The sequence below is a fragment of the Gordonia aquimaris genome, assembly GCF_026262595.1.
Classification (GTDB): Bacteria; Actinomycetota; Actinomycetes; order Mycobacteriales; family Mycobacteriaceae; genus Gordonia; species Gordonia tangerina.
The window spans coordinates 1-57,671 of sequence record NZ_JAPKFM010000013.1 but is presented as its reverse complement, the minus strand read 5'-3'; the positions used below and the strand labels follow the sequence as shown (position 1 = coordinate 57,671).

The following is a 57,671-nucleotide window of genomic DNA, read 5'->3' as shown; positions in this document are numbered from 1 at the left end:
CTTCAAGCGCTCCTTGAGCTCGGCGCGGGCCCGCCGAGCGGCAGCTGCCTTCTCCAACGCGGCAGCGCGCTGCTCGTCTGTCAACTGCGGAAGGGCCACGGGTTCCTCCGTCTTTCTAGTCTTCGATTGGACTGTCATCAGTCGCGTGTTGCTCCTGATGGCGGTTGGTCGCCCACGCGACCATGGCGGTCGCCATGAGCGGGCCTGCCATCGCCGCGCAATGGTGCGGCGAAAGCGACCGTACCCACGTGAGCAGGCATTTGCGAGTGCCACCCCCTGCGCAACCGTCGGAACGGCATGCTGTAGCGCCACTGCCCCACGAACCTAACGTATGACGCCGACACGTCACCCGGGCAAGCCCCTGACTACGCACTTTGCCTCGAAACCGCAGGTCAGGGCGTCACGGGCACGAGGAACGCTAACGTCGCCGCAATCGAACCGCAAATTGGCCCCCTGCCTGCGGTGATACCTGTGTGACGAGAGTGACGATCGCGGATTTCCTGCTTTCGGTGTCGCGGTCGCGCGTGTCGCGGCGACATCGATCGAGTCGCGACCATGTCGGCTCGCCGCAGGGCTGTCAGCCCAGGGCGGTCTCCACCGCGTCCCGGGTGTGACAGAACGCGTCGCGCAAGGCGTCGACATCGGGTCCCGAACGCAAAACACCGCGGCTGCTCGCGGGAACCAGCCAGCGGGTGTCGGCGCCGGCGAAGACCTCCGGCAGGTCCCCGGGGGTGGCGCCCTGGGCGCCCAGCCCAGGCGCGAGGATCGGTCCGTGCAGCCCGGACAGATCTAGTCCGTGCGCCCTGGTGGCGCCGACGACGAGCCCTACCGATCCGCTGCCGTCCGTGTTCTCGGCGGCGGCCGCATCGACGACGGTCTGCCCCACCGCGCGGCCACCTGCGTCGGCGAGCTGGATTTCGGCGCCATCCGGATTGGAGGTGCGCGCCAGCACGAAGGCACACCGCTGCGCGGCACTCGCCGCGTCCAGGGCGGGTCTCAGCGCCCCGAAACCCAGATACGGCGAGACTGTCACGGCGTCGGCACACAGCGGCGAGCGGTCCTCGAGCCAGGCGTCGGCGTAGGCGGCCATGGTGGTCCCGATGTCGCCACGCTTGGCGTCGGCCAACACCAGCGCACCGGCTTCTCGACAGTCCCGGATCACTCGTTCGAGCACCGTGAAACCGGCCGCCCCGAACACCTCGAAGAACGCGACCTGAGGTTTGACGACCGCAGCCACCGGCGCGAGCGCGGCCACACAGATATCGGCGAATCGCTCGAGCCCGGTGGCAGAGACCGGCAGTCCCCACTGCTCGAGCAGCTCGGTGTGCGGATCGATCCCGGCGCACAGCCGTCCGCGCTGCTCGACCGCCGCGCGATGGCGCGACGCATAGCCGTGGGGTGCCGACGTGGTCATCGGTTCACCAGCACCGCGTGCCGTCGTTGCAGCGACTGCACGCCCATCTGACCGTTGATCGCGGCCTCGATGCCCTGCACCGCGGCGCTCGCGCCCTGCACCGTGGTGATGCAGGGGATGTTCACCGAGACCGCGGCACTGCGGATCTCATAGCCGTCCACCCGCGGACCGGAGTTGCCGTAAGGGGTGTTGATCACCATCGCGACCTCACCGGCCCGGATGATGTCGACGATGGTCTGCACATCGTCGGCGGCCTCGTAGTGTTTGCGGACGGTTCGGCACTCGATTCCGTTGCGCCGCAGGACGTCTGCGGTGCCCTCGGTGGCCAGGATGTCGAAGCCGAGATCGGCCAGGTGTTTCACCGGGAAGATGAGCGCCCGCTTGTCCTTGTTGGCCACCGAGACAAAGATCGCACCACCGGTGGGCAGCGATCCGTAGGCGGCGGTCTGCGATTTGGCGAACGCCTGACCGAAGTCGGCGTCGATGCCCATCACCTCGCCGGTCGATTTCATCTCGGGGCTCAGCAGCGAGTCGACCCCGCTGCCGTCGTGGCGGCGGAACCGGTTGAACGGCAGCACGGCCTCTTTGACCGAGATCGGCGCGTGCACGGGCGCCTCGCCCCCGTCGCCGGTGGCGGGTAGCACCCGCTGGGTGCGGAGTTCGGCGATCGTCTCCCCCATCATCACCCGCGCGCATGCCTTGGCCAACGGCACGGCAGTGGCCTTGGACACGAACGGCACGGTGCGACTCGCCCGGGGATTGGCCTCAAGCACATAGAGGATGTCGTCTTTGAGTGCGTACTGCACGTTGAGCAGCCCGCGCACCCCGATGCCCTTGGCCAGCGCCTCGGTGGAGGCCCGGACCATGGCCAGATCGGACCGACCGAGGGTCACCGGCGGCAGCGCACACGCCGAGTCACCGGAGTGGATGCCCGCCTCCTCGATGTGTTCCATCACGCCGCCGATGTAGACCTCGTTGCCGTCGCACAACGCGTCGACGTCGATCTCGACCGCGTCCTCGAGGAAGCGGTCGACGAGCACCGGATGGTCCTCGGTCAACTCGGTGGCACGGGAGATGTAGTCCTCCAGGGACTTCTCGTCGTAGACGATCTCCATGCCGCGCCCGCCGAGTACGTAGGAGGGCCGGACCAACACCGGGTAGCCGATCCGCGCCGCCGTAGCGCGGGCCTCGTCGAAGCTGGTGGCGGTGCCGAAGGCCGGCGCGGGCAGGCCGGCGGCGGTGAGTACCTTGCCGAACTCGCCACGGTCCTCGGCGAGGTCGATCGCCTCCGGGCTGGTGCCGACGATCGGGACGCCCGCGGCCGCGAGCCGGTGGGCAAGTCCCAGCGGCGTCTGTCCGCCGAGTTGGACGATCACGCCGGCCACGGTGCCCGATTCGGACTCGGCCCGATACACCTCGAGGACGTCCTCGAAGGTCAGCGGCTCGAAGTAGAGTCGGTCGGCGGTGTCGTAGTCGGTGGACACCGTCTCCGGATTGCAGTTGACCATGACCGTCTCGTAGCCCGCCTCCGACAGGGTCAGCGCGGCATGCACACACGAATAGTCGAACTCGATGCCCTGACCGATGCGGTTGGGACCCGAACCGAGGATCAACACTTTGGGCCGGTCCGGCTGGGGTGCAACCTCACTCGTGGCAGACGGGTCGAGCTCGTAGGTCGAGTAGTGATAGGGCGTTTTCGCCTCGAACTCCGCCGCACACGTGTCGACCGTCTTGTAGACCGGATGCACACCCAGCCCCAGGCGATGGCTCCGCACCGCCGACTCGTCGGCGAAATCCCTTCGCAGCGCGGCGATCTGCCGATCCGAGAAGCCGTTGCTCTTGGCCTGGCGCAGCAAGGATTCGTCGAGGGTGTCGGCATCACGGATGTCGGCACCGAGTGCGGCGATGCCGCCGATCTCGGCGAGGAACCACGGGTCGATGGCGGTCGCCTCATACAGCTGTTCGACACTCGCACCGGCCTCGAAGGCCAGCATCAGCCCGTAGAGTCGCCCGTCTCTGGGTGTTTTGAGCGACTCCAGCAGGGCGTCGAGGTCCAGGGTGGCCGGGTCGGGGCGATTGGGCTCGGTCCAGAAGCCGGCGGCCTTGGTCTCCAACGAGCGCATCACCTTGCCGAGTGACTCGGCAAAGCTGCGGCCCAGGCTCATCGCCTCGCCCACCGACTTCATCGTGGTGGTGAGCGTGTCGTCGGCGCCGGGGAACTTCTCGAAGGCGAACCGCGGCGCCTTGACCACGACATAGTCGAGAGTCGGCTCGAAGCAGGCCGGGGTCTCCTTGGTGATGTCGTTGACGATCTCGTCGAGGCTGTAGCCGATGGCGAGTTTTGCCGCGATCTTGGCGATCGGGAAACCGGTCGCCTTGGATGCCAGCGCCGACGACCGCGACACGCGTGGGTTCATCTCGATGACGACCAGCCGTCCGTCGCGGGGGTCCTGCGCGAACTGGATGTTGCAGCCACCGGTGTCCACGCCGACCTCACGCAGGATCGCGATCGAGAGGTCCCGCATGATCTGGTATTCGCGGTCGGTCAGGGTCATCGCCGGTGCGACGGTCACCGAGTCACCGGTGTGCACACCGACCGGGTCCACGTTCTCGATCGAGCAGACCACCACGACATTGTCGCGGTTGTCGCGCATCAACTCGAGTTCGTATTCCTTCCACCCGAGGATCGACTCCTCGATGAGGACATTCGCGGTGGGTGAGGCCGCGAGGCCGCCGCCGGCGATCCGCTCGAGATCGTTGCGGTCATAGGCCATACCGGAGCCGAGTCCGCCCATGGTGAACGACGGCCGCACCACCACCGGGTAACCGAGATCCTCGACCGTGGCGTACACCTCGTCCATGGTGTGACAGACGCGTGACCGTGCGCTCTCGCCGCCGACCTGGGCGACGATGTCCTTGAACATCTGGCGGTCCTCGCCGCGCTGGATGGCGTCGAAGTCGGCGCCGATCAGTTCGATGCCGTACTTCTCCAACGACCCGCGGTCGTGCAGTGCGACAGCGGTGTTCAGCGCGGTCTGACCACCGAGGGTGGCCAGCACCGCGTCGATCGGATGCCCGGCGTCGCGTTCGGCCTCGATCACCTTCTCGACATATTCGGCGGTGATCGGTTCGATGTAGGTGGCGTCGGCGAACTCCGGGTCGGTCATGATGGTCGCCGGGTTGGAGTTCACCAGACTGACCCGCAGCCCCTCGGCCTTGAGCACGCGGCAGGCCTGGGTACCGGAGTAGTCGAACTCGCACGCCTGACCGATGACGATCGGTCCGGAGCCGATGACGAGTACGTGGGAGATGTCTTCGCGGCGTGGCATCAGGCGCTCGTTCCTCGTGCACGGTCACCCTCGAGGAGGGTGACGAATTTGTCGAACAGGTAGGCGGCGTCGTGCGGCCCGGCCGCCGCCTCCGGGTGGTACTGAACCGAGAATGCTTGTCCGGACAGGAGTTCCACACCTTCGACGGTGCCGTCGTTGGCGCAGACGTGGCTCACCCGGGCGCGCCCGAAGTCGGTGTCGAATTCCTCGCCGGCCTCACCTTCGAGGGCGAACCCGTGATTCTGCGCGGTGATCGACACCGTGCCCGTGGCATGGTCGATGACCGGAATGTTGATACCCCGGTGGCCGAACTTCATCTTGTAGGTGCTACGCCCCAGGGCGCGTCCGAGGATCTGGTTGCCGAAGCAGATGCCGAACAGCGGCAGGCCCTCCCCCAGGACGCCTCGGGTGAGCTCGACGGCGGTGTCCGCGGTGGCCGGGTCCCCCGGCCCGTTGGACAGGAACACCCCGTCCGGGTTGAGCGCGGTGACCGCATCGATCCCCGAGTTCGCCGGCAGGACGTGCACCCGCACGCCCCGCTGCGCGAACATCCGGGGGGTGTTCGTCTTGATCCCCAGATCGATGGCGGCGACGGTGAACCGAGCCTGGCCGTCGGCCGACGCGGGGCTCACCTCGTATGCCGCCGCGGTGGTCACCTCGCCGGCGAGGTCGGCACCGGTCATCGGCGGTTGATTGCGCACCCGTGCGACGAGCTCGTCGTCGGAGGCCAGTGCGGGCCCAGAGAACACCCCGGCCCGCATCGACCCGTGGTCGCGCAGGATGCGCACGACGGTGCGGGTGTCGATGCCGGCGATTCCCACCACCTGCTGGCGACGCAGCTCGTCCTCCAGGGAGGTGGTCGCGCGCCAGTTCGACACCCGTCGGGTGGGGTTGCGGATCACGTAGCCGGCCACCCAGATCTTGCCGGAATCGCCGGTGGCCGAATCGCTGCCGGCGCTGCCGGTGCTCTCCCCGTCCTCGTCGTTCCACCCGGTGTTGCCGATCTGCGGCGCCGTGGCGACCACGATCTGCCGGTGATAGCTCGGATCGGTGAGGGTCTCCTGGTAGCCCGTCATCGCGGTGCAAAACACCGCCTCACCCAGGGTCTCGCCGACGGCGCCGTAAGGCAGCCCGCGGAACACCTGTCCGTTCTCCAGCACGAGAACTGCTGTGCTCATTGATCATTCCCCTGTTCGGCTTGGTCTGACCCGGTCTGATCGGGGGCGCCCGCAGCATCGGCGAACTCACTCACCCACCCCGGGTAGATGGTCTTGTCGTCGGCCCGGACACCGGAGTCGACCTCGGTCCCGCTGGGCAACAGCCACCGGATCACCAGCACACCGTCGGCGGTCATCACCTTGCCGGCCAGCCCTCGTTCGGTGCGGACGGCGGTGATCGACTCGCGCGGAATCCAGATCTCGGAGGCCCGTTGCCGATCGACCAGGATTCCCTGCGGGTACGCCGAGATCGATGCGGCCGCACGGTCGCCGAAGTCTCCGACGGCGACGCGGTCCTGCCAACTCGGCGCGAGGGTGCTGCCCACATACAGGCCGGTGTCCGGACCGCGGAGCGGGGCGGGCAGATCGGCCGGCACCGGCGGCGGTGTGCCGATCGCCTCGGCCTGCCGCCGACCGCGATTGCGCCAGCCGCGCAGGGCCAGGGCCACCAGGCCCAGCCACACCACGATCACGACGACGACCACCACGACCTCGAGACCGCTCACCGGGTGACCTCGCCGTCACGCGCGGTCACCACACCGCGCAACACTGTCGCGGTGACCGTCGCGGGCATGGTCATCGCCGCATACGGCGTGTTGCGCGACAGACTCGCGAGTTCGTCCGGGCGTACCACCCAGGAACGGTCCGGATCGACAAGGGTGAGCGATCCGGGCTCTCCGACCTCGATCGGGCGGCCCTGATCGGCGATCCCGACGATCTGCGCCGGACGTTCGCTCATCACCCGAGCAACCCCGCGCCAGTCGAGCAGACCGGGGTTCACCATGGTGTCGACGACGATCGGCAGCGCGGTCTCCAGACCCAGCATGCCGGGACGGGCCTGGGCGAACTCGCAGGCCTTCTCCTGTGCGGCATGCGGCGCGTGATCGGTGGCCACACAGTCGATCACGCCGTCGGCCAGGGCGCGGCGGAGTGCGTCGTTGTCGCGGGTCTCGCGCAGCGGCGGGTTCACCTTGTTCACCGGGTCGTACGTGGCCAGTCGGGAATCGTCGAGCAACAGGTGATGTGGGGTGACCTCCGCGCTGATCGCGATGCCCTGCTCCCGTGCCCACCGGAGCAGTTCGACAGTGCCTTCGGTCGAGGCATGGCAGATGTGCACCCGGGTCCCGGCATCGCGGGCGAGCAGTGCGTCGCGGATGACGATGGACTCCTCGGCGGCGCGCGGCCATCCCGTCAGACCCAGCCGGGCGGCCGTGGGACCTTCGTGCGCGACCGCGCCCACGGTGAGCCTCGGCTCCTCGGCGTGCTGCGCGATCAGGACATCGAGGCTCTTCGCGTACTCCAACGCGCGGCGCATCAGCAGCGGGTCGTCGACGCACTTACCGTCGTCGCTGAACATGCGCACCCCGGCCGCTCCGGCGGCCATCATGCCCATCTCGGCGAGCTGCTTGCCGGCGAGGCCGACCGTGACCGCCCCCACCGGATGCACATCCACGAGGCCGATGTCGCGACCGGTGCGCCAGACGTTGTCGGTGATCGTCGAGTTGTCGGCGACTGGGTCGGTGTTGGCCATGGCGAACACCGCGGTGTAGCCGCCGAGCGCGGCGGCGGCCGAGCCCGTGCGAATGGTCTCGGTGTCTTCGCGGCCCGGCTCACGCAGATGGGTGTGCAGGTCGACAAAACCCGGGAGCAGGATCGCGCCGCCACCGTCGATCCGGTCGGCGGCGTCGGGTGTGGACAGGTCGGCGCCGATCTGCGCGATCGAACCGTCCACGACCAGGACGTCGACCGGGTCGCCCTCGCCGTAGGGACGGACATCGGCGATCAGTACCGATCCGGTTGCCGGGATGCTCATTGCGCCGTCTCCACTGACTGCGATCTCCTCATCACTCAAGTTCCTGGGTTCTCCGTGCCGACGAGCAGTCGGAACAGCACCGCCATCCGCACATGCACGCCGTTGCGCACCTGCTCCAGCACGGTCGCCCGCGGCGAGTCGGCCACCGAGTAGCCGATCTCCATACCGCGCAACATCGGCCCGGGGTGCAGCACCACCGCGTGGTCGTCGAGCAGAGCCAGACGTCGGTCGTTGAGTCCGTAGCGGACGGAGTACTCGCGTGAACTCGGGAAGAACCCGCCGTTCATCCGCTCCGCCTGGACGCGCAGCATCATCACTGCGTCGAGCGTGGGTAGTTCACCGTCGAGGTGGTGGGACACCGTCACCGGCCACTGATCGACACCGACGGGCAGCAGCGTCTGCGGTGCGATCAGCACCACCTCGGCACCCAGGGTGGCCAGCAGGTGCGCGTTGGAACGAGCCACCCGCGAATGTAAGACGTCGCCGACGATGCCGATCCGACGGCCGTCGAGCGAACCGAGTCGCTGCCGCAACGTCAGGGCATCGAGCAGGGCCTGCGTCGGGTGTTCATGGGTGCCGTCGCCGGCGTTGATCACTGCCGGTCCCGCACCGTCCTCATCGGCGGTCCACGCCGCGATCTGATGGGCCGCGCCCGACGCGGGATGTCGCACGATCAGCGCATCGGCGCCCGCGGCATGCAGGGTCTTGACCGTGTCGCGCAGCGACTCACCCTTGCCGGCCGAACTGCTCGAGGCGCTCACGTTGATGACGTCGGCGCTCATCCACTTTCCGGCCACCTCGAACGACACCCGGGTACGCGTGGAGTTCTCGTAGAACACCGTCATCACGGTGCGACCCCGCAGGGTCGGGAGCTTACGCACCTCACGTCCGGTGAGGGCCTGTTCGAATCGCTCGGCCTCGTCGAGCAATTCGGTCGCTTCGTCGCGCGACAGATCCTGCGTGGTCAGCAGGTGACGCATCAGATCCCACCCCCGGTGTGCGGGGTCGGCTGCGACCCTGCTGCGCTCAGCACGACCTCGTCGACACCGTCGTGCTCCTCGAGATGCACGGACACGTTCTCGTCGCGGGAGGTGGGGATGTTCTTGCCGACGTAGTCGGCGCGCAGCGGCAACTCACGATGCCCTCGGTCGACGAGCACCGCGAGCTGTACCGCGGCCGGACGTCCGAGATCACGCAACGCGTCCAAAGCGGCGCGGACGGTACGACCGGAATAGAGCACGTCGTCGACCAGGATCACGATGGCGTTGTCCACCCCGCCGGCCGGGACGACGGTCCGTTCGAGCGGTCGATGCGGTTTGGCGCGCAGATCGTCGCGGTAGAGCGTGATGTCGAGGTAACCGACCGGGACGTCGGTGCCGGCGAACTCATTGATCCGGGCGGCCAGCCGAGAGGCGAGATAGGTGCCGCGGGTGGGTATCCCGATGATGACGACATGTGGGCTGCCGGATGAGTCGAGCGCCGTCTTCTCGATGATCTCGTGCGCGACCCGGGCGATTGTGCGCGAGACATCGGAATCGTCGAGCAGAACCCGGCCGGGGGGCCGGGAACCATCGGTTGGTGGTGCACCGTCTGTCGACATGACCAAGCCGACCTCCTTCTCCGCCTCGCGGGACGGATCGTTAAAGGATGTCTGTCCCGAAGGACTCTACACCGGCCCACCTCGCACGAACGAGGCAACGCGATGTGGGCTTCGTCAATATGTCGCCGAGCCTGCAGGCAACCGAGGCTCAGTCCCGGCGGGGCGGCTCCTCGGCCGCGGCGGCCGCGCGCACCTGAGGCGCAAGGTCGGCGATCTGGGCCAGCACCCCGTTGACGAACGCGGGCGAGTCATCGGTGGACAGCTCCTTGGCCAATTCCACCGCCTCGTCGACGATCACAATCGGGTCGACGTCGGTCGCGTGGAACAACTCCCATGTCGCCAGGCGCAATATGGCCCTATCGACCGCCGGTAGCCGCTGCAGGGTCCAGCCCTTCAGGTGTGAGGAGACCACCGCGTCCACCTGCGGCAGATCGGCGGCCAACCCGTCGATGACGGTAGCGGTGTAGTCGTGGATCGTCCCCACGCTCTCGTCCTCGCGCACATACTCGCGGCGTTCTGCCACGAGTTGTGTCGCGCTGACCTTCTTGGCCTCCGCCTCGAACAGCAGGTCGACTGCGCGGCGGCGGGCCTTGTGTCGAGTACCGGGTTGTTTCACGGGTCGGACGGCTCAGGCGTTGACGCGACCGAGGTAGCTGCCGTCGCGCGAGTCGACCTTCAGCTTGTCGCCGGTGTTGATGAACAGGGGCACCTGGATCTCGGCACCGGTCTCCATGGTCGCGGGCTTGGTGCCGCCGGTGGAACGATCGCCCTGCAGGCCCGGATCGGTCTGCTGCACGAGCAACTCGACGGTGACCGGCAGTTCCACGAACAGCGGGTTGCCCTCGTGCACGGACACCTGAACGGTCATGTTCTCGAGCAGGAAACGCGCGGAATCGCCCATCGTGGCCGGCGAGATCGAGATCTGCTCGAAATCCTGGGCGTCCATGAACACGAAGTCGGTGCCGTCGTTGTACAGGTAGGTCATGTCCCGGCGATCGACGGTCGCGGTCTCCACCTTCACGCCGGCGTTGAATGTCTTGTCGACGATCTTGCCCGACATCACGTTCTTGATCTTGGTGCGCACGAAAGCCGGCCCCTTGCCGGGCTTGACGTGCTGGAACTCCTGGATCTGCCAAAGCTGATCGTCCATGCGGAGTACGAGGCCGTTCTTGAAGTCGGCGGTGGTCGCCATGCGGTGTTCTTCCCTTGCAGTCGTCGATGAATGACCGTCAGATGACGGTGAACGTCTTGTCGGTGGCGGTCAGCAGTTCCGGTGCATCGTCGGTGACGACCAACGTGTCCTCGATCCTGACGCCACCTCGGCCGGGGAGGTAGACGCCGGGCTCCACGGTCACCGCCGCGCCGCATGGCAGTGTACCCGTCGCCAGCGCGCCGATTCCCGGCGCTTCGTGGATCTGCAGTCCGACGCCATGACCGAGCCCGTGCACGTAGTGCTCGGCGTGCCCCGCATCGGCGATCACCGACCGCGCCGCGGCATCGACATCGCGCAGGTCTGCGTCCGGCCGTAACGCCGCACGACCGGCTGCCTGTGCGCGTGCGACCAGGTCGTAGATCTCGCGTTGCCAGTCGGAGGCGCGTCCGAGCACGTAGGTGCGCGTCATGTCCGAGTGGTAGCCACCGACCACCGCGCCGAAGTCGATCTTGACGAAGTCGCCGTCGGCGAGCACGTCCTGGGTCGGCCGATGGTGCGGGATCGCCGAGTTCGGCCCGGCCGCGACGATGGTCTCGAACGCGATGTCATCGGCGCCGAGTGCGTACATCTCCCACTCGAGAGACCGGGCCACCTCGCGTTCGGTGGCACCCACGTGGATCACACCCCGTTCGATGATGGTCGCCAACGCCTTGTCGCCGATGGTGCAGGCCGCCCGCAGCAGCTCGATCTCGCCGGCGTCCTTGACGATGCGCAGTCGCTGCACCGCTCCGGTGTGCGCGACCAACTCCGGCACCACCCCGTTGTCGTCGTCGAGCGCGTCGACCAGGGCGTCGTGGGCTGCGACCGTGACCGCGTCGGCTTCGAACCCGACGGTGACAGCGCCTGCGGCGCGTGCCCGGCGGGCGAGTTCGGTGAGACAGTCGCGGGCGATGATCGCCTCGAGATCACCGGACTGCTCGGCCACCTGGGTGCGGTAGCGGCCGTCGGTAGAGATCCGGTCGGCCTCGGGCGAGGCACCGATGAGCAGTGCGGCGTTGGAGCCGGTGAACCCGGTCAGGTAGCGGACATTGATCAGATCGCTGACCACGAACGCATCCACCGGACGGTCCGATCCGGCGAGTTGGTCACGAAAGCGGTCGCGGCGGGCCCGATAGTCGCTGGTCATGGCTGTGGCGGACATCCCTTCACGCTACCGCGCGCCACTCGCGGTCCCGGTGGGACCGCCGCGCCCACGCCGGTTGGACGGGATGTGTTTTCGAACACGTTCCACGTTGCGTACCCTGTCCGTTATGTCTTCGTGGTTGCCGCGCGGTCTGGTGATGACCGCCGTACACGTCATAGCCCGTGTGCTTCTCGGTGTGGCGGTGGTCAATGCACCGCTGCACACCACCGTGTGGAAGACCATCGCCATCGCAGCCGTGGTGCTCGTCGCGCTGGTGTGGGGCGGGTTCGACGGTGTCGCCGACGCTCGCGCCAACCCGGACCCCGACGACTACGCGGACCTGACCGTGCGGTGGCTGCAGGCGGGCCTGCTCGCCGGTGTCGCGTCCGGCGTGATCGGCTGGTTCCTCGGTCGGTTCGTGTTCGCCGGTATCGGCGAGGCCAGCCTGTTCATCGAGGTGATCGCCGGCGGGTCGTTCACCGCACTACTGGTGTTCGTACCGGCCTTCATGGGTGCGGCGGTCGGCCGCTGGCTCGTCCGTCGCGACCAGCGCAAGTCCGCGGCCGACGACGACTGGTCGGTTCACCCGGATCGCGATCCGGAGCACGCGGCGAGCTGAGCCATCCGCACGCTCGGGGCCACCCCGCCCTGAGGAAGCAAGGCGTCAGAGCAGGACGCCGCCGGATGCCGGGGCCTCGCCGGCGATCGCAGAGTACGCCGCGGCGATGAGGCCCGGGTCGGGTCCTTCGAGCCGACCCGGTTTGGCGAGACCGTCGAGGACGACGAAGCGCAACACCCCCGAACGGTTCTTCTTGTCTCCCGACATGGTCTCCAGCAGGTCCGGCAGCGCGTCCGGATCGTAGGTCGTCGGCAGACCCACCAGATCCAGCACCGACCGGTGGCGGTCGGCGGTCTCGTCGTCGAGACGGCCGGCGAGCCGGGCGAGCTCGGCGGCGAACACCAGACCCACCGACACCGCGGCGCCGTGGCGCCAGCGATAACGCTCGCGACGCTCGATGGCATGCCCCAGGGTGTGTCCGTAGTTGAGGATCTCGCGCAGCGACGACTCCTTCAGATCGGCCGAGACGACGTCGGCCTTCACCTGCACCGAGCGTCGGATCAGCTCGGGCAGTACCGGACCACTGGTGTCGACGGCGGCACCGGGGTCGGCCTCGATGAGGTCGAGGATCACCGGGTCGGCGATGAAGCCGGTCTTGATGACCTCGGCGAGGCCGGCGACCACCTCATTGTGCGGGACGGTCTCCAGGGTTGCGGTGTCGATCAACACCGCGTCGGGCTCGTGGAACGAACCCACCAGGTTCTTGCCGGCATCGGTGTTGATGCCGGTCTTACCGCCCACCGCCGCATCGACCATCGCCAGCAGAGTTGTCGGGATGTGGATCACGCCGATGCCGCGCATCCAGGTGGCCGCGACGAAACCGGCCAAATCGGTGGCCGCTCCCCCACCCAGGCTGATCACCTTGTCGTTGCGTTTGAGGCCGATCCGTCCGAAGACATCCCAGCAGAACGCCGCCACCGACAGGTCTTTGCCCGCTTCCGCGTCCGGGATCTCCACCCGGTGGGCGTCGAATCCTTTGTCCGCCAGGAAAGCCCGGACCTGTTCGGCGGTCTGGGCCAACGTGGGCTGATACAGGATCGCGATCCGGTCGGCCCCGGTGGCGGCGAGGCCGACGTCGTCGAGCAGGCCGCGGCCGATGATCACGTCATAGGGTGATCCGGCGTTCACGGTGATCGCCGTCGGTTCGGTCGTGTGGTCCCCACTCATGAAGTCACGGCCTTTCTCCCACTCTCTCGCCCGTCAGGGCGTGGGCCAGTCGGGTCAGGATGACATCGGCCACCGTATCGGGCTCACCGGCGCCCGCATCGACGACGAACACCGACGCACGTACATAGGTGTCGTCGCGCGCGGCGAGCAGCTCGGCGTAGCGCGCGTGCGGATCGTCTCCGGCGATCAGCGGCCGATCGCTGTCGGCGACCCGGGCGAAGCCCGCATCGGCATCGATGCGCAGATAGATCACCCGGTGACCTGCGAGCGCGGACTCGACCGCAGGGGTCATCACGGCCCCACCGCCGAGGGCCACCACGCCGCGATGGGTGCGCAACACGTCGAGCACCACGTCGCGTTCGATCTCGCGGAAATGTTGGGGCCCGTCGGAGGTGAAGATGTCCGGGATGCTGCGGCCGGTGGTGCGAACGATCTCGGAGTCGGTGTCGACGAAATCGACTCCCAGCCGGTCGGCGAGGATACGACCCACCGTCGACTTACCGGCCCCCATGAATCCGATCAGGACGGCCGACGGCCCGCGGTCGGTGAACTCTCCGGTCATGAACGTGGGAACCGGGCGTCGACGCGTTTGCGGTAGGCGGCAACGTTGTCGGCGGTCTCGGCGACCGAGTCGCCACCGAACTTCTCCAGCGCCGCCTGGGCCAGGACGAGGGCGACCATCGCCTCGGCGACCACGCCGGCGGCGGGGACCGCGCACACATCGGAGCGCTGATGGATGGCGACCGCCTCGTCTCCGGTCGCCATGTCGACGGTGGCCAGTGCGCGCGGCACCGTTGAGATGGGCTTCATCGCGACCCGCACACGCAGGTCCTCGCCGTTGGTCATCCCGCCTTCGAGGCCACCGGCCCGGTTCGTCGAGCGAAGCACCCCGTCCGGTCCCGGCACCATCTCGTCGTGGGCCTGACTGCCGCGCCGCCGGGCGGTGGTGAACCCGTCGCCGACCTCGACCCCCTTGATCGCCTGGATGCCCATCAACGCACCGGCCAGTCGTGCATCCAGTCGCGTCTCGCCGCTTACATGCGAGCCCAAGCCGACCGGCACATCCGTGGCGACCACCTCGACCACACCACCGAGGGTGTCGCCGTCCTTCTTGGCCGCCTCGATCTCGGCGATCATCCGATCCGCGGATGCGGAATCGAAGGCGCGTACCGGACTCTCGTCGATGGCGGTGAGGTCGCCGTGACGCGGCGCCGGACCGTCGTAGGGTTCACTGGCGCCGATCGAGATGACGTGCGAGAGCACCTCGATACCCAGGACCTGCCGCAGAAAGTTGCGAGCCACGGTCCCGGCGGCGACGCGGGCGGCGGTCTCGCGCGCGCTCGCCCGCTCCAACACGGGCCGAGCGTCGTCGAACCCGTACTTGAGCATCCCGGAGTAATCGGCATGGCCGGGGCGCGGCCGAGTCAGCGGCGCATTGCGCGCGCTGCCCTCCAGCTCGGCCGGATCCACCGGGTCGGCGGCCATCACCGTCTCCCATTTGGGCCACTCGGTGTTACCGATCTCGACGGCCACCGGGCCGCCCATGGTGCGGCCGTGGCGGAGTCCACCGACGATGGTGATCTTGTCCGCCTCGAATTTCATCCGGGCGCCACGGCCGTAACCGAGCCGGCGGCGGGCGAGTTGTTCGGCGATGTCGGTCGAGGTGACCTCGACACCGGCCACCATGCCTTCGATCAGGGCTACCAGGGCCGGGCCATGCGATTCTCCGGCAGTCATCCAGCGCAACACAGTGCTCAATTGTTCCATGCGACCATCGACCTGCGGTGCGCGCATCCCACCCGCACGAGTGCGGTGCCCTCAGCCGAGGCCCAGCCCGATGACGGCGGCGGCCACGAGCGCCGGAGCGTGCGGCCGCGGACCACCCGAGCGCACCCACAAATGATCGAGACCCCCGAGTGTCGCGGCGAGGAGCACCACCAGCAAGGCGAGGGTCGGATCGGCGACCAGCCCGCCGATGGCGAAGGCCAACTTGATGTCACCACCGCCGCCGTGTCCCACGAGCGCCGCGATCAGATACGGGACCGCGGCGAGTGTCGCTGCGGCCGCCACCGTCGGGTCCGTGGGGATGAGCGTGACCGGTATCACGAGACCCGGCCACATCAACGCCACCGGGATGCGCCCCGTGCGGCGGTCGCGCTCGGCGATGGTCGCCAACCAGCAGAGGACGAGAACGGTGGCCATCGACCCACCGTGCCCGCCACGCCGCGGCGGCGGCGTTGCCCGCGTCCGCCGCTTGTGGACCGGTCCCGGCCTGTGGATGGATTGGTCGACGAGTCACCGTCGACGCGTTACGGCGGCGGCTCAGATCGCGCCGAGCGCGGCGGCCATCGTCTCGCGCGGCGCCGGCATCTCGGTGAACTGCTCGACCTGGCTGTATGCCTGATTCAGCAACATCACCAACCCGCCGACGACGTGGCCACCGGCGGCGGATACCGCCTCGGCCAGCGGCGTCGGCCATGGGTCGTAGATGACGTCGACCAGCCGTGGAGCCCCGGCGAGCGCACCCGCCAGGGCGTCGGCGCCACTCGCGGGCACTGTCGAGATCACCACCCCGCTGATGCGCGCGCGCTCGGCGAGCACATGGTCGGCGTGGAAAGGCAACACCGACACCGTCAGGCCGAGTCGCTGCGCGAGATCGATGACCGGCTCTGCGCGTCCCGCGTCTCGGGCCACGACGGCCAGGTCGGTGAACCCGAGGTCGGCGAGCGCGGCGACCGTCGGCAACGCCGTGCCCCCGTTTCCGATCATCGTTGCGGTGGCGTTGACCTGCGCGTCGGCCCCCACTTCGGAGAGGGCGCCGGCCATTCCATCGATGTCGGTGCAGTCGGCCCGCCAGCCCCGCTCGGTGCGCACCAACGTGTTCGCCGAGCCGACCAGCTCTGCACGAGCCGTGCATTCGTCGGCGAACGCCAACGCCGCCAGCTTGGCCGGCATGGTCACCGACAACCCGACGAACTCCGGCCCCAGCCCCGACACCAACTCCGGCAACGCTTCGGCGGTGCACTCGATGCGGTCATAGGTCCAATTGGTGAGCCCGAGCGCCCGGTAGGCGGCCAGGTGCAGGTCCGGGGAACGCGAGTGCCCGACCGGGGATCCGAGCACGGCGGCCCGGCGTGTGGTGGATGTCATCGTCGTCAACTGCACCCGGTGGTCAGCAACTGGTTCTCACAGGCCTGCTCACGATTGCGTTTGTGCTGTTCGAAGGTGTCGGCGAACAGCGTGGTGCCGTCCCGATCGATGGTCACGAAGTAGAGCCAGTTTCCGGGGGTCGGGTACTCCACGGCGGTCAGCGCACGCTCCCCGACCGCACCGATCGGCGTAGCCGGCAGGCCTTCGATGCGGTAGGTGTTCCACACGTTGTCGGCGCGGTAGGCCTCACCGTAGACGTCGATGTTGGTGACCTCGGCGGTGTAGTTGGCGGTGGAGTCCATCTCCAGCCGCTGACCTTTGTCCAGGCGGTTGAGGATCACCCGGGCGACCTTGGCATAGTCGTCGGGGTCGGTGACCTCCCGTTCGACGACCGACGCGGCGACCAGCGTCTGGTACGGGGTCAACCCCGAGTCGTGTGGTTCGAGCAGACCCCACTGCTCGAATCGAGATGTGCTGGCCGTGATCAGATCGTGCAGGATCGACGTCGCCGAATCGTTGGGGTCGATGGTCTCCCAGGTGCCCGGCGCGATGAGGCCCTCGATCCGCCGATGATCTCCGTCCAGATTCTGCACCTCCGCACGCGCCCAGTCGGGCACGCCGAGCTGTTCGGGGGTGTCCTGCGCCGCTGCCTGTTCCAGCTCGGCGACGTCGGTACCGATGCGCTCCCCGTTCACGGTGACCGCTGTGGCGTTCTCGATCATCTGGAAGATGCCCGGAGTGATCTTGCCGTCGACCCCCTCCTTGTTGTCGAGCTGCAGCCCCTCGGGCACCACCATGCGCCCGACCCGGTGCGCGGTGTCGTCGGTCATCATCTCTACCGCCGTCGCTGCCGGGATCTGGGTGCGCAGCTTGTAGTACCCGCCGGACATCGGCTGTCCGTCGGCGGCGTTGATGAACGCCTGCACGCTACCGACCACATCGTTGTCCTCGAGGATCTGGCCGAAGTCCATCAGCGTCGAGTTCTCCGGGATGTCCACGATCACGTCGGCAGTGCCCGCGGCGTCGGTGTAGTCCTTGGTGTTCTCGAAGACCCCGAAGGCTCGCAGACCGACGAAACCGACGCCGACGACCAGGATCAGCATGCAGGTGAGCACGATCGCCAACACGACACGCTTGCGGAGCCGACCCGCGGTGGCCGGCCGAGTACGTCCCGACTTCCCCGCGCCCGAACGGCGGGTCCGGCCGCCGTCACGGCGCCCGGGGTTCACCGATTCCGGATCGTCGCGGTCGTCCCAGAGGTCCAGGACACCCTCGGCGCTGTCACCGGCGTCCGCACGGTCCTCGTCGAGCACGTTGGGGGGCGCCGCAACGGGTCGCGGCGGAACCCGGTGGGGCACGGCGCGCCGCATGGGGTCGTCGAACTCGCCACCGCGAACCGGAATGGCGTTGTCGGGTTCGTGGAAATGATCGACGGGTTGACGTGGCGGTAGGCGGCGTGGCGCCACCCGTTCGGGTTGCGGTCGGCCCGGTCGCCCTGCGGGCGGCGGAGCCGGCCACCCGCCGGTAGCCGCCGACGGTGACGGCGGTGAGGACGGCGTCGGCCCGGTGGTTGGTGCGGGTGCGTCGTGGGCCTGCGGATCGATGCCGCGGGCTCCACCGGAACCCGTCGTCGCGGGCGGCTGCACCGTTGGTTGCGGCCCGGTCATCGTCGGGTCACCCGGCACGGCCCGGCGCCGCCGGTGGCGTGTGGAGGGCTTTCCGTCGGCGGGTTGGGTGAAGTACCGCAACCGCTCGAGATCGAGCTGTTCGGTGGGTTGGTCGGACAGATCGTGCCGCCTCGGTCGGTGGCGTTCGTCGGTCACCGAGCGATTCCTCCCCGGGTCGGGCATGATTCGGTCGCGGGACACGCAGTCTTCGTGATCGCGAATTGCGTTGTGCCGTCTGGACGGACGCATGCAGAAGTCATCGTCGCGAGTCCAGCCACCCTTGCAGGATAGCGACCGCGGCCGCCTGATCAATCACGGCACGCGAGGACTTGGCGTTGCGTCCACTCGCTCGCAGGGCCTGGCTCGCGGTGACGGTGGTCAGTCGTTCATCGTGGTACTCGACCGTCACGGGCGCGATGCGCTCGGCGAGGAGGTCACCGAACTCCCGCGCCAGTCCGGCTGCGGTACCACTCTCGTTGCGCAGAGTCTTGGGTAACCCCACCACGACACCGACGGCCTCGTATTCCTCGACCAGCGCGGCGATCCGCGTGAGATCCGAGTGACCACCGGCCGTACGCCGTACCGTCTCGACCGGGGTGGCGAGAATGCCGTCGGGGTCGCACACGGCGATCCCGATACGCACCGAACCGACGTCGACCCCCAGACGCCGTCCGCGAGTCCAGGTCATCGATCCCGCACGACGTCGCGGATCCGGCCCATGGCCGGTTCGACCCCGGCCGGGTCCGAGCCGGCTCCCTGCGCCAGGTCGGGTTTACCGCCGCCACGGCCCCCGACGAGGGGGGCGACCTCTTTCACGAGGTCACCTGCCTTGATGCCGTGGCTCCGGGCGGATTCCGTCGTCGCGACCACGAACGGCACCTTGGTGCCGTCGGCACTCGGTGCGAACAGCGCGATCACCGCGAGTCGATCGGCGACCTTGCCGCGCAGATCGGTCGCCAGACCCCGCAGACCGTTGGCGTCAAGCCCGCCGGGCACCAGTCCACCCACGAGCAGGGTGTCGCCCGACACGGTTGCCGCATCGATCAGACCGCCGGCGGCAGCGCGAGCCGAGTCCGCACGCAGCCGCTCGACCTCACGTTCGGCGTCCTTGAGGCGTGACACCAATTGCTCGACACGGTCGGGCACCTCGTCCGACGGCACCTTCAGCGAGGACGCCAGGCCGGCCATCAGGGCCCGTTCCTTGGACAGGTACCGGAACGAATCCATGCCCACGTAGGCCTCGACACGCCGGATCCCCGAACCAACCGACGACTCGCCGATCACGGTCACCGGACCGATCTGCGCCGACGACGCGACGTGTGTGCCGCCGCACAACTCCATCGAGAACGGCCCGCCGATCTCGACGACGCGTACGACGTCCCCGTAGTTCTCACCGAACAACGCGACTGCGCCCATCTGCTTGGCCTCGGTCAGCCCGGTCTCAAAGGTGTGCACCGGATAGTTGGCCTCCACGGCGGCGTTGCTGATCTCCTCGATCTCGCGACGCTGACTGTCCGACAACGGTTTGCCGGAGTGGAAGTCGAAGCGCAGATATCCCGGACGGTTGAGCGAGCCGGCCTGGGTGGCGGTGGGTCCGAGCACCTCACGCAGCGCGGCGTGCACCATGTGCGTGCCGGAGTGGCCCTGCGTCGCTCCGCGGCGCCAGGACTGGTCCACCGCGGCGATGACCTCATCCCCCTCGGCGATCTCACCTTCGTCGACGGTGACCTTGTGCAGCCAGACGGACTTGCCCGCCTTCTGCACGTCGGTGACGCGCAACCGGACACCGTCACCGGTGGTGATGGTGCCGACGTCGGCCATCTGGCCACCGGATTCGGCATAGAGCGGGCTGCGGTCGAGTACCACCACCAACTCCTGGCCCGGCGTTGCGCTCTGCACGCGGGCGCCATCGGCGACCAGGCCGAGGACGGTCGCCTCGGAGATGAGTTCGTCGAACCCGGTGAACAGGGTGGGCCCACGGTCGAGGAACTCACGGTACACCGACAGGTCGGCATGGCCGGATTTGCGGGCCGTCGCATCGGCCTTGGCACGCTGCTTCTGCTCGGCCATGAGCTCGGTGAACCCCTCACGATCGACCGAGAGGCCGGCCTCGGCGGCCATCTCCAGGGTGAGGTCGATCGGGAATCCGTAGGTGTCGTGCAGGGTGAACGCGTCGTCACCGCTGATCGTCGAACGGTCGGCGGCCTTGGTGGCCGTTGCGGCGTCGGCGAACAACTTCGAGCCGGCGGCGAGGGTCTTGCTGAACGAGGCTTCCTCGGCGACGGCGACATCGACGATGTGCTCACGCTGCTCGGCGAGGTTCGGATAGGACGGCGACATGGTGTCGACGACCAGCGAGATGATGTCGCCCATCGTCGGCTGATCCGCCGCTGCCGGAGCCGTCCCGCTCGCTTCGCTCCCGGCGGTCAACAGCCGCACCGACCGGACCACGCGCCGCAGCAATCGGCGCAGCACATAGCCACGTCCGTCGTTGCCGGGCAGGACCCCGTCGCCGATCAGCAGTGCGGCGGTGCGGGCGTGGTCGGCGATCACCCGGAATTTCACGTCGTCGTCGTGGTTGCCGGCCCCGTAGGCGCGACCGGTCAGCCGGGACGCCAGGTCGATGATCGGCTTGAGCAGGTCGGTCTCGTAGACATTGTCGACACCCTGCAGGATGCAGGCGACCCGCTCGATGCCCAGACCGGTGTCGATGTTCTTCTTGGGCAGCGGACCCAGGATCTCGTAGTTGTCCTTGCCGCCGCCCGGGCCGCGGACGTTTTGCATGAAGACGAGATTCCAGATCTCGATGTAGCGGTCCTCGTCGGCCTCGGGCCCGCCCTCGACACCGTAGGCGGGTCCGCGGTCGTAGAAGATCTCCGAGCACGGGCCGCACGGGCCGGGCACGCCCATCGACCAGTAGTTGTCCTTGAGCCCCCGACGCTGGATGCGCTCGGCGGGTACCCCGATCTCGTCGTGCCAGATGGATTCGGCCTCGTCGTCGTCGAGGTAGACGGTGGGCCACAGCTTCTCCGGGTCGATCCCGTAGCCGCCCTCGTCGACACTGTTGGTCAGCAGCGACCAGGCGAACCCGATCGCCTCGCGCTTGAAGTAGTCACCGAACGAGAAGTTGCCCGCCATCTGGAAGAAGGTGTTGTGCCGGGTGGTGATGCCGACCTCCTCGATGTCGAGGGTGCGCACACACTTCTGGACGCTGGTCGCACGGTCGAACGGCGGGGTCTGCTCGCCCAGGAAGTACGGCTTGAACGGGACCATGCCGGCATTGACGAACAGCAGGTTCGGATCGTCGAGGACCAGCGAGGCGCTGGGCACCTCGGTGTGGCCCGCCTTGATGAAGTGATCCAGGAAGCGCTGCCTGATGTCATGCGTCTGCACTGAGTTCGTCCTTGAAGTGGTGGTCGGTCACGCCGTCGACGTCCCGCTGCCCCGGTGATCTCGTGTCCGGGCTGGTCGACACACCAGCCTACCGTCGGCGCGCCCGGCTGGTGACACCCCGCACGATGGAACGCAACTTGCCCAGTCGCGGGCCGATCTCTCGCTCATTGCCGTGATCGGTCGGCTGGTAGTAGTCGACGCCGACGAGATCGTCGGGGGGATACTGCTGCGCGAGCACTCCATCGGGGTCGTCGTGAGGGTAGCGATAGCCGATCCCGCTGCCCAGACCCTGTGCCCCCGCATAGTGGCTGTCCCGCAGATGCGCCGGCACCGCACCCGACTTGCCTGCTTCGACGTCGGCGATCGCGGCACCGATCGCCGATACCACTCCGGCGGACTTGGGCGCGGTCGCCAGGTGGATGGTCGCCTGGGTCAGTGCCAGGCGGGCCTCCGGCATGCCCACCAGGGCGACCACCTGCGCTGCGGCGACGGCGGTCTGCAGTGCCATCGGATCGGCCATACCGATGTCTTCGCTGGCATGGATCATCAGCCGCCGCGCGATGAATCGCGGGTCCTCCCCCGCGACGATCATCCGGGCGAGATAGTGCAGCGCGGCGTCGACATCGGAACCGCGGATCGATTTGATGAACGCGCTGGTGACGTCGTAGTGCTGGTCGCCGTCGCGGTCGTAGCGGACCGCAGCGCGGTCGATCGCGGCCTCCACGTCGGCGATGTCGATCACGGGCGCAGCGGACGCCCCGGATTCGAACGTCGATTCGTCGTCGGTCGGGTCGGCATCGTCGGTCGGGTCGGCATCAGTCGGGTCGTCGTCGGGGTCGCGTGCACGGTCGTCGCCCCGCAGTGCCGCATCCGCACTGGCCTCCAGTGCGGTCAGCGCTCTGCGCGCGTCACCGCCGGCCACCGCGACCAGATGATCGAGCGCGGCGTCGGTGACCTCGACACCGGCGTCGAGTCCCCGGGGGTCGGTGATGGCCCGGGTGAGCACCTCGCGGATGTCGGCGTCGGTCAAGGACCGCAGCTGCAACACCAGAGACCTCGACAGCAACGGCGCGACCACCGAGAAGGACGGATTCTCGGTGGTGGCGGCGACGAGCAGCACGATGCGGTTCTCCACTGCATCGAGCAGCGCATCCTGCTGTGTCTTGGAGAACCGATGGACCTCGTCGATGAACAACACCGTCTGCTGACCGTCGACCAACCGCCGTCGTGCCACGTCGATGACGGCTCGGACCTCTTTGACCCCGGCCGACAACGCCGACAGGGCCTCGAACCGGCCACCGGTGGCGCGCGAGATCAACGCGGCCATGGTGGTCTTGCCGGTACCCGGCGGTCCGTAGAGCATCACCGACGCCGCACCGGAACCGTTGATCAGGCGACGCAGCGGGGAGCCGGCGCCCAGCAGATGCTGCTGACCGACGATCTCGTCGAGCGACTGTGGCCGCATCCGCACCGCCAGCGGCGCAGACGGCGACGGCGTGCTCGTCAGCGCACCGCCGGTCACCGCACCACCACCGGGCGCGGCGATCGGGCCGGGCGGAGGGTCGAAGAGCCCATCCATACCGGGTCAGGTGAGCCAGGTGCGCTGCAAGGCCGCCCCTAGTTGCGCGGCGAACTCGGCGATCGTCGGATCACCACCGCGCACCGCAGCGGCGGACAGGTCGGTCCACCGGGCCACGACGACTCGCGGATCGTTGGTGTGCAACGCCCAGTCGTGGGTGTAGCCGGCCGGACTGATCGCGAAGCCGGCCTGATTCAACTGATCGATCTCCGCAGCCGTGGAGGCGTCCTTGGCCGGCAGCATCCACGTCGTCGACAGCCAGGTCCACAGCAGTCGTGCGGTGAGGATCTTGCGGGCGCAGTCGGCGTCGCGGCCCAGCGACGGCCAGATGGCGTGGACCTCGGATCGCCACGCGTCCACGAGCGCGATCTCCAGATCCGCCCGGTGCCCGGCGTTGACCGGTGACAGTTGCGCGCCGCAGGTGACCAGGGCGTAGGCGATGTCGAGGGTCGCGTCCCGGAATCCACCCCATTCGTAGTCCATGAACTGGACGCCGTCATCGTTGAGCAGGATGTTCTCCGGGCCGACGTCCGACGGGCTGAAAGCGCGGTGATCGCCGTCGACGAACAGGGTGCACGCCGCGGCGAGGCGGTCCCGGATGTCGTCGGGAAGGTCCACTCCCAGCCGTGACAACTGTGCGGGCGCGTCGGCGATCGCGCGACCGGCCGATTCGGCCAGGATGTCGACATCCTCGGAACCCGCCGCGTCGCGACGCAGGATGGCGAGGAAGTCGATCTCTCCGCCGACCGTCGCGGCATGCATCCGCCCGAGCGCCTGCCCCCACGCGCTGACCGCATGGGAGGCGTCGGCAGCGTCGGGGCCTGCCAGCAGTGAGTTCATCGAGCGCCCGTGTCCCAGGTCGGTGAGCACCAACACCCGGGTCTCCGAATCAGAGGCGATCAGCTGTGGTCCCGGCCGGGACTCACTCGGCAACGCATTGGCGTACTTGTAGGACGCGAGCTCGCGGTGGAATGCGCGCGGATCCTCGTCGGCGGGGAGCACCTTGATGACCAGCGTGCGGTCCATCGACAAGGGGTTGGCCAGCACCCGCGCCCGGACCACGACCGTACGGCCGCTGCCGCCGAGGTCTTCTGGGTCGGCGAGGGTGACGGGGGCGCCGGCCCGGTGCGACAGCACCGCCTCGGCTGCACGCACCACACTGGTGATGCGACTCTCAGTTATTACCGTCATGTCGTCTACCAACCTACCCAATCCGCGATCGCGGTGTCGTCGTCTTCATCCATCTGCAACCCAGTTGCCGCACGCAACCCCTCCAAAAACCCCAGATCTTGTCTCGCACAACAAGGGTCGCGCCGTTAAGACTCCACGTCAGCACATGTCGTACGTTCGGACCACCATCGTCGCGAGCCCGTGACCAGCGCGGGATCAGTCGGTGACGCCGATCGATGTCTCGGGCACCTCATCGGGTGCGCTCTCGATGGGACTCACGTCCACCGACACGTCGATCCGGCTCTTCTTCGACTCGGTGTAGATCACACCCCGTAGCGGCGGTACGTCATCGTAGTCGCGCCCCCACGCGACGGTGACGTGCCGCTCGTCCACGAGTTTGTCGTTGGTGGGATCGAAGGCCACCCAGTGGTCATCGGGCAACCACACGGCCGCCCACGCGTGGCTGGCATCGGCGCCGAAAATGCGTTCGCGACCCGGTGGCGGGTCGGTCGCGAGGTAGCCGGATTCGTAGCGTGCAGCGAGCCCGACCGAACGCAGGCATGCGATCGCGACCCGCGCGAAGTCCTGGCAGACGCCCATCCGCCGCTGCATCACGGTGTCGACCCGGGTGCTGATGGCCGTCGATCCCGACTTGTAGTCGAAGTCACGGTAGATGCGTCCGGTGAGGTCAGTGACCGCCTCGATCATCGGCCGACCGGGAGTGAACACGTCGCCCGCGTACTCGCGGACCGCAGCGGTGATCTCCGGCGGGTACAGATCGAGGACGTACTCGGTGGCGGCCGCCCCGGCCACCCCGGCAGCAGCCGGGCGCGCCAGCTCCCACGGTCCGAGCGCAGCCGCCGACAACAGCACGGTGGCGTCGGGTGGGTCGACCTCGACGACGGATGTGGCGGTCACCGTCAGCTCGTCGTGGTTGCTGCGCACATGGAAGTACGAGTCACTGTTGCCGTACACGTCCACCCCGGTGGACCAGTCGTCGGGTTCCGGATCGATCCTCACCTCGGCGTCCAGCACTCGCTGACCGGGCAGGTCGCGCGGCGTGAGGTAGCACCGCCCGTACGACGACGACACGACGTCGTCGTAGGTGTAGCGGGTTCGGTGCATCACCCGATACCGGCGGGTGGCACCGGGTTCGACGGCCCGGCCCTGCTCGGGACTGCTCATCACAGCGCACCTCCCCCGCCCCAGATGGGCTGCGCCTCGCGCGGCGGTGCGAATCGGGTCCGGTTGAGCACGTCGGACAGCTCGCGCACCCCGGCACCGATGGCGGTCATCAACTCCTCGAGGTCGGTCCGTCGGCCTGCGGTGTCGACGGTGGCCAGATCGTCCGGGTCCGAGCGGCGCAATTCGGCGATGAGATCCTCGATGATGCGTTCGGCGGCCGCGGATCGCAGCGCATCCGGCAGGGCGCCGAGGTTCTCCTGGAGCCGGTTGAACTGGAAGACCATCGCTCGTGGGTTGGTCTCGTCGAAGAAGAGCAGCTCGGCGACGGCGTCGAGTTGGTAGAGGCCGCGGTTACGGCGCCGGTAGATGACCGACGACTCGTTGGCGACCAGGAATGACTCCAGCAGCGTCTGTTCGACCTCCCGGTCGTGATGTTCGACGAAGAGGGCGCGGGTCAACTCGGCCAGGTTGACCGCTCGTTCGATACGTCGGCCGATGTCCAGATACCGCCACCCGGCGTCGTGCACCATCGAGTCGGCCTGCAGACCGGCCAGGGCCAGCACACCGTGGAGCACCTCGTCGTGGGTGTGACCCAGTTCGGAACCGAGGTCGAGCCCCGCATCGGTGCCGCCGGTCTCGCGGGCCGCGCGGACCTGGGCAGCGAGCTGCTCGATGGCGCGTTCGACCGGCGCCAGCACCATCCACGTGCTCGTCGACATCTGGTCGCGCACCGCGCGGGCGGTCGACACCAACCGCTCTGCCGAGTGCGCGATCGTTCCCGGCACGACCCGCGCCACGGTGAGATCGGTCAGTTTCGCGATCGCGTCGACGACCCGCTGCGGGCTCGGCGTGCCGTCCTCGGCCTCGGCGGTGAGCTCGGCGGTCCGCAGGTAGGCGGCAGTTCCGGTCACGGTGGCGGCGGCATGCAGCACCAGCGGCACGGCCGCGGTACCGCTCATCCAGGGCCGGTATTGCACCTCCTGGTAGCGCTCGCGGGCCACTTTCGCCAGCCGGGTGGTGGCCTCGGTGCGCTCACCGTAGCGACCGAACCAGAACAGGTCGGCCAGCACGCGTGGGCTGGCCGCCGCTGCGACGTCGGAGTATTCGAGTGCGCGGGCATGCCGCACCGCGCCCCGCGACACCGCTTCGTCGACCGCCCCGGTCGCCGTGGTGGTCGAACGCCGCGACACGTGACCGCCGATGTCCGAGCTGGTGACCCAGACGTCCTTGGCGGCGATCGTACGTTGTGCAGCTCCCGCGGGTCCATCGGTCAACACGGCACCGAGACCACCGGGCATCACCGCGTAGGTGGGGCCCTGCGCGACGCTGAAGGCTCGGATGCCGACCGGCGCGGGCCGTACCGAACCGGCACCCGGCGCGTCGTTTCGGCCGGGTGTCATGCTCGGCGCCACCGAATAGGAACGCAGCTCCCGTCCCACCCACTGCCAGGACTCGACCTCGACGCGGGCGGCCAGTTCGGCGCGTGCCGCGGCGTCGACCAGCGGCGCCACGACCTCTTCGCCGGTGCGGAAGTTGGTCAGCACGAGGTGGTCGAGGTCGGCACGGATCTTTCCGCGCTGCACGTCATCGCCGGCCCAGTAGGTGGGCACCGACGGTAAGGCGAGCTCCTCGTCGACGAGAACCGGGGCCAGCCTGTCCAGGACCGTGTGGATGGCGGGATTCTCGACCACCCCGCTGCCGAGAGTGTTGACCACGGTCACCGTGCCCCGCGACACGGCCTCCACCAGGCCCGCGACACCCAGGCGTGAGTCGGTGCGAAGGTCCAGCGGGTCGGCGTACTCCGCGTCGATCCGCCGCAGCAGCACGTCGACACGTTTGAACTTGCCGAGCGAGCGCATGTAGACCACCCCGTCTCGCACGGTGAGGTCGCTGCCCTCCACGAGGGGGAAGCCCAGAACCGCAGCCAGATATGCCTGGTCATAGGCTGTCTCGGACATGCTGCCCGGACTCAGCACCGCCACGGTGGGGTCATCGACGCCGGGTGGCGCGTAGTCGAACAGGGCCAGCCGGACGGTGCCGGCGAAGTTGGTGACCGGACGAGGTGCACACGTCTGGAACAGCTGTGGGAAGGTACGCGACAGCAGCCGACGGTCGATCATCGCGAAGCCGATGCCCGACGGCGCCTGAGTGCGGTCGGCGAAGACCTCGAAACGGCCGTCGGGGGCGCGTCCCAGATCCAGCGCGTGCAGGAACAGCGCGTGCGGACCGGGCAGTTCGAGGCGTACCGCCTTGCGGATGTAGCCGGGGTGGCCGAACACCATCTCGGGTGGGACCAGCCCCGAGCGGATGGTCTTCTGGTCGCGGTACAGGTCGCGCAGCAACAGGTCGAGCACTGTCGATCGCTGGATGATCGCCTTTTCCAGATCGGACCAGTCGACCCCGTCGACCACCAGTGGTACCGGGTCGACCTGCCAGTCGCGCGCCACCGTGACGCCACCGACGACCTGGTTGTAGACCACACCCTCGTCGCCGATCGCGGTGGCGAGCCGACCGGCCGCGGACCGCAGTCGCGCGTCTCCGCGCAGCCCGTATCCGGCCACCAGATCTGTCCACGCCGTTCGCACTCGACCGTCGGTGTCCAGCATCTCGTCGTACGGAGTCGTCGCACTCGGTGATGCGGTGGGCGCGGCGAGTCGTGCCACGTCGAACAGGGCGGAACCGTCTGGACGGTACCGGTCGAACACCGCGGGCAGGCCGACGCCGGCAGGGTGGTCCGACGAAACAGTCACCGGAGAACTGTACGTGCCCGACGCAGATCCAGAATTGCCGGGACCCCGGTGTCGGTGGCGATGCGCGCCTGCCGCTCCCGCAGGAGCCCGACGTCGACGGAACCGCTCGTGTGGCCGGATGCCTCGAAGCGGCCGTTGCGTCGTGATTCGGCTTCCACGGCGTTGACCGGCGGACGGTCGTAGGCCCGCCCGCCGGGGTGCACCACGTGGTAGGTGGCACCACCGACGGATCGTTCGGAGACGGTGTCGACCAGATCGAAGGTCAGCGGGGTGTCAACAGTGATCGTGGGATGCAGCGAGCTCGGCGGCTGCCAGGCGCGGAAGCGGATACCGCCCACCTGCTCGCCGGTGCGTCCGGTGGGCCGCAGCGGTATCGGGTAACCGTTGCACGTGAGCAGGAACCGGTCGTCGTCGCCGCCGAGCACCCGTACCTGCACCCGCTCGATCGACGAGTCGACGTAGCGGGCGGTGCCGCTACCGGTGGACTCCTCGCCGAGGGTGTTCCACGGCTCGATCGCGCCGCGCAGTTCAACCTCGTGGTCGCGGATCTGCACAGTCCCCAACCGAGGGAAGCGGAACTCGGTGAACGGATCGAGCCATGCCGTATCGAATGCGTAGCCGGCTTCGCGCAGTTCCTCGGCGACCGCGGCGATGTCGGCGATGACGTAGTGCGGGAGGAGGTGTTTGCCGTGCAGGTCGGCGCCGTGTCGGATCAGTCGGCCGCGGTAGGGCTGTTCCCAGAACCAGGACACCAGCGAGCGCACCAGCAGCGACTGCACCATCGCCATCTGATGATGCGGCGGCATCTCGAAGGCCCGCAACTCCAGCAGCCCCAGACGTCCGCGGGGCGAGTCGGGACTGTAGAGCTTGTCGATGCAGAACTCCGCACGGTGGGTGTTGCCCGTGATGTCGGTGAGCAGATGTCGCAGCGCGCGATCGGTCACCCACGGGTTGGGGGGCGCGTCGACGCCTTCGCCGGCGGCTGCCTTCACCGCGAGTCGGTCGATTTCGGCGAACGCGATCTCGAGTTCGTACAGCGACGACTCCCGCCCCTCGTCGACGCGGGGCGCCTGTGAGGTGGTACCGACGAACCGCCCGGAGAACAGGTACGACAGCGACGGATGCCGCTGCCAGAACGTCAGCATCGACACCAACAGATCCGGTCGGCGCAGCATCGGGGAATCGGCGGGCGTGGGCCCGCCCAGCGTGATGTGATTGCCTCCGCCGGTGCCGCCGTGACTGCCGTCCAGGTCGAAGGTCTCGGTCCCGAGGCGGGCCCGTCGCGCGTGGTCGTATAGCGATTCCAGCAGTTCGGACTGTTCTCCGAAGCTGTTGGTGGGTTGGATGTTGACCTCGATGACTCCCGGATCCGGGGTCACGGTAAGCGTGGTGAGACGACCATCGGTGGGCGGGCCGTACCCCTCGACCACCACGGGGGTGTCGATGGCAGTGGCGGCTTCCTCCACCATCTCGACGATGGCCAGGAACTCCTCCAGCGTGGCGGTCGGCGGCAGGAAGACGTGCAGCACTCCCCCACGCATCTCGGCGACCACGGCGCTACGTGGCACGAAGGCAGCGGGGTCCATCTCGCGGACCGTCACGCCCAACGCTTCGGCGGGATCGTCGGGCAGCGGGTCGGGGCGGGCCGACGGGTCGGATTCGAACAGGGTCGGCGCGGGCCCCCAAGACAACGAGTTCAGGGGCAACCGCAGGCCTGCTGGGGAGGTGCCCGGGGTGAGCACCAACCGTCCGCGGCGCGTGGTCCAGCGGGCACTGTGCCATGCGGTCTCGTCTTCGGAGCGGCTCAACGGCAGCACATAGGCCGTCGGCGCATTCACCGCTTCATCCAGTTTGGCCAGCAGTGCCCGCCGCGCCGGCGTGGTGTCGGCCGGTGGTTCGAGGTCCTCGTCGGAGTCGGCGGCCTCGACCGCCGCCTCCGCGAGCTTGGAGGTGACGACGGTGCGCAGCGTGGGATCGGCGCCGGGGTCGCCGGGCGGGAGGGCGGCGAGTTCCCGCATCCGCACCAGCGGGTCCTCGAATGCGGGCATCACCTGCGACAACGGAAGTCCGAGCCGGCCGGCAAAAGCGGTCAGCAGTTTCTGCGCGGTCTCCGAGGTACCGCGCGTGCCGGGCGCCGGGCCGCTGGTCTCGACTTCGATGGAGGCCTGCGCCGCGGCGCGATTGCGCCACGGATCGGCCAGTAACTCGGGACGACGCCAGATGGGGTGGCCGTCGGTGCGCCACAGCAACGCGATCTGCCAGCGCGGCAGCGGTTCACCGGGGTACCACTTGCCCTGGCTGCGCTGCACCAGCCCGGTCGGTGCGTAGGCATCCTTGAGGCGCCCGGCGAGGTCGGAGGCCAGCGCCCGCTTGTGCGGGCCGTCGGCGGCGGTGTTCCATTCGGGGTCGGTCTGATTGTCGATGGAGACGAACGTCGGCTCACCGCCCATGGTGAGCCGGACATCGTTGTCCGCCATCTTCTGGTCGAGGTCGGCGCCGAGTTCCTGCACGCGTTTCCACTGCGACGCGGTGTAGGGCAGCGTGACGCGGGGATCCTCGTGGAATCGGGTGACCGTGTTGGAAAAGTCGAGGGTGGCGTGACACGGACCGGTCGCACCGGCGATCGGTGCCGCACCGCCCGGGTTCGGGGTGGCGGCGAGCGGGATGTGGCCTTCGCCGGCGAACAGGCCCGAGGTGGGATCCATACCCACCCAGCCGGCGCCGGGCAGGTAGACCTCGGTCCAGGCGTGCAGGTCGGTGAAGTCGGCGTCGGGGCCCGACGGGCCGTCCAGCGACTTGATGTCGGAGGTCAGCTGCACCAGGTAGCCGGAGACGAAGCGCGCCGCAAGCCCCAGTTCCCGCAGGATCGCGACGAGCAGCCACGCCGAATCACGGCAGGATCCGATCCCACTGGCCAGGGTGTGCTCGGGCGTCTGGACACCGGCCTCGAGCCGGACGGTGTAGCCGACGGCCTGCTGGACGGCCTGGTTCAGCGCGACCAGGAAGTCGATGATCCGGATCTCGGCGGTGGGTTTGTGTCGCGCGGCGAATTCGGCGACCGACGGATGCACCGGCGCACCCACGAACTCCCCCTCGCTGACGCCGACGGGCCGCAAGAAGATCTCCAGATCGTGGCGCAGCTCTTCGGGGTAGTCGAAACCGTAGTTCTCGGCCCAGTCCTCGATGAAGAAGTCGAACGGGTTGATCGCGGTGAGGTCGGCGATCAGACTCACCGAGATCGACAGCACCGACGAGGGTTCCGGGAACACCAACCGGGCCTGATAGTTGCTGAAGGCATCTTGCTGCCAGTTCAGGAAGTGCTGTGCCGGTTCGACATTGAGCGAGTACGCCTCGATCGGCGTGCGCGAGTGCGGCGCAGGTCGCAGCCGCACCACATGCGGAAAGATCTTGACCGGGCGATCGAATGCGTAACTCGTGCGGTGCTCGAGGGCCACCTTGATCGTCATGGTCAGAAATCACATCACAATTACCGATCCGATGCCGGGTTTGCGGTGGGCATCACCGACATAGCCGAAGCGCCGTCGGCCGATCGGGATGACATATCCGGATCGACCGACGGTGGACCACGTCAGGATTCGCCGGTGGTGTGTTCGGCGGTAGCCGCCGACTCGGTGGTCGTAGGGCCGTCGCCGGTCCCGGTCTGTTTGCGCGGAATCGGCTTCGCGTCGATTCCCGACTCCTTGCGCTGCTGGGCAGTGATCGCCGCCGGTGCATCGGTGAGCGGGTCCACGCCGCCACCGGACTTCGGGAAGGCGATGACCTCGCGGATGGAACTCTCCCCGGCCAGCAGCGCGGTGATGCGGTCCCAGCCAAAGGCGATGCCGCCATGCGGCGGCGCACCGTAGGCGAAGGCGTCGAGGAGGAAGCCGAATTTCTCCTGCGCCTCGTCGTGGCCGATGCCCATGATCTCGAACACCCGTTCCTGCACGTCACGCTCATGGATACGGATCGAACCGCCGCCGATCTCGTTGCCGTTGCACACGATGTCGTAGGCGTAGGCCAGCGCCGAACCCGGGTCGGATTCGAGAGCTTCGATCGATTCCGGCTTCGGGGCGGTGAACGCGTGGTGCACGGCGGTCCAGGCGCCGGAGCCGACGGCGACGTCACCGGAGGCCGTCGCGTCGTCGGCCGGTTCGAACAGTGGGGCGTCGACGACCCACGTGAACGCCCAGTCGCCGTCCTTGATCAGGCCGAGGCGATCGGCGATCTCACCACGGGCGGCACCGAGCAGAGCGCGCGACGACTTGACCGCGCCGGCGCCGAAGAAGACACAGTCCCCTGGCTTCGCACCCACGTGCTCGACGAGCCCGGCGCGTTCGGCGTCGGACAGGTTCTTGGCGACCGGGCCGCCCAGTTCGCCGTCCTCACCCACGAGGACATAGGCCAGTCCCTTGGCGCCACGCTGTTTGGCCCATTCCTGCCAGGCGTCGAGCTGCCGGCGTGGCTGCGACGCGCCGCCGGGCATGACCACCGCGCCGACGTAGGGCGCCTGGAACACCCGGAACGGCGTGTCCTTGAAGTACTCGGTGCACTCGACGAGTTCGATGTCGAACCGGAGGTCGGGCTTGTCGGTGCCGAACCGCCGCATCGCGTCGGCGTAGGTGATCCGTGGGATCGGCGAGGTGATCTCGACGCCGATCAGCTGCCACAGTGCGCGCAGGATGTCTTCGGCCAGCGCGATCACGTCGTCCTGATCGACGAAGCTCATCTCGATGTCGAGCTGGGTGAACTCGGGCTGCCGGTCGGCACGGAAATCCTCGTCGCGATAGCAGCGGGCGATCTGGTAGTAGCGCTCCATCCCGGCGACCATCAGCAGCTGTTTGAACAGCTGCGGGCTCTGCGGCAGGGCGTAGAACGTGCCGGGCTGTAGGCGGGCGGGCACCAGGAAGTCGCGCGCCCCCTCCGGCGTCGATCGCGTCAGGGTCGGGGTCTCCACCTCGACGAAGTCGTGCTCGGCGAGTACGCCACGCGCGGCCGCGTTCACCTTGGAGCGCAGCCGCAGCGCGCGGGCCGGCCCCTCTCGGCGCAGGTCGAGGTAACGATAGTGCAGCCGCGCTTCCTCGCCCGGGTTCTCGTCGAGCTGAAACGGCAACGGCGCCGCGGCGTTGAGGACCTCGAGGGAGACGGCATTGATCTCAATCTCGCCCGACTGCAGGTTCGGGTTCTCGCTGCCCTCGGGGCGCACCTCGACGACGCCGGTGACCGCGACACAGAACTCTGCGCGCAACCGGTGTGCGGCCTCTGCCACCGCCTCGTCGCGGAAGACGACCTGGACCAGCCCGGAGCTGTCGCGCAGATCGATGAAGACCACGCCACCGTGATCGCGGCGGCGCGCGACCCACCCGGCGACGGTGACGGTCTGCGAGGCGTCGGCGCGACGAAGCGAGCCGGCGAGATGCGTGCGGAGCACTCAGGAGTCCTTCCCAATGGAGATCGAGGCGAATCTCGGCTCATCCTACTGTCGTGACCAGGACCGACCCGCAACCGGGCAGGTGGGCGAATATGCTCGACCCTGCCGGACCGGACAACGGTGCGGGACGGTCGGGCCGTGGCGCAGAACGCGAGGAGCGGGGATGGTTTTTCAGGGCGACGGGCCACTCGACACAGGCTCGGTCTCCGGTGGTGGTGGCGGTGGCGGTGTGGGCCGTATCGCCGTCGGGGGTGGTGCCGGTCTGATCATCACCATCGTCGCGCTGTTCTTCGGAATCGACCCCGGTTCACTCACCGGTGGTTCGTCGTATGGCGGTGGAACCGCCGACAACCGGGACGTGGCGCAGATCAACCAGCACATCCAGTCGTGCACCATCGAAAAGGCGAACGTGGACACCATCTGCCGCATCGTCGCCACCACCAACAGTCTCGACGCCGTGTGGTCGGACCTGATGCCGGGCTACACGCCGCCGAGCACCAAGATCTTCACCGGTGCGGTGAGTACCGGCTGCGGCCCGGCGACGTCGGCGACCGGGCCGTTCTACTGCCCGGCCGACCAGACGGCCTACTTCGATCCCTCCTTCTTCGCCCAGCTCGAACAGATGGGCGGCAGCGACGGGCCACTCGCGCAGGAGTATGTGGTTGCCCACGAGTACGGCCATCACATCGAGAATCTGACCGGGGTGCTCCAGCAGGGCAACCGCATGGGGTCGCAGGGTCCGCGCTCCGGTTCGGTCCGCGTGGAACTGCAGGCCGATTGCCTCGCCGGGGTGTGGGCGTATCACGCCGACAACGGCCCGGACGCGATGCTCGAGCCGTTGACCCCCACACAGATCGACACGGTGATCCAGACCGCGAAGGCGATCGGCGACGACACCATCCAGGGCGCGAATTCCAACCCCGAGGGTTGGACCCACGGCTCGTCCGAGCAACGCGCCCGTTGGTTCACCGTCGGCTACGACTCCGGTGACCCGCGGCGCTGCGACACCTTCGCGACCAACGACCTATGACCGGGCCCGCCGGATCGATGCCACGCGAACCGAGTGCGATCGATCGCATCGCCGAGCAGTACCTATCGGATCAGACGGCCCAGGATCCGCTGTTCGCCACCGAGATCGGCGTGGCCGGGCACGATCACCTGTTGACCGACTTCTCCCCCGCCGCCTGTGCCGCGCGCGCATCGTCGGCGCGGGCGACCGTCCACGCACTGGCCGAGGCCCATTGCGTGGACGATGTGGATCGGGTCACGGTCGCCACCATGTGTGCATCGTTGCGCCGCGAGATCGCCCTCGCCGAAGCCGGTGAACGTGTCGGAGACTGCAATGTGATCGCTTCGCCACTCCAGGCGGTCCGCGACATCTTCGACCTCATGCCCGCCGACACGCCGACGCAGCGCGACGTTTTCCTGGAGCGTCTGCGCGCGCTGCCGGAGTGTGTCGACACGATCATCGACGGCCTGCGTCATCGGATCGCTCACAGCCCGCCGCTCGCCCAGAGGCAGGTCGAACTCGTTGCGGCACAGGCAAGCACCGCAGCCGACGCGATCGCCTCCAACACGGGTCCGCTCGCCGCCGACCCCCGCCTGCAGGGTCCGCTCGAGGTGGCGTTGAGTGACGCGCGGGTGGCGTTCGGGGCCCTCATCGCGGTGCTGCGTGCGGAGGCCGCACCGTCGGCAACCGCGGTGGATGGGGTTGGGCGCGAACGATATCTGCGTTTTCTCCCGGCCTACCTCGGCGCCGACGTGGACCCGGACGAAGCGTATGCGTGGGCGACCGACCGACTGTCGGCGATCGTCGCCGAGCAGGCGGCGCTCGCCCACGAACTGTTACCGGGTGCATCGGTCGCCGAGGCGATGGCCCATCTGGATACGCTGCCGCGCTATGCAGTTCACGATCGCCACGAATTCGTCGTGTGGATGCAGGGGCTGTCCGATCGCGCAGTGGAGGGCCTGGCCGGAACACATTTCGACATCCCGGCGCGGTTGACCCGGCTGGAGTGTCGCCTGGCGCCTTCGTCGACCGGAATCATCTACTACACCCAGCCGAGTGCAGATTTGTCCCGCCCCGGGCGCATGTGGTGGTCGGTACCGCCGGAGCAGGAGGTGTTCCACACATGGCAGGAGACCACTACGGTCTTCCACGAGGGGGTTCCGGGGCATCATCTGCAACTCGGCGCTGCGATCGTCAGTGACGATCTCAACGCGTGGCGGAAACTGGCTTCGTTCACCTCGGGCCACGGCGAGGGTTGGGCTCTTTACGCTGAGCGACTGATGGCCGAACTCGGATGGCTCGACGATCCTGGCGATCGGATGGGCATGCTCGACTCGCAACGTCTGCGAGCGGCACGCGTGGTGGTGGACATCGGTGTGCACTGCAGGCTCCGCGCCCCCGCTGCGCTGGGCGGCGGGACCTGGGATGCAGCCAAGGCCTGGCAGTTCCTCACCGATTCGGTGGCGATGGACCGTTCGGTGTTGCGTTTCGAACTGGACCGCTACCTGGGATGGCCCGGTCAGGCGCCGTCGTATGCGCTCGGACAGCGGGTATGGGAAGAGACCCGAACCGCAGCGCTCGCCACCCACCGCGACTGGACGCTGAGGGATTTCCATACTCGCGCACTGGCCCTCGGCGGAGTTTCCCTCGATGTGCTGGCCGATGAACTCGCGTCGGGGTGAGCTCCCGCTGTCATCTGGGGTAGGTGACGATGACCTGTCCGGTGCGGGCGTTGCGCCAGGTGATGGTGCGGTCGGTGTGCATGGTCGGTATCCACGGCCCGTCATGTTTGCGGTCGTGGTCGGGCCGGCACAGGGGTGCGAGGTTGAAGGCCACGGTCCAGCCACCGGCCACCGGGTCGGCATGGCAGAACTTGAGCAGGTGGTCGAGTTCGCACTCCTCAGACCTGCGACCGCAGTAGGGATAACGGCAGCGCCGGTCCAGTTGGATGATCTCCGCCCGCAACGCGGCTGACGGCCTGTAGGTCAGCGCCCCCGGTGGTGGGGTGGCGAAACCTCCGTGCCCGGTCAGGTCGATCGGTGGGGCTGGTGTGCGGTTGCCGAAGATGATCAGTCCGCTGGCGGTACGGGTTTCACTGGGGCGGGCGGTGATGGTGGTGGCGTGTGGTGCGATCCGAGCGGCGTGGGCGGGGTCGATGGCGCCGTAGCCCATCAGGCGGGTCGGGTCGAGACCGGTGGGGTCGTGGAGCAGGGTCAGGCCGGGCACGACGAGGTCGGAGTCGGTGCCGGAGTCGGGATTGGATTCGGCGTCCGCGTCGGTGTCGGCGAGGTCGTGCTCGGCGGGTGGTGCGGTGATGGACTCTCGTCGCGGTTTCGGGCAGGGTTCGACATTCTGAGCGGTGTCATCGGCGTCGATTCCGGTGCCGGATTGGATACTCGCACCGATGTTGTCGTCGTTGTCGATGTTCGAGTCGCTGTCGCGGCTGTCGACATCGGTGTCGGCGTCGAGGTCAGCGAGGGTGATCGGCTGTTCTTCTGCCGCGTCAGGCCCACCCGTCTCGGGTTCGTCGGCGGTCTGGCCGGATGCGCTGGCGTCGTCAGCCGTGCTGGCGTCGACCGACGAGTCGCGGAAACTGCTGTCGCCGACGCTCGGGGTGGCATCCGTGGCCTGCGCCCGGTTACTGGTCCAAGTCTGCTTGGCGGGGCAGGTGTCGTCGCCGCAGTGGCAACGCAGTTTCGCGCCGGGTGCTTTGATGATCTCGGCGAACGCGGCGACGCGTTGGGCTTTGATGCTGCGCCCATCACGGCGACACACCCGTCGGCTGATCAAGGCGCTGATGCGGTCACGCAGGTGTACGCCGTGTTCGGCGGGGATGCAGGCATCGACGGTCATGTGCCCGAACGCTTCGGCACCGATCGTCACATCCCCAAACAAGTCGGCGATGTCATCGCGCGTCTGGGCCGCCCGATCAGGATCAAGACTGATGATGATCGCGTCGAGATCATCTCGCAGCGCCGTGTCGGTGGTGGGTCGGCTGGCCAGATCGAGCACCACATCATCGAAATCCCACGGATCATCATCGGGATCGTCGGCGGTGGCGGGGTCGGTCTCGGCCGCAGCGTTATCAGTGTCGTCGGTGCCCTCACCGTCTGTGCCGGCGTCGTCGCTGTCGGCGCCGAGGTCGGCCTCGGGGTCGTCGAGGTCGAGGGTGAGTTCCTCCTCGACATCCTTGCTGTCGGCGTCGGTATCGGGTTCGTCGGTGGTTTCGGCGTTGTCGGCGAGTTCGCCCAGTCGTGCTCGCAGGTCGCCGGTGGGGCCGGTGGCGGCGCCGCGGATGGCCACACCCAGCCGGTGGGGCCTCAGGTCGCCGGCACGGAAGGCATCACGGATCTTGGGGTGCTCGTCGAGCAGTTCATCGAGACCGACCCATTCGCCGGCTTGACGTCGAGAAATACCCAACTGCAGCGAGATTTCGCCTTTCGCGGCTTTGTCGGCGGCGTTGCGGACTCGGTTCGGAACGAAATCGTTGTACCCGGCGAGACGCTCGTTGTAGGTGGATTGCCCGATCTGACGGGCGATCTGCATCGCCAGGGCTTGGGCTTGGTTACTCAGCCGCAACAGGTCGCGACCGTACTGCGCCAATTCGTCGAGACTGCTGGAGGCCAGCAGAGCGTCGTCGGCAGCACGGTCGGTGAAGGTGAACACAAGACGCTCCTTTCCGGCGAAGAGGGTCTCTGAGGTCGGGATGGGTTGGTGGGGACTCGAACTGCTATCAGACTATCGGGTGGGTCCGACAACTTTGGTGCGCTGCAAGTGGGGTGTGGATGGATCTTTCGGTGAGGTGTTGGGTTCAGGATAGCGGTGGGGTGTGACAACTTTTCGTGCGTGAGAGTGGTTGCGTGGGAGCACCCTTCGTGACGCGGCCTCGCAAGCTCGGACGCTACTCAGGGAGAAGGGGTGACGCGGGGATACGAAGGTGTCCGGGCGTTGCCAACACGGTGACCGAACTCAACCGAACTCGTCCACAACGCACACGGGCCACGACGAGAGCCTTCATCGTCGTGGCCCATCGAGGGTGCGGTGACTAGCCGAGGATCGAAAGCACCTCGTCCACAATGGAATCCAGCGAGACCTTGCGCTGCTCACCGTTCGACAGATCTTTCACCTCGACCTGGCGATCGGCCAGTTCCCGGTCGCCGAGAACAAGGGCGAGGCGGGCACCGGAACGGTCGGCAGCCTTCATCGCACCCTTGAGTCCCCGGTCACCATAAGCCAGATCGACCGCGATCCCGGCGGCGCGCAGTTGTCCGGCGACACCGACCAATTCAGCCTTGGCGTCCGAACCGAGCGGCACTCCGAACACCCGACACCGTGCGACATCGGCGTGCGCCACGCCTTCGGCTTCCATCGCCAGCATCGTGCGGTCGACACCGAGTCCGAACCCGATCCCGGAAAGGTCCTGTTTGCCGCCGATCTGCTGCATCAGGCCGTCGTATCGGCCTCCCCCACCGATACCCGACTGGGCACCGAGTCCGTCGTGTACGAATTCGAAGGTGGTCTTCGTGTAGTAGTCGAGTCCCCGCACCAGACGCGGATTGAGTTCGTACGGCACGCCCAGCCGCTTCAGGTGGGTGAGAACCAGATCGAAATGCGCACGCGCATCATCGGAGAGATAGTCGATGAGCAGCGGCGCGTCCGCCGTCGCCTCCTTCACCTCGGGGCGTTTGTCGTCGAGCACGCGCAGCGGGTTGATCTCTGCGCGGCGCCGGGTGGCCTCGTCGAGGTCGAGGCCGAACAAGAACTGCTGCAGGGCCTCCCGATACGGGCCGCGACTGGCGGCGTCACCCAGCGAGGTGATCTCCAGGCGGAATCCGGAGAGCCCCAGACGCCGGTAGCCCTCGTCGGCGACGGCGATCACCTCGGCATCGAGCGCGGGGTCATCGACACCGATCGCCTCCACGCCGACCTGCTGCAGTTGGCGATACCGACCCGTCTGCGGCTTCTCGTAGCGGAAGAAGGGGCCCGCGTAGCACAGCTTCACCGGCAGCTGCCCCCGATCGAGCCCGTGTTGGATGACGGCGCGCATCACACCGGCCGTGCCCTCGGGGCGCAGCGTCACCGACCGATCTCCACGATCGGCGAAGGTATACATCTCCTTGCTCACCACGTCGGTGGACTCTCCGACGCCCCGAGCGAACAGCGCGGTGTCCTCGAAGATCGGCAACTCGATGTGTCCGTAGCCGGCGCGATGCGCGGCGTCGGTCAGGGTGTCACGAACTCGGCGGAAGTCCGCGGAGGCCGGGGGAAAATAGTCCGGTATCCCCCGCGGAGCGGCAAATTCGGCGCTCACAGTCCGAAACGTCCCTTCTTGGGTGTGGAATCCCCGCGCCCGGGCAGGTCGACGAGGAATGGGTTGCCAGCGCGTTCGGCACCGATCGAGGTCTGTGGGCCGTGCCCCGGAAGCACCTGGGTGTGATCGGGCAACGGCATCAGTTTGGCGGCGATCGAGTCGAGCAACTGCTGATGGTCACCGCCTGGTAGGTCGGTTCGACCTATGGAACCGGCAAACAGGACATCTCCCGAGAAACACACGGGTACGACCTCGGGGACGGAATCGTCGCCCTCGGCGGTGTCTGCTTCCACCGGCACCTCGATGCCGAGCAACACCGATCCCCGGGTGTGCCCCGGAGCGAGGTCGACAGTGATCCGGATACCGGCCAGCTCCACGTCCTCATCGTCGGCGAACTCGACCACCTTCTCCGGCTCGCGAAACTCCATCGAACCGATCAGGCCACCGAGGGCCTGCCCCAACCCCATACCGGGGTCGGTCAGCATCGGCCGATCTGCCGGATGGATATACGCCGGAATGGAGAACTCGTCGCACAGTTCGGTGGCATTCCAGGTGTGATCGAGGTGCCCGTGCGTCAGCAACACCGCGACCGGCGTCAGATCGTGCTCGGCGAGCAGTTCACGAACTCGGACCGCGGCGTCCTGGCCCGGATCGACAATGACCGCCTCTGAGCCCGCCTCATTGGCGAGGAGATAGCAGTTCGTCTGGAACATTCCGGCCGGAAATCCGGTGATCAGCATCTGTCCATTGTGACAAACGGCTCGGCACCTCCACCCGCGACGGTCACGCTCGGAGAATCCGCCGGTTCCGCATGCCCGATTCCGCCCCGACCATGGAACTCTCAGGTTCAGCTGGCACACTGGCCTGTCGATGTAGCATCAGCGCCGATTCACGTGCCGCCCGACCGCACGTACGCCCATGCCATCCCCCGGGGGAGCCACGGCACACGAGTTCAGGAGGACCCAACCGCGTGTCAAGCAACGAGGAACGCCGCGAAGCCGCCAAGCGCAAGCTCGAGGAGCGCCTCGAGCGGGAGCGGCAGGAGAAGCGGCGGCGCAAGATCATCATCGCCTCCGTATCGACCGTGGTCGTCGTCGCCATCGTGGCCACTGCCACCACGTTGATCGTCAAGAAGGTGCTCGACGATCGCGAGGCAGCCCGCTGGACCGCATGCTCGTACACCGACCAACCCAGTCGCTTCGACGAACTCCCCGACGAGGTACCGGCAGAGGTCCCTGCCGAACAGAGGGCACAGGCCCAGGCCTACCTCGATGAAATGCGTGCCGGCGAGTCCAAACAGCGCACCGCCCCCAAGCCCGACGAGAAGCAACTCAAGGAGGGCACCGCGAACCTGGTGCTCGACACCAACCAGGGCGCAGTTCCCATCACCCTGGACCGCACGGGCGCGCCATGCAACACCGGCGCGGTGATCTCGCTGGCCGAGAACGATTTCTACAACGACACCCCCTGCCACCGACTGACCAACAGCGAGTCACTCAAGGTGTTGCAGTGCGGCGACCCCACCGGTACCGGTGCCGGTGGTCCGGGATGGTCGAGCCCCGACGAGTTGCCCACCGACCTGAAGCCGGCCGGCGAGCCCGACCCCATGTCGGGAACCGCTCCGGTCACCTACCCGCGTGGCACAGTGGCGATCGCCAACAGCAACAACCCGCAAAGCGGTCAGACCGACACCGGTTCGAGCCAGTTCTTCCTGGTGCTCCAGGACAGCCAGCTGGCGGCGAACTACTCCGTGGTGGGCCAGGTCGACCCTGACGGCCTCACGGTGCTCGACAAGATCGCGGCCAACGGCCTGACGCCGGGGCCCAACGGCAGCGCCGAGGACGGCAAGCCGAAGCAGCCGGTGGAAATCACCTCCGCGACTGTTGATTCGGGCAATCAGGACTGACCCTTCGTGACACTCGGCTAGCGCCTCGCTCTCTGGGCTCAGGCGGCCGAGGTCACGCTGCTCAGGCTCAGGCGGCTGAGGTCACCCGGTAGACGTCGTAGACGCCTTCGACGTTGCGGACGACGTTGAGCACGTGCCCGAGATGCTTCGGATCGCCCATCTCGAAGGTGAACTTGCTGATAGCCACCCGGTCACGGCTGGTGGTCACCGACGCCGAGAGAATGTTCACGCGCTCGTCGGCAAGCACCTTGGTGACATCCGAGAGCAGCCGATGCCGATCGAGGGCCTCCACCTGGATGGCCACGAGGAACACCGACGACGGCGACGGTGCCCACGAGACGCCGATGATCCGTTCGGACTGCTCACGCAGCGACGCGGCGTTGGTGCAGTCGGTGCGATGGACACTGATACCACCGCCGCGGGTCACGAACCCCATGATCTCGTCGCCCGGTACCGGCGTACAACACTTGGCGAGCTTCGCCAACACGTTGTCGAGGCCCTCCACGATGACGCCGGCATCGCCGCCGTGGCGTGTACGGGTGGGCAATGTGGACGGCGTCGACCGCTCGGCGATCTCGTCCACCGCATCGTCGAGGCCGCCCAGCGACGCCACCAGCCGGTTGACCACGTGTCGCGCGGACACATGATTCTCTCCCACCGCGGTGTAGAGCGCGGTCACATCCTGGTAGCGCAACTCCTTGGCGATCGCAGCCATGGAGTCGGCACTCATCAAGCGCTGCAACGGGAGTCCGCCGCGTCGAACTTCCTTGGCGATCGCCTCCTTGCCGGTTTCCAGCGCTTCTTCACGCCGCTCCTTGGCGAACCACTGCCGGATCTTGGCACGCGCCCGTGGCGACACGACGAAGTTCTGCCAGTCCTTCGAGGGCCCGGCATTGGGTGCCTTCGACGTGAAGACCTCCACCACTTCACCGTTCTCGAGCTTGCGCTCCAGCGCCACCAGCCGGCCGTTGACGCGGGCGCCGATGCAGCGGTGACCGACCTCTGTGTGCACCGCATACGCGAAATCGACCGGCGTGGACCCGGCGGGCAACGTGATCACGTCTCCCTTCGGGGTGAACACGAAGATCTCCTGGACCGCGAGGTCGTATCGCAGGGACTCCAGGAACTCGCCGGGATCGGCGGCCTCACGCTGCCAATCGAGCAGCTGACGCATCCACGCCATGTCGTCGATCTCGGCGGCGTCGGATTTACGTGGCCCCTTGCCCTTTCCGCGGTTCTCCTTGTAGCGCCAATGGGCGGCGATGCCGAACTCGGCGGTCCGATGCATCTCGTGAGTCCGGATCTGCACCTCGAGCGGCTTGCCCTCCGGGCCGATCACCGTCGTGTGCAACGACTGGTACACCCCGAACCGGGGCTGGGCAATGTAGTCCTTGAATCGACCCGCCATCGGCTGCCACAACGAATGAACCACACCGACCGCGGCGTAGCAGTCACGCACCTCATCACACAGGATGCGGATCCCGACGAGGTCGTGGATATCGTCGAAGTCACGGCCCTTGACGATCATCTTCTGATAGATCGACCAGTAGTGCTTCGGCCGACCCTCGACGGTCGCGGAGATCCGGGCGCCGCCGAGCGCATTGTTGATGTCGGCGCGCACCCGAGCCAGATACGTGTCCCGCGACGGTGCCCGATCGGCGACGAGCCGGACGATCTCCTCGTAACGCTTGGGATGCAGGATGGCGAACGACAGATCCTCGAGTTCCCATTTGACCGTCGCCATACCCAGTCGATGCGCGAGCGGCGCAATGACTTCCAGGGTCTCGCGGGCCTTGCGCGCCTGCTTCTCCGGCGGTAGGAACCGCATCGTACGCATGTTGTGCAGCCGGTCGGCCACCTTGATGACCAAGACCCGCGGGTCTCGCGCCATCGCGATGATCATCTTGCGGATCGTCTCGGCCTCGGCAGCGCTGCCCAACGCCACCTTGTCCAGCTTGGTCACGCCGTCGACGAGGTGCGCCACTTCGGCGCCGAAATCCTTCTCCAGCTGATCGAGGGAGTAGCCGGTGTCCTCGACGGTGTCGTGCAGCAGGGCCGCCACCAGCGTCGTGGTGTCCATCCCGAGGTCGGCCAGAATCGTCGCGACGGCCAGCGGATGGGTGATGTAGGGGTCACCGGACTTACGCTTCTGGCCGGTGTGCCGCTCATCGGCAACGTCATAGGCGTGCTGCAGCAGCGCGACATCGGCCTTCGGGTAGATCTCCCGATGCAGCGTCGCAAGTGGTTCGAGCACCGGCCGCACCGGGCTGCGGGTGGCGGTCATCCGCCGGGCCAGACGCGCCCTGACTCGTCGCGACGCCGAGGTGGACGGTGGTGCCAGTGTCTCGGTACGCGCTGCCCGAGCGCTTTCGTCGGCGGCGCCCGCACTGCCCGGCGCACCGGCAGCGGTGGGCGCGCCGGCGGGGATGGGCGCGCCACCGTCGCCTTGTGGTGGCGCCGACCGTCCGTTCGCCGCGGTGTCCGTAGGGAGAGGCCGGGCATCTGCACTCGACGTCCCCGTCTGCTCCTGACGGGAATCGGTGTCGACCTCGTCGTGCATCCTGACCTCCTTCCGGTGATGTCACCGATGACAGCAACACCGGTTGAGGTGAGTCTAGTCCGCCTGACGATCCCGGACCGCGCGCTGCCGAGCGGACGGCGCGCGCAGGTATCCGATGATCACCCTGTCGTCACCGCGTGTACCGGCAGCTGCGCACCCAAGCCGCGCGCAATGGTGCCGCGACCGTCGAGGCCGTCGAGTTCCATGATGACGGCCACGCCGACCACGACTCCCCCGGCGCGACCGAGCAGTTCCGCCGCCGCAACGGCCGTCCCACCGGTCGCCAACACGTCATCGACCAGCAGGATCCGCTGGGTGGCGACATCGACCGCATTCGCCGGGATCTCGAGGGTCGCCGTGCCGTACTCGAGTGTGTAGGTGACGCTGTGTACGGGTGGCGGCAGCTTGCCGCCCTTGCGCACCGCCAGCACTCCGACACCGAGCTCTCGCGCCACCGCGCCGCCGAGTAGGAAGCCGCGGGCATCGATCCCGGCCACCAGATCGACGTCGCTGCACCCGTGGGTCAATGCGGTGACGATCGCGGCCAAGCCGACCGGGTCGGCCAACACCGGGGTGAGGTCCTTGAAGTCGATACCGGGCTCCGGGAAGTCCGGAACCAGTCGAGCGTGATCGGCGATGGCCTGCCGCGCGCGGGTCACCGCCCGGTCTGTCGTCTCGTCGCCACCGGACACTTGCGCTGCGTCAGTCACGTACCGTCCACCGATCCATGTTCCATCCGGTCCCGTTGCGGCCCAGCCCCGCCACAACATTATCGACCCCGGGACCGAACACCTGCATCCGCGGCGCGGCGAAAAGCGGGATCGACGGCAGCGTCGCCCACGCGGTGTTCTCGATCGTGCGCACCAGCTCGAGTCGGTCGGCTGCCAGGTCCGCGGCGACCAGCCGGTCGATGGCACCACTGACCTGCGGGTTGCGGTAGTTGTTGATGTCCAGCGGATCGCCACCGCGCAGCGCGAAGGCATCGCGCGACGGATTCGCCGCCCCGGCTGCGGCGAACGACGCCCCGTTCGCCACGATCAGGGCGTCGACCTCGCCGCCCAGCGCACCCGTGGTGATGTCGGCCGACCCCGCGTCGACCACCTCGATGCCCACCTGCCGGCAAGAGTCGGCGATGGCGGCCACCATCTGCGCTCGTCGTTGCATCGGCGCGAGATATCCGATCCGGACCGTCATGGGAGTGTCGCCGGCCTCGGCGCCGAGGGTGCGCGCCCGGTTCAGGTTGGGCCGCGCATAGGCCCTGCCGAACGCGCCGTTGAGCTGGCCGGCCAGGTTGTCGGCCGGCGCGAGTACCCGAAGATTCCAGATCTGGGCGCCCTGTCCGAATTGGCGGGCGAGCGCATCACGCGGAACACATGATGCGAACGCCTGCCGGGCATTGAGCTCCGCAAACACCCCGCGCTTGGCGAGTACCAACTCTTCCACCGCGAGCGCGCGGTTCGGCTTCGGCAATGGGATCCGGGTTTCCTCGGCCCCCGCGGGCACCAGCTCCCCGCCGACGATGCCCGAACTGACATCGGCGATGTCGAAGTCACCGTCGGCCAGTCGGCGCTCGGCGTCGGTGCCGCGCCCCCACAAGACGATCCGTGACACCGCAGGGGCGTCGCCCCACCACGATTCGTTGGCGACCAACTCCAGGCCACCCGACTGCGAGTACTGCTGCACCCGGTACGGCCCCGAGGCGGGGAAACGTGCCTGATCGACGGTCCCCGGGGTCAGGTCGAAACCCGTGTTCCACGCATCGGCGATCTTGTTGATCGCGGTCCGATCGCCGGAGCGGATCGGCCGCACGACGTCACCGACACCGGCCAGGCGCGCGACGACGTGTGCCGGCAGCAAGGTGCCCGCACCGAACAGCGACAGCCAGTCGCGGTAGTCACGGCCGCGCGCAAAGCGCACGGTCGCGGTCTTCGAAGCGAGATCGCAGTCCACGGCCTCGATGTCGCGGTATCCGGCCGTCGTGGCCGGCGCGAACCCCGGGAATCGCCCACTCATCGCCGCCCAGGCCAGCACCAGGTCGTCGCAGTCGAGGGCCGTCTCGTCGGAGAACCGCGCAGCCGGCGAGAAGTCGTAGCGCAACGTGAGACCGGCGCCCGGGACCGGTGTCACGGTACCGATGTCACGGTCAGGGGTCACCTGACCGGACGCGCCGAGATAGCTGAACCCCGGCAGCATCCGGGTGGTCGCCATCAACACGCCGCCGGCGTTGCCGTCGACGGTGTTCGCGTTGTAGGTGTCGAGCCGCGCGTCGAGGGCGTAGTCGATCGAGGGCGAGCCTTCCTCGCCGCAGGCGGTCAACAGTCCCGTCAGCAGCAACACCACCGCCACGCAGGTGGCCATTGTCACGGGCAGGCCGGTTCGTCGGCGGGCGCCCGACCCGCTCCGCACAGTCACGTCCCGTACATTAACGCGCCCGGCGTGGCTTCCCGGTCGGGGTCTGAGGCGCGTCGGCATCGGCCGGGTTGGCGCGCCGGCGGCCCGACGGGCGGCCACGGGCCGGTCGCGGATCGTCGGTGAGATCGTCGCCCGCCTCCACACGGGCGCGGCGATCGAGTACCCGTTTGGTGTGCCGCGAGATGTCCGCGCGCCGTTCTTTCAACGTCACCAGCAGCGGGGCCGCCAGGAAGATCGACGAGTAGGCACCGACCACCACGCCGACGAGCTGGATGAGGCCGAGGTCCTTGAGCGTGCCGACGCCGAGCATCCAGACCGCGATCACCATCAACGCGATGATCGGCAGCACCGAGATGACAGTGGTGTTGATCGAGCGCATCAAGGTCTGGTTGACCGCGAGGTTGGCCTGTTCGGCGTAGGTGCGTCGGGTGGTCTGCAGGACCGACCGGGTGTTCTCGGAGACCTTGTCGAACACCACGACGGTGTCGTAGATCGAGAAGCCGAGGATGGTGAGCAGACCGATGACCGTTGCCGGAGTGACCTCCCATCCGACCAGCGAGTAGACACCGGCGGTGACGATGATGTCGAAGAACAGTGAGGTGAGCGCTGCCACCGACATCTCCCGGTCGAACCGGATCGTGATGTAGATGAACACGATCACCAAGAACACCACCAGGGCGATCAGCATCTTCTCGGTGATCTCGCCGCCCCAAGTCGAGCTGACGTCGGACGAGCTGACCTCCGCGGTGGTCAGTTCCGGCGCGAACCGGTCAGCCAATGCTCGGGTGATCTGTTCGGTTTGGGCCGCGGTGAGGGTCTCGGTCCGCACCTGCACCGTCTCGGCGGATCCCGATCCGGCGGTCTGCACCGATTCCGGTTCCTCGCCAAGGGTCTCGGCGAACACCTCTTCGACGGCGTCGGTGGTGACCCCGGCCGAAACAGGGATGGACACCTGAGTGCCCCCCTCGAAGTCGATACCGAGGGTGAAGCCACGGATGGCGATCGACCCGATGCAGATGGCGAGGATCACCGCGGTGACGATGTACCAGGTCCGCCGCGACGGGATGATCCCGAACGCACCGGTACCGGTGTACAGCCGCGAGAGGAACGAGCGGTCCTTCTCGGCGACGTAGTTGGCGTCGGAGGGGCCGGCCGGTCCCTGCTCGACTGTGGTTTCGGAGGTCACCTCGCCGACCACGGCGCTGCGTCCTCCGCCGTCCCGCCCGGAATTGGGGCGTTGCGCGTTGGTCATTTCGCCGATCCTTCCGTCGCCGCGACCCGCTCAGATCGCTCGGCCACGCGACGGCGCCGGGCCACCTCGCTGACCGCGCCGAGACCGTTGACCTTCGGTCGTGACAAGAACTCCGACCGACTGGCCAGCACCACGAGCGGATGGGTCACCAGGAACACCACCACGACGTCGAGAATCGTCGTGAGACCCAATGTGAAGGCGAATCCGCGGACCTCGCCGATGGCCAGCACGTAGATCACCGCCGCGGCGATGAAGCTGACCGCGTTGCCCGACCAGATTGTGCGGCGGGCACTGGCCCAACCGCGAGGCACCGCGGAGCGGAAACTTCGTCCCTCGCGCATCTCGTCCTTGATCCGCTCGAAGTACACGACGAACGAGTCGGCGGTCATACCGATACCGATGATGAGTCCGGCGATGCCGGCGAGATCGAGGGTGAAACCGATCCACCGGCCGAGCAGCACGATGATCCCGTAGACCATCGCGCCGGCCAGCACCAACGACAGCATCGTCAGGATGCCGAGCATCCGGTAGTAGAGCAGCGCATAGATCAGCACCGCGATCATGCCGACGGCTCCGGCGATGAGGCCGGCCTTGAGCGAGGACAGTCCCAGCGTCGCCGATACCGTCTCTGCGTCGGACGCCTCGAAGGACAACGGCAGCGAACCGTATTTGAGGACGTTGGCGAGGTCTTTCGCATCCTGCTGGGTGAAGTCGCCGCTGATCTCGGTCTGGGGTGTGGTGATCGCACCCTGGATCTGCGGGGCGGAGACGACCTTGGTGTCAAGGGTGAAGGCGGTCTGCTTACCGATGTTCTGGGCGGTGTAGGTCGGCCAGAAGTCCCTCGCCTCGTTCTTGAACTCCACCTGCACGACCCACGAGCCGGCCTGCTGGGTGGTACCCGCCGACGCGTTGGCGATGTCGCGTCCGTCGATGATCTCGGGACCGAGCAGGTACACCTCGCTACCATCCTCTGAACAGGCGACGAGGTACTGATCGGGCAGGTCATTGCCCTGCAATACGTCATACGAGTCGGGCGAACAGTCCATCTTGGCCATCTGCGCGTTCAACGCGTCGAGATTGGCTCCCTCGGGGGCCTGCCGCAGTTCGCGTTGTTCGGCGATGGCGGCCGCCTGCGTGGCGTCGTCCTCGGGAGAGTCCTGCGCAGCGGAGTTCTGTCCGTCGCCACCCTCAGCGTCCTGATCGTCGGCGTCCGGCTGTGGCGTCGCGGGCGCCACATTCTCCACCGGTCGGACGAACAATCGGGCCGTCTGCCCGAGCGTGCGCGCCTGGGCGCCGTCGTCACCGGGAACGGTGATGACCAGATTGTCGCCGTTGACGACCACCTCGGACCCCGAGACACCGAGTCCGTTGACGCGCTGCTCGATGATCTGCTTCGCCTGGTCGAGCTGCTCGCGCGAGGGAGGCTGCCCGTCCGGGGTACGCGCGGTGAGCGTCACCCGCGTACCGCCTTGCAGGTCGATACCGAGCTTCGGAGTCGGCGATCCACCTCCGGTGAAGAAGACCAGCCCGTAGACGACGGCCAACAACACGAAGAATGCGGTCAGGGGTCTCCACGGTGGAATCTCACGTGGAGGTCCCGACCGCTTCGCCGACGCCCGGCGGGGTGTGGTCACAGGTGTTCTGGTCTCCTAGGAAAGCGCGTGCGGACACGACCGGTCGGCACGCGCGCCCGATCCGGTCGGACGCTCACTCTACTGACTCCGCGGTAACCACCGGTTCTCCGGTGGTCACCTGCGGCTCGGACCGGGCGGACCGCCGAGCTCCCGGGTCACTTGTCGTCGGTCGTACCCTCGCCCGGGCGATCGGCGGAGTAGCTGTCGTCGGTGCGCGACTCGGTGCCCGGGTTGTCGATCTGCCTCGCGTCCGCGTCCTCGTCGAGTGCTTCGGGACGAGTGCTCAGCGCACCCGGGTACGTCTCGGCGGCCTCGTCGGTGGGCACCACGCGCACGATGGCCTGACGACTGAACCGGGTCACCACACCGGTGGCGATCTCCAGGTCGACGAAATCGGGTGTGGACTCGACGACGGTCGCGTACATGCCGGCCGTCAGTTGAACGCGGGCCCCGGTGGCCACGGAGTTCTGCATGTCCTGCATCTCGGTCATGCGCTTCTTCTGCTTACGGATGCTCAGGAACATGAATCCGGCCAGCAAGGCCAGCAAAAGGGGGAAGAAGAGGGACTCCATGACGGCAACAATCCTTGTCGGTTCGGTCGTGGTGATTTCAGGGCTTTTGCCCGTTTCGACCGCTCAGGTGGCGGCCGATCGCAGGCACGCTCGGACACACCAACTCATCCGGCGGCTCCAACCAGTGTGCCACGTCCCGTGGGGTGGTCCCGCGAGCCGGTCACAGGTCGTCGAAGAGACTGTCGGTGATGACGTCGCGGCTACGCACCCCGAAACTGGCATTCATGGCCCCCGCCGGTGGTGTGAGGCCGAGGTGATGCCAGGCCGCCGCTGTCGCCACCCGCCCGCGTGGGGTCCGCGCCATCATCCCGGCCCGCACGAGGAACGGTTCGCAGACCTCTTCGACTGTGGCGGGTTCCTCCCCGACTGCCACCGCGAGCGTCGAGACACCGACCGGCCCGCCACCGAATCCCCGCACCAGCGATCCCAACACGGCACGGTCCAGCCGATCGAAGCCGAGGTCATCGACGTCATAGACGGCGAGTCCGGCCCGTGCGATATCCACGGTGATCACGCCGTCGCCACGGACCTCGGCGTAGTCGCGGACGCGGCGCAGCAGACGATTGGCGATCCGCGGGGTGCCCCGCGACCGCCGCGCGACCTCGGTGGCCGCGTCGTCGCGCAACCGGATACCGAGGATGCCCGCCGATCGGCGCAGCACCTGCACGAGGTCGTCGGTCTCGTAGAACTCCATGTGCGCGGTGAACCCGAACCGGTCACGCAGCGGGCCGGTGAGTGATCCCGATCGAGTGGTGGCGCCGACGAGCGTGAACGGGGCGACGTCCAAGGGAATCGAGGTGGCACCCGGCCCCTTGCCGACGACGACGTCGACGCGGAAGTCCTCCATGGCGAGGTACAGCATCTCCTCGGCAGGACGGGCGATGCGATGGATCTCGTCGATGAACAGCACGTCCCCATCGACGAGGTTGGACAGCATCGCCGCCAGGTCACCGGCGCGTTCGAGCGCGGGCCCGGAGGTCACCCGGATGGCGGCCCCCATCTCGGCGGCGATGATCATCGCCAACGAGGTCTTGCCCAGCCCGGGTGGGCCCGACAACAGGATGTGATCGGGGGTGCTGCCCCGACCCTTCGCGCCATGCAGCACCAGCTCGAGTTGCTCGCACACACGGGGTTGACCGATGAAGTCGGCCAGCGATCGCGGCCGCAGCCCCGCGTCGAAGTCGCCGTCGGCATGCAACTCGTCGGGACTCACCGGGCGATCGTCGGGATCAGGCGAGGTCTCTGTCACGCGGTCTCCCCCGCTGTCACGTGGTCGTTCATCGGCTCTTGCCCATCAGGGCCAACGACTTGCGTAGCACGGTGGAGGCATCGGCATCGGGCTCGTCGGCGAGCACCGCCGTGACGGCCTTGTCGGCCGGTGCGGCGGTGAACCCCAACCCCACCAGCGCTTCGGCGACCTGATCACGAATCGACCCGGCGACCGGCGACGCGGCCACTCCCGCTTGGCCCGCCGTCGGCGCGTCGACCTTGTCGCGCAGTTCCACCACCAGTCGCTCGGCTACCCGTTTACCCACTCCCGGCACCGTGGTCAGTGCCTTGACGTCGGACTCGGCGAGCGCGCGGCGCAGCGAGGTGGGTTCGAGAACCGCCAAGACCGCCATCGCCAGGCGTGGCCCGACACCGGTGACGGTCTGCAGAAGGGTGAACAGCGCTCGCGCATCGGAGTCGGTGAACCCGTACAGGGTCATCGAGTCCTCCCGCACGATCATCGACGTGAGCAAGGTGGCTTCCTCGCCACGACGCACCGCGCCGACCGTCGCCGGCGTCACCAGCACTCGGTAGCCGACGCCCCCACAGTCGATGACGAGGTGATCGAGGGCCACATCCACCACTGGCCCACGCACCGACGCGATCATGCCACTCCCCCGTTCCCGGCCCGGGTCCTACCCGCCTGGCTCTTGTTCGTCTGGTTCGCGGACTGCTGGGCCCGGCCGCTATGCGTCGCGCCGGGTTGCACTGCGCGTTCCCGACCAGCCTGGGCGATCCGCGACCGGTGTCGTCGGGCCAGCTCGTCGGCACGGCGCTGTGCCTGCGCCATCTTCTCCGTCATCGGCCCCCGCCAGCAGTGGCAGATCGCCAGCGCCAGCGCGTCTGCGGCATCGGCCGGTCGAGGTTTGGTCTGCATCTCCAGAATCCGCGTCACCATCGCAGTGACCTGGGCCTTGTCGGCGCGGCCACTACCGGTGACCGCGGCCTTGACCTCAGATGGCGTGTGAAACCGCACCGGGACGTCGCGCTGTCCTGCGGCCAGCGCGATGACCCCGCCGGCCTGCGCGGTACCCATCGCGGTCGACACCTGATTCTGGGCGAAGACGCGCTCGATCGCGACCACATCGGGTTGGTGCACGTCGAGCCAGTGACAGGCGGCGGTGTACACCGCCATCAGCCGGTCGGCGAGCTCCATGTCCGCGGAGGTCCGCACCACGTCGACGTCGAGCGCGGTGACCGTGCGCCCGCGTCCCGACTCGACCAGCGCGATCCCGCACCGCGTCAATCCGGGATCGACTCCCATCACGCGCACACGCACCTCCGTCACCGCTTCGATGTTCCGAACAGTTGTTCGAGATTCTATCGGCCGCATCCGACACCACCCGCGAACAACACGCAGTGACACGCATGCGCGCCGCACGAATTCGGACCGCACGAATGCGGACTGCACGAGTGCGGACCGGTGAGCAACACGACACAATGGCGGACGCCATGGCCACCTATGAACCGATCACCCCCGACCGCCTCGAACAGATGTGTGCCGATGTCGCCGAACTCCACTCAGGCATCCACATCATGGCGATCGACGGTGCCGACGCGGCGCGACCGGTCGATCTTGCCGAACGGGTCGCCACCCGGCTCACCACACGGGGTCGTGCTGCGGCCGTCGTCTCGACGGCCGATTTCCTCCGGCCCGCCTCGCTCCGCCTTGAATACGGACACACCGACACCGAGAGTTATCGCGCAATCTGGTTCGACCACGATGCCTTACGCCGTGAGGTGATCGAGGCCGTCCGCGACCACGGTCGCTGGCTGCCCCGGCTCTGGGATGCCGCGCGCGACCGATCATTTCGTGACGCTCCGCGTCCGGCCGCCGCCGACCAGGTCATCCTCATTGCCGGCCCTCTGCTACTCGGTTCCGGACTCGACGTCGATACGACCATCGCACTGCTGATGAGTGAGGGCGCCCTGCGCAGACATACACCGCCCGGTATGGCCTGGACGATCCCCGCGCTGCTGGCCGGCGCGGAAGATGCCCCGCGTGCCGACATCGACGTGCGCTACGACCACCCGGACCGGCCGGCCATCCGCATGCGACGCCGTGCGGGATGACGCCGGTCAGGCGTCGAGTTCGGCGAATACCTCGTCGCTGACGTCGACGTTGCTGTAGACGTTCTGCACGTCGTCGGAGTCCTCGAGTGCGTCGATGAGTTTGAACACCTTGCGCGCGCCCTCGGCGTCCACCGGTACGTCCACCGACGCTCGGAACGCTGCCTCGGCAGAGTCGTAGTCGATGCCGGCATCGACCAGCGCCGTTCGCACCGCGACGAGGTCGGTCGGTTCGCTGACCACCTCGAACGATTCGCCGAGGTCGTTGACCTCCTCGGCGCCGGCGTCGAGAACGGCCAGCAGGACGTCGTCCTCGGACTGCCCGTTCTTCTCCAGCGTGACCACACCCTTGCGGGTGAACAAGTACGCCACCGAGCCGGGATCGGCCATGTTGCCGCCGTTACGCGTCATCGCGGTGCGCACCTCGCCGGCCGCGCGATTGCGGTTGTCGGTCAGGCACTCGATGAGGATCGCCACCCCGTTGGGCCCGTAGCCCTCGTACATGATGGTCTGCCAGTCGGCGCCGCCGGCCTCTTCGCCCGCGCCGCGCTTGCGCGCACGCTCGATGTTGTCGTTGGGTACCGAGGTCTTCTTCGCCTTCTGGATGGCGTCGTACAGTGTCGGGTTGCCGGCCGGGTCGCCGCCACCGGTCCTTGCCGCGACCTCGATGTTCTTGACCAGTTTGGCGAACATCTTGCCGCGCTTGGCGTCGATGGCCGCCTTCTTGTGCTTGGTGGTGGCCCATTTGGAATGGCCGCTCATGACACTCCCGCATCCGTATAGACGTCAATGACGAACGTGACCGTGCGATGACGATCCGCCCAACTCCTCGATCTTACCGGTGCGGGTTGTCGAGGCTCACACTCCCGACTCCCGCACCATCTCCACGAAGTAGCGGTGCACTCGGCGGTCCCCGGTCACCTCCGGGTGAAACGAGGTGGCCAGGACGTTGTTCTGCCGGACCGCAACGATCCGGTCCTTCGCGGGCCCCTCGGGCACCCGGGCGAGTACCTGCACGTCGGGCGTGATCGACTCCACCCACGGAGCGCGGATGAACACCGCCCGCATCGGCGGGTCACCCGCGGAATCGGTGACGCCATGGAACTGCAGATCTGTCTCGAAGCTCGCCACCTGACGTCCGAAAGCGTTGCGCCGCACAGTGATGTCCAATGCATCGAGATGACGGGCGTCGGGCCGGGTGTCGAGGATGGTGGTGGCCAGCATGATCATGCCGGCGCACGACCCATACGCCGGCATGCCGGCGGCCAGCCGCTCACGGAGTGGGTCGTACAGATCCAGGACACCGAGCAGGTGGCTCATGGTGGTGGATTCACCACCGGGGATGACGATGGCATCGACGTCGGCGAGTTCTGCCGGCCGTCGGACCGTCACCGGTTGTGCGTCGGCCTCGGACAGTGCCGCCAGATGCTCACGGACATCACCCTGCAGTGCGAGCACACCGATCCGCGGATTTCCGACGGCGCTCACCGGTCCCGCCGCGCGTGCTGATCGGCCGGCATGTCGCGCCCCGTCCGACTCAGGCCTTCTTGGGTGACGGCGGCGACCATCCGACCCTCCAGATCGAAGATCCGCCCCTGGGTCAACGCACGCCCGGCGTCCGCGGAGGGCGAGGTCTGGTCGTACAGCAACCATCCGTCGGCGCGGAACGGCCGCATGAACCACATCGCATGGTCCAAGGATGCGGCTTGCGGTTCCACCCCCGGATGCGGCACCTTCGACGACCCCAACAGGGTCATGTCGCTCATGTAGGCGAGCGTGCCCACGTGGAACACCTGGTCATCGGGCAACCGACGGCGATGGCGGAACCACACACGCTGCTGCGCCGCGAAATAGCTCGAGGTCGGCATCTGCTCGCGCGGCACCAGGCGCAGATCGAACTCCTGCCACTCCTTGAAGACTGCCTTCGCTTCGTCGGACAGCTCGTTCATCTGGTCGGGTAGATCGTCGGGCGACGGAACCGGGGGCATCCGGTCCTGATGCTCGATGCCGTGGTCGGTCCGCACATGAAACGACGCCGACATGGTGAAGATGGCCTCGCCCTGCTGGATGCCGGTCACCCGGCGCGTCGTGAACGACCGGCCGTCGCGAATGCGGTCGACGAGAAACACCGCCGGCAGGTCGGGGTTCCCCGGACGGAGGAAGTAGCCGTGCAGCGAGTGCACCGCGAAGTCGGCGTCGACGGTGCGCGTCGCCGACATGAGAGCCTGGCCTGCGACCTGGCCGCCGAAGGTGCGTTGCAGATGGCTACGGAACGCCGGCCCGCGGTAGATGTCGGTCTCGATCGCCTCGACCTGGAGGATCTCCTCGATGGTTGCCACGGGAAAACAGTATCGCGCGCACCGTCGCGATCTGTTCGGTGCGGTGGGGCCGCGTCAGAGTTCGTCGAGGGTGATCAAGCCATCCTGGACCGCCCGCGCCACCAGGGCCGCCTTTGTCGGCGCCGGCCGACCGACATCGGCGTACTTGGCCCGAATGCGCGTGAGATGGGTGTTCACCGTGCCGAGTGAAATGTACAACGATTGCGCCACAGCGGGTTTCGTCTCCAGCATCAACCAGGTCCGAAGCACCTCGATCTCCCGGACGGTCAGCGTGGGACTCTCGAGACCGGCGGCTGGGGCACCGCACATACAGCGCGACGATCCCACACCGGCCACCGCATCGTCGGTGACCAGCGTCATGGCGGTAGCCTCTCGTGACTCGTGACGCAGGCCGTCGGTGTGCTCAGCCGATCCCGGCAGCGGCATCCGACGCTGCGCGAGCCGCGCGAGCGCCTCCTGCCGCCTGCGCAGAGCCTCGGCTTCGCGACGGGCCTCGCGCGCACCGCCGACCCGATCGGCGCCACGCACTGTGCGATGAGTAGCGGGGCGAACAGCTGCGTGACGTGGCGCGATCTGATGGGCGATGCCGGTCATGATTGTCCTCACTCCTCGTGGGGCAGACGAGGTGTCTGGCCCGCTGTCGTGAGTTAGACGCAGCAGCCCGCCGTGAGGTTCCCGTCAATTTTCGTGGGCATCGACATCGTCGCCGTCGGCGGACGCCGCCCGTACGGCGACGACCACCACCGTCACGTTGTCGTGGGCGCCGAGCGCCAAGGCGGCGTCCACCAGTGCCGCGGCAGCCTTCTTGGCACCGTCGGCGTCGGCGAGGATCTCGGCGATCTCCTCGTCGGGCAGCTCACCGGTGAGACCGTCCGAACACACCAGGAGCGTGTCGCCGGGCAACGCCGGCATCGAGAAGAAGTCGGCCTCGGGCTTCACCATTCCCGCGCCCAGCGCGCGCGTGATCACATTGCGCCGCGGATCGACCCGGGCCTGTTCGGGGGTCAGGTAACCGGCGTCGACGAACTCCTGGACCTGCGAATGGTCGACGGTCAACTGGGTCAGCACCCCGGCCTGCATCCGGTAGGTCCGCGAATCTCCGATGTTGAGCACCAACCAGTGCGGTGCGTGGTCGTGTGTCACCAGCACCGCACCGGTGGCCGTCGTTCCGGCGCGGCGCTCGGTCTCGGTCGCGATCTCACCGATGCGATCCTGCGCCCGGGTGAGGGATTCGATCAGCTCGAGTTGGGTCTGCGTCTGATCGTGCAGGCTGTCAACGTCGGCCAGCGTCAGCAATGCCGTCTCACTGGCGACCTCACCGCTGTCGTGTCCACCCATCCCGTCGGCGAGCAGATACTTCCCCGGCGCGATGAGGGCGGCGTCCTCATTGGCCTCCCGGACCCGTCCCACATTGCACACGGCGGCCCAATCGAGATGCAGGCCGGCCAGGGTGTCGGTGCCGCAGCGGGACTCGTCCCGCACGATGGTCGCCGCGTCCATGATCAGCAGATCCTACG

The 57,671-nt window shown here is 67.8% G+C and carries 47 protein-coding genes (1 of these 47 running past the window's edge); 5 read left to right on the top strand and 42 right to left on the bottom strand.

Annotated elements, in window-relative coordinates:
* The 11 genes from mihF to OSB52_RS13420 form a co-directional block, all read right to left on the bottom strand.
* A protein-coding gene (gene mihF, locus OSB52_RS13470) for an integration host factor, actinobacterial type (protein WP_160902413.1) crosses the window boundary here: on the bottom strand, window positions 1–99 show its 5' portion. Its footprint begins 216 nt before the window's first position; only the first 99 of its 315 coding nucleotides appear in the window; its start codon is at window positions 97–99; the stop codon falls past the left edge of the window.
* A gap of 478 nt (window positions 100–577) precedes the next feature.
* Window positions 578–1,414, bottom strand: coding sequence for an orotidine-5'-phosphate decarboxylase (pyrF, locus tag OSB52_RS13465; protein WP_266062181.1), 837 nt, complete (start codon window positions 1,412–1,414; stop codon window positions 578–580).
* A complete protein-coding gene (gene carB, locus OSB52_RS13460) occupies window positions 1,411–4,743 on the bottom strand; it encodes a carbamoyl-phosphate synthase large subunit (RefSeq protein ID WP_266062179.1) in 3,333 nt (1,110 codons plus the stop codon). Before carB ends, pyrF begins: the two co-directional genes overlap by 4 nt.
* Window positions 4,743–5,921: a glutamine-hydrolyzing carbamoyl-phosphate synthase small subunit gene (carA, locus tag OSB52_RS13455; protein ID WP_235722075.1), complete on the bottom strand. Its 1,179-nt coding sequence runs from the start codon at window positions 5,919–5,921 to the stop codon at window positions 4,743–4,745. The genes carB and carA overlap by 1 nt, the downstream gene beginning before the upstream one ends.
* Complete coding sequence (locus tag OSB52_RS13450; RefSeq protein WP_266062177.1) at window positions 5,918–6,466, bottom strand: PH-like domain-containing protein; 549 nt, start codon at window positions 6,464–6,466, stop codon at window positions 5,918–5,920. Before OSB52_RS13450 ends, carA begins: the two co-directional genes overlap by 4 nt.
* Complete coding sequence (locus OSB52_RS13445; protein WP_266062175.1) at window positions 6,463–7,773, bottom strand: dihydroorotase; 1,311 nt, start codon at window positions 7,771–7,773, stop codon at window positions 6,463–6,465. The genes OSB52_RS13450 and OSB52_RS13445 overlap by 4 nt, the downstream gene beginning before the upstream one ends.
* A 35-nt stretch (window positions 7,774–7,808) precedes the next feature.
* Window positions 7,809–8,753, bottom strand: coding sequence for an aspartate carbamoyltransferase catalytic subunit (locus OSB52_RS13440; protein ID WP_235722078.1), 945 nt, complete (start codon window positions 8,751–8,753; stop codon window positions 7,809–7,811).
* Entirely contained in the window at window positions 8,753–9,373 is a 621-nt protein-coding gene (pyrR, locus tag OSB52_RS13435; RefSeq protein WP_266062173.1) for a bifunctional pyr operon transcriptional regulator/uracil phosphoribosyltransferase PyrR, read from the bottom strand. Before pyrR ends, OSB52_RS13440 begins: the two co-directional genes overlap by 1 nt.
* A gap of 148 nt (window positions 9,374–9,521) precedes the next feature.
* Complete coding sequence (gene nusB, locus OSB52_RS13430; RefSeq protein ID WP_235722080.1) at window positions 9,522–9,989, bottom strand: transcription antitermination factor NusB; 468 nt, start codon at window positions 9,987–9,989, stop codon at window positions 9,522–9,524.
* Window positions 9,990–10,001: 12 nt separating this feature from the next.
* Complete coding sequence (gene efp, locus OSB52_RS13425; protein WP_235722081.1) at window positions 10,002–10,565, bottom strand: elongation factor P; 564 nt, start codon at window positions 10,563–10,565, stop codon at window positions 10,002–10,004.
* A 37-nt stretch (window positions 10,566–10,602) separates the two neighbouring features.
* A complete protein-coding gene (locus OSB52_RS13420; RefSeq protein ID WP_235722082.1) occupies window positions 10,603–11,727 on the bottom strand; it encodes a M24 family metallopeptidase in 1,125 nt (374 codons plus the stop codon).
* A gap of 109 nt (window positions 11,728–11,836) precedes the next feature.
* Between OSB52_RS13420 and OSB52_RS13415 the strand changes: the two genes are divergently transcribed.
* The gene (locus OSB52_RS13415) at window positions 11,837–12,328 is read left to right on the top strand and encodes a B-4DMT family transporter (RefSeq protein WP_266062169.1); all 492 of its coding nucleotides are present in this window, start codon (window positions 11,837–11,839) and stop codon (window positions 12,326–12,328) included.
* 45 nt (window positions 12,329–12,373) lie between these two features.
* Here OSB52_RS13415 and aroB read toward each other — a convergent pair whose 3' ends face one another.
* The 14 genes from aroB to aspS form a co-directional block, all read right to left on the bottom strand.
* Window positions 12,374–13,495 (bottom strand): 3-dehydroquinate synthase, encoded by a 1,122-nt coding sequence (gene aroB, locus OSB52_RS13410; protein WP_266062167.1) that lies wholly within the window; start codon window positions 13,493–13,495, stop codon window positions 12,374–12,376.
* Between the two features lie 4 nt (window positions 13,496–13,499).
* Window positions 13,500–14,057 (bottom strand): shikimate kinase, encoded by a 558-nt coding sequence (locus tag OSB52_RS13405; protein WP_266062165.1) that lies wholly within the window; start codon window positions 14,055–14,057, stop codon window positions 13,500–13,502.
* A complete protein-coding gene (gene aroC, locus OSB52_RS13400; RefSeq protein WP_266062164.1) occupies window positions 14,054–15,262 on the bottom strand; it encodes a chorismate synthase in 1,209 nt (402 codons plus the stop codon). Before aroC ends, OSB52_RS13405 begins: the two co-directional genes overlap by 4 nt.
* A gap of 51 nt (window positions 15,263–15,313) precedes the next feature.
* The gene (locus OSB52_RS13395; RefSeq protein ID WP_266062162.1) at window positions 15,314–15,697 is read right to left on the bottom strand and encodes a prepilin peptidase; all 384 of its coding nucleotides are present in this window, start codon (window positions 15,695–15,697) and stop codon (window positions 15,314–15,316) included.
* A 120-nt stretch (window positions 15,698–15,817) separates the two neighbouring features.
* On the bottom strand, window positions 15,818–16,645 hold the full coding sequence (locus OSB52_RS13390; protein ID WP_266062161.1) for a shikimate dehydrogenase: 828 nt from the start codon (window positions 16,643–16,645) through the stop codon (window positions 15,818–15,820).
* Window positions 16,646–16,650: 5 nt separating this feature from the next.
* Window positions 16,651–18,468 (bottom strand): endolytic transglycosylase MltG, encoded by a 1,818-nt coding sequence (locus tag OSB52_RS13385; protein ID WP_266062159.1) that lies wholly within the window; start codon window positions 18,466–18,468, stop codon window positions 16,651–16,653.
* A 100-nt stretch (window positions 18,469–18,568) separates the two neighbouring features.
* Complete coding sequence (gene ruvX / locus OSB52_RS13380) at window positions 18,569–19,000, bottom strand: Holliday junction resolvase RuvX (protein WP_266062158.1); 432 nt, start codon at window positions 18,998–19,000, stop codon at window positions 18,569–18,571.
* On the bottom strand, window positions 18,997–21,705 hold the full coding sequence (alaS, locus tag OSB52_RS13375; RefSeq protein WP_266062157.1) for an alanine--tRNA ligase: 2,709 nt from the start codon (window positions 21,703–21,705) through the stop codon (window positions 18,997–18,999). Before alaS ends, ruvX begins: the two co-directional genes overlap by 4 nt.
* 88 nt (window positions 21,706–21,793) lie before the next feature.
* Complete coding sequence (locus tag OSB52_RS13370) at window positions 21,794–23,284, bottom strand: replication-associated recombination protein A (RefSeq protein WP_235722092.1); 1,491 nt, start codon at window positions 23,282–23,284, stop codon at window positions 21,794–21,796.
* Window positions 23,285–23,290: 6 nt separating this feature from the next.
* On the bottom strand, window positions 23,291–24,475 hold the full coding sequence (locus OSB52_RS13365; protein WP_235722093.1) for a phosphotransferase: 1,185 nt from the start codon (window positions 24,473–24,475) through the stop codon (window positions 23,291–23,293).
* A gap of 195 nt (window positions 24,476–24,670) precedes the next feature.
* Window positions 24,671–25,639, bottom strand: a complete 969-nt coding sequence (locus OSB52_RS13360) for a transglutaminase family protein (protein WP_235722094.1) — start codon at window positions 25,637–25,639, stop codon at window positions 24,671–24,673.
* Window positions 25,639–28,344 carry a circularly permuted type 2 ATP-grasp protein gene (locus tag OSB52_RS13355; RefSeq protein WP_235722367.1) on the bottom strand — a complete coding sequence of 902 codons (2,706 nt, stop codon included), beginning with the start codon at window positions 28,342–28,344 and terminating at the stop codon, window positions 25,639–25,641. Before OSB52_RS13355 ends, OSB52_RS13360 begins: the two co-directional genes overlap by 1 nt.
* A 41-nt stretch (window positions 28,345–28,385) precedes the next feature.
* On the bottom strand, window positions 28,386–31,856 hold the full coding sequence (locus OSB52_RS13350) for a transglutaminase family protein (protein ID WP_235722095.1): 3,471 nt from the start codon (window positions 31,854–31,856) through the stop codon (window positions 28,386–28,388).
* Window positions 31,857–31,978: 122 nt separating this feature from the next.
* A complete protein-coding gene (aspS, locus tag OSB52_RS13345; RefSeq protein WP_235722096.1) occupies window positions 31,979–33,820 on the bottom strand; it encodes an aspartate--tRNA ligase in 1,842 nt (613 codons plus the stop codon).
* A gap of 163 nt (window positions 33,821–33,983) precedes the next feature.
* Between aspS and ypfJ the strand changes: the two genes are divergently transcribed.
* A complete protein-coding gene (ypfJ, locus tag OSB52_RS13340) occupies window positions 33,984–34,850 on the top strand; it encodes a KPN_02809 family neutral zinc metallopeptidase (protein WP_235722097.1) in 867 nt (288 codons plus the stop codon).
* Entirely contained in the window at window positions 34,847–36,511 is a 1,665-nt protein-coding gene (locus OSB52_RS13335) for a DUF885 domain-containing protein (protein WP_266062155.1), read from the top strand. Before ypfJ ends, OSB52_RS13335 begins: the two co-directional genes overlap by 4 nt.
* Window positions 36,512–36,521: 10 nt before the next feature.
* Here OSB52_RS13335 and OSB52_RS13330 read toward each other — a convergent pair whose 3' ends face one another.
* The 3 genes from OSB52_RS13330 to OSB52_RS13320 all read right to left on the bottom strand — a co-directional run bounded on the left by OSB52_RS13330 (window position 36,522) and on the right by OSB52_RS13320 (window position 40,880).
* Complete coding sequence (locus tag OSB52_RS13330; RefSeq protein ID WP_266062153.1) at window positions 36,522–38,495, bottom strand: HNH endonuclease signature motif containing protein; 1,974 nt, start codon at window positions 38,493–38,495, stop codon at window positions 36,522–36,524.
* A 379-nt stretch (window positions 38,496–38,874) separates the two neighbouring features.
* On the bottom strand, window positions 38,875–40,140 hold the full coding sequence (gene hisS / locus OSB52_RS13325) for a histidine--tRNA ligase (RefSeq protein WP_266062152.1): 1,266 nt from the start codon (window positions 40,138–40,140) through the stop codon (window positions 38,875–38,877).
* Window positions 40,137–40,880, bottom strand: coding sequence for an MBL fold metallo-hydrolase (locus tag OSB52_RS13320; protein WP_235722101.1), 744 nt, complete (start codon window positions 40,878–40,880; stop codon window positions 40,137–40,139). Before OSB52_RS13320 ends, hisS begins: the two co-directional genes overlap by 4 nt.
* Before the next feature lie 230 nt (window positions 40,881–41,110).
* Here OSB52_RS13320 and OSB52_RS13315 point away from each other — a divergent pair, with 230 nt between their 5' ends.
* Window positions 41,111–42,046 carry a peptidylprolyl isomerase gene (locus tag OSB52_RS13315; protein ID WP_266062151.1) on the top strand — a complete coding sequence of 312 codons (936 nt, stop codon included), beginning with the start codon at window positions 41,111–41,113 and terminating at the stop codon, window positions 42,044–42,046.
* A gap of 67 nt (window positions 42,047–42,113) precedes the next feature.
* Here the strand turns inward: OSB52_RS13315 and OSB52_RS13310 are convergent, their stop codons facing one another.
* From OSB52_RS13310 to ruvC, 9 genes are all read right to left on the bottom strand, one after another.
* On the bottom strand, window positions 42,114–44,606 hold the full coding sequence (locus OSB52_RS13310; protein ID WP_277615132.1) for a RelA/SpoT family protein: 2,493 nt from the start codon (window positions 44,604–44,606) through the stop codon (window positions 42,114–42,116).
* Between the two features lie 119 nt (window positions 44,607–44,725).
* Window positions 44,726–45,316, bottom strand: a complete 591-nt coding sequence (locus tag OSB52_RS13305; protein WP_235722103.1) for an adenine phosphoribosyltransferase — start codon at window positions 45,314–45,316, stop codon at window positions 44,726–44,728.
* Window positions 45,309–46,964 (bottom strand): ABC transporter substrate-binding protein, encoded by a 1,656-nt coding sequence (locus tag OSB52_RS13300; protein WP_266062238.1) that lies wholly within the window; start codon window positions 46,962–46,964, stop codon window positions 45,309–45,311. The genes OSB52_RS13305 and OSB52_RS13300 overlap by 8 nt, the downstream gene beginning before the upstream one ends.
* 64 nt (window positions 46,965–47,028) lie before the next feature.
* Window positions 47,029–48,270 carry a protein translocase subunit SecF gene (secF, locus tag OSB52_RS13295; RefSeq protein ID WP_235722104.1) on the bottom strand — a complete coding sequence of 414 codons (1,242 nt, stop codon included), beginning with the start codon at window positions 48,268–48,270 and terminating at the stop codon, window positions 47,029–47,031.
* On the bottom strand, window positions 48,267–49,904 hold the full coding sequence (secD, locus tag OSB52_RS13290; RefSeq protein ID WP_266062150.1) for a protein translocase subunit SecD: 1,638 nt from the start codon (window positions 49,902–49,904) through the stop codon (window positions 48,267–48,269). The genes secF and secD overlap by 4 nt, the downstream gene beginning before the upstream one ends.
* 155 nt (window positions 49,905–50,059) lie before the next feature.
* Complete coding sequence (gene yajC, locus OSB52_RS13285) at window positions 50,060–50,476, bottom strand: preprotein translocase subunit YajC (RefSeq protein WP_266062148.1); 417 nt, start codon at window positions 50,474–50,476, stop codon at window positions 50,060–50,062.
* 160 nt (window positions 50,477–50,636) lie between these two features.
* Window positions 50,637–51,725: a Holliday junction branch migration DNA helicase RuvB gene (gene ruvB / locus OSB52_RS13280; protein WP_235722107.1), complete on the bottom strand. Its 1,089-nt coding sequence runs from the start codon at window positions 51,723–51,725 to the stop codon at window positions 50,637–50,639.
* 28 nt (window positions 51,726–51,753) lie between these two features.
* Entirely contained in the window at window positions 51,754–52,353 is a 600-nt protein-coding gene (ruvA, locus tag OSB52_RS13275) for a Holliday junction branch migration protein RuvA (RefSeq protein WP_235722108.1), read from the bottom strand.
* Entirely contained in the window at window positions 52,350–53,018 is a 669-nt protein-coding gene (gene ruvC, locus OSB52_RS13270; RefSeq protein ID WP_266062236.1) for a crossover junction endodeoxyribonuclease RuvC, read from the bottom strand. The genes ruvA and ruvC overlap by 4 nt, the downstream gene beginning before the upstream one ends.
* Before the next feature lie 179 nt (window positions 53,019–53,197).
* On the opposite strand from ruvC, the gene OSB52_RS13265 reads away from it, so the two are divergent.
* Complete coding sequence (locus OSB52_RS13265; protein WP_266062146.1) at window positions 53,198–53,818, top strand: nucleoside/nucleotide kinase family protein; 621 nt, start codon at window positions 53,198–53,200, stop codon at window positions 53,816–53,818.
* Between the two features lie 6 nt (window positions 53,819–53,824).
* Here the strand turns inward: OSB52_RS13265 and OSB52_RS13260 are convergent, their stop codons facing one another.
* From OSB52_RS13260 to OSB52_RS13240, 5 genes are all read right to left on the bottom strand, one after another.
* A complete protein-coding gene (locus OSB52_RS13260; RefSeq protein ID WP_266062144.1) occupies window positions 53,825–54,577 on the bottom strand; it encodes a YebC/PmpR family DNA-binding transcriptional regulator in 753 nt (250 codons plus the stop codon).
* 96 nt (window positions 54,578–54,673) lie between these two features.
* A complete protein-coding gene (gene pdxT / locus OSB52_RS13255; protein ID WP_235722111.1) occupies window positions 54,674–55,303 on the bottom strand; it encodes a pyridoxal 5'-phosphate synthase glutaminase subunit PdxT in 630 nt (209 codons plus the stop codon).
* Complete coding sequence (locus OSB52_RS13250) at window positions 55,300–56,154, bottom strand: acyl-CoA thioesterase (RefSeq protein ID WP_235722112.1); 855 nt, start codon at window positions 56,152–56,154, stop codon at window positions 55,300–55,302. The genes pdxT and OSB52_RS13250 overlap by 4 nt, the downstream gene beginning before the upstream one ends.
* Window positions 56,155–56,208: 54 nt before the next feature.
* The gene (locus tag OSB52_RS13245; protein ID WP_235722113.1) at window positions 56,209–56,748 is read right to left on the bottom strand and encodes a helix-turn-helix transcriptional regulator; all 540 of its coding nucleotides are present in this window, start codon (window positions 56,746–56,748) and stop codon (window positions 56,209–56,211) included.
* An 84-nt stretch (window positions 56,749–56,832) separates the two neighbouring features.
* Complete coding sequence (locus OSB52_RS13240; RefSeq protein WP_266062140.1) at window positions 56,833–57,654, bottom strand: PP2C family protein-serine/threonine phosphatase; 822 nt, start codon at window positions 57,652–57,654, stop codon at window positions 56,833–56,835.
* Window positions 57,655–57,671: the final 17 nt, after the last annotated feature.

What these genes read in the sequence shown, in the direction of transcription:
- OSB52_RS13240 (WP_266062140.1), bottom strand. Translation starts at nt 57,654, where the DNA reads ATGGACGCGGCGACCATCGTGCGGGACGAGTCCCGCTGCGGCACCGAC.
- ruvA (WP_235722108.1), bottom strand. Translation starts at nt 52,353, where the DNA reads ATGATCGCGTCGGTGCGTGGGCCAGTGGTGGATGTGGCCCTCGATCAC.
- OSB52_RS13405 (WP_266062165.1), bottom strand. Translation starts at nt 14,057, where the DNA reads ATGACCGGAGAGTTCACCGACCGCGGGCCGTCGGCCGTCCTGATCGGA.
- ypfJ (WP_235722097.1), top strand. Translation starts at nt 33,984, where the DNA reads ATGGTTTTTCAGGGCGACGGGCCACTCGACACAGGCTCGGTCTCCGGT.
- OSB52_RS13350 (WP_235722095.1), bottom strand. Translation starts at nt 31,856, where the DNA reads ATGACGATCAAGGTGGCCCTCGAGCACCGCACGAGTTACGCATTCGAT.
- OSB52_RS13445 (WP_266062175.1), bottom strand. Translation starts at nt 7,773, where the DNA reads ATGAGCATCCCGGCAACCGGATCGGTACTGATCGCCGATGTCCGTCCC.
- OSB52_RS13335 (WP_266062155.1), top strand. Translation starts at nt 34,847, where the DNA reads ATGACCGGGCCCGCCGGATCGATGCCACGCGAACCGAGTGCGATCGAT.
- OSB52_RS13310 (WP_277615132.1), bottom strand. Translation starts at nt 44,606, where the DNA reads ATGCACGACGAGGTCGACACCGATTCCCGTCAGGAGCAGACGGGGACG.
- ruvX (WP_266062158.1), bottom strand. Translation starts at nt 19,000, where the DNA reads ATGACCTGGACTCGCGGACGGCGTCTGGGGGTCGACGTCGGTTCGGTG.
- OSB52_RS13420 (WP_235722082.1), bottom strand. Translation starts at nt 11,727, where the DNA reads ATGTCCGCCACAGCCATGACCAGCGACTATCGGGCCCGCCGCGACCGC.
- OSB52_RS13390 (WP_266062161.1), bottom strand. Translation starts at nt 16,645, where the DNA reads ATGACATCCACCACACGCCGGGCCGCCGTGCTCGGATCCCCGGTCGGG.
- yajC (WP_266062148.1), bottom strand. Translation starts at nt 50,476, where the DNA reads ATGGAGTCCCTCTTCTTCCCCCTTTTGCTGGCCTTGCTGGCCGGATTC.
- OSB52_RS13360 (WP_235722094.1), bottom strand. Translation starts at nt 25,639, where the DNA reads ATGAGCAGTCCCGAGCAGGGCCGGGCCGTCGAACCCGGTGCCACCCGC.
- OSB52_RS13365 (WP_235722093.1), bottom strand. Translation starts at nt 24,475, where the DNA reads ATGACGGTAATAACTGAGAGTCGCATCACCAGTGTGGTGCGTGCAGCC.
- OSB52_RS13370 (WP_235722092.1), bottom strand. Translation starts at nt 23,284, where the DNA reads ATGGATGGGCTCTTCGACCCTCCGCCCGGCCCGATCGCCGCGCCCGGT.
- OSB52_RS13265 (WP_266062146.1), top strand. Translation starts at nt 53,198, where the DNA reads ATGGCCACCTATGAACCGATCACCCCCGACCGCCTCGAACAGATGTGT.
- secF (WP_235722104.1), bottom strand. Translation starts at nt 48,270, where the DNA reads ATGACCAACGCGCAACGCCCCAATTCCGGGCGGGACGGCGGAGGACGC.
- OSB52_RS13260 (WP_266062144.1), bottom strand. Translation starts at nt 54,577, where the DNA reads ATGAGCGGCCATTCCAAATGGGCCACCACCAAGCACAAGAAGGCGGCC.
- carB (WP_266062179.1), bottom strand. Translation starts at nt 4,743, where the DNA reads ATGCCACGCCGCGAAGACATCTCCCACGTACTCGTCATCGGCTCCGGA.
- aroC (WP_266062164.1), bottom strand. Translation starts at nt 15,262, where the DNA reads ATGGAACAATTGAGCACTGTGTTGCGCTGGATGACTGCCGGAGAATCG.
- OSB52_RS13300 (WP_266062238.1), bottom strand. Translation starts at nt 46,964, where the DNA reads ATGGCCACCTGCGTGGCGGTGGTGTTGCTGCTGACGGGACTGTTGACC.
- OSB52_RS13415 (WP_266062169.1), top strand. Translation starts at nt 11,837, where the DNA reads ATGTCTTCGTGGTTGCCGCGCGGTCTGGTGATGACCGCCGTACACGTC.
- OSB52_RS13440 (WP_235722078.1), bottom strand. Translation starts at nt 8,753, where the DNA reads ATGCGTCACCTGCTGACCACGCAGGATCTGTCGCGCGACGAAGCGACC.
- pyrR (WP_266062173.1), bottom strand. Translation starts at nt 9,373, where the DNA reads ATGTCGACAGACGGTGCACCACCAACCGATGGTTCCCGGCCCCCCGGC.
- pyrF (WP_266062181.1), bottom strand. Translation starts at nt 1,414, where the DNA reads ATGACCACGTCGGCACCCCACGGCTATGCGTCGCGCCATCGCGCGGCG.
- aroB (WP_266062167.1), bottom strand. Translation starts at nt 13,495, where the DNA reads ATGAGTGGGGACCACACGACCGAACCGACGGCGATCACCGTGAACGCC.
- efp (WP_235722081.1), bottom strand. Translation starts at nt 10,565, where the DNA reads ATGGCGACCACCGCCGACTTCAAGAACGGCCTCGTACTCCGCATGGAC.
- OSB52_RS13320 (WP_235722101.1), bottom strand. Translation starts at nt 40,880, where the DNA reads ATGCTGATCACCGGATTTCCGGCCGGAATGTTCCAGACGAACTGCTAT.
- carA (WP_235722075.1), bottom strand. Translation starts at nt 5,921, where the DNA reads ATGAGCACAGCAGTTCTCGTGCTGGAGAACGGACAGGTGTTCCGCGGG.
- OSB52_RS13395 (WP_266062162.1), bottom strand. Translation starts at nt 15,697, where the DNA reads ATGGCCACCGTTCTCGTCCTCTGCTGGTTGGCGACCATCGCCGAGCGC.
- OSB52_RS13245 (WP_235722113.1), bottom strand. Translation starts at nt 56,748, where the DNA reads ATGACCGGCATCGCCCATCAGATCGCGCCACGTCACGCAGCTGTTCGC.